Annotated in this window: 43 protein-coding genes and 3 tRNA genes (1 of these 46 running past the window's edge); 25 read left to right on the top strand and 21 right to left on the bottom strand. The window is 66.6% G+C overall.

The window, feature by feature from the left end:
* Nucleotides 1–232: 232 nt before the first annotated feature.
* The 3 genes from ACWDV4_RS23625 to ACWDV4_RS23615 all read left to right on the top strand — a co-directional run bounded on the left by ACWDV4_RS23625 (nucleotide 233) and on the right by ACWDV4_RS23615 (nucleotide 12,376).
* Complete coding sequence (locus tag ACWDV4_RS23625; RefSeq protein WP_449982409.1) at nucleotides 233–5,314, top strand: DEAD/DEAH box helicase; 5,082 nt, start codon at nucleotides 233–235, stop codon at nucleotides 5,312–5,314.
* Between the two features lie 91 nt (nucleotides 5,315–5,405).
* Entirely contained in the window at nucleotides 5,406–8,345 is a 2,940-nt protein-coding gene (locus ACWDV4_RS23620) for a DEAD/DEAH box helicase (RefSeq protein WP_449982407.1), read from the top strand.
* The gene (locus ACWDV4_RS23615; protein WP_449982404.1) at nucleotides 8,345–12,376 is read left to right on the top strand and encodes an Eco57I restriction-modification methylase domain-containing protein; all 4,032 of its coding nucleotides are present in this window, start codon (nucleotides 8,345–8,347) and stop codon (nucleotides 12,374–12,376) included. The genes ACWDV4_RS23620 and ACWDV4_RS23615 overlap by 1 nt, the downstream gene beginning before the upstream one ends.
* 82 nt (nucleotides 12,377–12,458) lie before the next feature.
* Here the strand turns inward: ACWDV4_RS23615 and ACWDV4_RS23610 are convergent, their stop codons facing one another.
* The 3 genes from ACWDV4_RS23610 to ACWDV4_RS23600 form a co-directional block, all read right to left on the bottom strand.
* Nucleotides 12,459–12,911, bottom strand: a complete 453-nt coding sequence (locus tag ACWDV4_RS23610) for a SitI3 family protein (RefSeq protein ID WP_449982402.1) — start codon at nucleotides 12,909–12,911, stop codon at nucleotides 12,459–12,461.
* A gap of 14 nt (nucleotides 12,912–12,925) precedes the next feature.
* A complete protein-coding gene (locus ACWDV4_RS23605; protein ID WP_449982400.1) occupies nucleotides 12,926–13,285 on the bottom strand; it encodes a CdiA C-terminal domain-containing protein in 360 nt (119 codons plus the stop codon).
* Nucleotides 13,286–13,521: 236 nt separating this feature from the next.
* A complete protein-coding gene (locus ACWDV4_RS23600; RefSeq protein WP_449982399.1) occupies nucleotides 13,522–14,049 on the bottom strand; it encodes a DUF6244 family protein in 528 nt (175 codons plus the stop codon).
* A gap of 370 nt (nucleotides 14,050–14,419) precedes the next feature.
* On the opposite strand from ACWDV4_RS23600, the gene ACWDV4_RS23595 reads away from it, so the two are divergent.
* A complete protein-coding gene (locus tag ACWDV4_RS23595) occupies nucleotides 14,420–14,872 on the top strand; it encodes a SitI3 family protein (RefSeq protein ID WP_449982397.1) in 453 nt (150 codons plus the stop codon).
* 26 nt (nucleotides 14,873–14,898) lie between these two features.
* On the opposite strand, the gene ACWDV4_RS23590 is transcribed toward ACWDV4_RS23595, so the two are convergent.
* On the bottom strand, nucleotides 14,899–15,309 hold the full coding sequence (locus tag ACWDV4_RS23590; protein WP_449982394.1) for a GntR family transcriptional regulator: 411 nt from the start codon (nucleotides 15,307–15,309) through the stop codon (nucleotides 14,899–14,901).
* Nucleotides 15,310–15,498: 189 nt separating this feature from the next.
* Here ACWDV4_RS23590 and ACWDV4_RS23585 point away from each other — a divergent pair, with 189 nt between their 5' ends.
* Nucleotides 15,499–15,945 carry a SitI3 family protein gene (locus ACWDV4_RS23585; RefSeq protein WP_449982391.1) on the top strand — a complete coding sequence of 149 codons (447 nt, stop codon included), beginning with the start codon at nucleotides 15,499–15,501 and terminating at the stop codon, nucleotides 15,943–15,945.
* A 50-nt stretch (nucleotides 15,946–15,995) separates the two neighbouring features.
* Here ACWDV4_RS23585 and ACWDV4_RS23580 read toward each other — a convergent pair whose 3' ends face one another.
* Nucleotides 15,996–16,232 (bottom strand): GntR family transcriptional regulator, encoded by a 237-nt coding sequence (locus ACWDV4_RS23580; RefSeq protein ID WP_449982388.1) that lies wholly within the window; start codon nucleotides 16,230–16,232, stop codon nucleotides 15,996–15,998.
* 314 nt (nucleotides 16,233–16,546) lie between these two features.
* Entirely contained in the window at nucleotides 16,547–16,783 is a 237-nt protein-coding gene (locus ACWDV4_RS23575; protein ID WP_449982385.1) for a GntR family transcriptional regulator, read from the bottom strand.
* 369 nt (nucleotides 16,784–17,152) lie between these two features.
* Between ACWDV4_RS23575 and ACWDV4_RS23570 the strand changes: the two genes are divergently transcribed.
* The 6 genes from ACWDV4_RS23570 to ACWDV4_RS23545 all read left to right on the top strand — a co-directional run bounded on the left by ACWDV4_RS23570 (nucleotide 17,153) and on the right by ACWDV4_RS23545 (nucleotide 21,936).
* Nucleotides 17,153–18,043, top strand: a complete 891-nt coding sequence (locus ACWDV4_RS23570; protein WP_449982383.1) for a helix-turn-helix domain-containing protein — start codon at nucleotides 17,153–17,155, stop codon at nucleotides 18,041–18,043.
* A complete protein-coding gene (locus tag ACWDV4_RS23565) occupies nucleotides 18,036–18,584 on the top strand; it encodes a hypothetical protein (RefSeq protein WP_449982380.1) in 549 nt (182 codons plus the stop codon). Before ACWDV4_RS23570 ends, ACWDV4_RS23565 begins: the two co-directional genes overlap by 8 nt.
* Nucleotides 18,581–18,934: a hypothetical protein gene (locus tag ACWDV4_RS23560; RefSeq protein WP_449982377.1), complete on the top strand. Its 354-nt coding sequence runs from the start codon at nucleotides 18,581–18,583 to the stop codon at nucleotides 18,932–18,934. Before ACWDV4_RS23565 ends, ACWDV4_RS23560 begins: the two co-directional genes overlap by 4 nt.
* Before the next feature lie 492 nt (nucleotides 18,935–19,426).
* Nucleotides 19,427–19,822 (top strand): NUDIX hydrolase, encoded by a 396-nt coding sequence (locus ACWDV4_RS23555; protein ID WP_449982374.1) that lies wholly within the window; start codon nucleotides 19,427–19,429, stop codon nucleotides 19,820–19,822.
* Nucleotides 19,823–19,940: 118 nt separating this feature from the next.
* Nucleotides 19,941–20,210: a hypothetical protein gene (locus ACWDV4_RS23550; RefSeq protein ID WP_449982371.1), complete on the top strand. Its 270-nt coding sequence runs from the start codon at nucleotides 19,941–19,943 to the stop codon at nucleotides 20,208–20,210.
* Between the two features lie 454 nt (nucleotides 20,211–20,664).
* Nucleotides 20,665–21,936 carry a S8 family peptidase gene (locus ACWDV4_RS23545; RefSeq protein ID WP_449982369.1) on the top strand — a complete coding sequence of 424 codons (1,272 nt, stop codon included), beginning with the start codon at nucleotides 20,665–20,667 and terminating at the stop codon, nucleotides 21,934–21,936.
* A gap of 277 nt (nucleotides 21,937–22,213) precedes the next feature.
* Here the strand turns inward: ACWDV4_RS23545 and ACWDV4_RS23540 are convergent, their stop codons facing one another.
* Entirely contained in the window at nucleotides 22,214–22,993 is a 780-nt protein-coding gene (locus tag ACWDV4_RS23540) for a hypothetical protein (protein WP_449982366.1), read from the bottom strand.
* 691 nt (nucleotides 22,994–23,684) lie between these two features.
* On the opposite strand from ACWDV4_RS23540, the gene ACWDV4_RS23535 reads away from it, so the two are divergent.
* Both ACWDV4_RS23535 and ACWDV4_RS23530 read left to right on the top strand, forming a co-directional pair.
* Entirely contained in the window at nucleotides 23,685–23,885 is a 201-nt protein-coding gene (locus ACWDV4_RS23535) for a hypothetical protein (protein WP_449982363.1), read from the top strand.
* Nucleotides 23,886–24,083: 198 nt separating this feature from the next.
* Nucleotides 24,084–26,081, top strand: a complete 1,998-nt coding sequence (locus ACWDV4_RS23530) for a LamG-like jellyroll fold domain-containing protein (RefSeq protein WP_449982360.1) — start codon at nucleotides 24,084–24,086, stop codon at nucleotides 26,079–26,081.
* A 165-nt stretch (nucleotides 26,082–26,246) separates the two neighbouring features.
* Here the strand turns inward: ACWDV4_RS23530 and ACWDV4_RS23525 are convergent.
* A tRNA-Lys gene (locus tag ACWDV4_RS23525) sits at nucleotides 26,247–26,319 on the bottom strand.
* Nucleotides 26,320–26,511: 192 nt separating this feature from the next.
* On the opposite strand from ACWDV4_RS23525, the gene ACWDV4_RS23520 reads away from it, so the two are divergent.
* Nucleotides 26,512–27,777: an Ig-like domain-containing protein gene (locus ACWDV4_RS23520; protein WP_449982357.1), complete on the top strand. Its 1,266-nt coding sequence runs from the start codon at nucleotides 26,512–26,514 to the stop codon at nucleotides 27,775–27,777.
* A gap of 196 nt (nucleotides 27,778–27,973) precedes the next feature.
* On the top strand, nucleotides 27,974–29,260 hold the full coding sequence (locus ACWDV4_RS23515; RefSeq protein ID WP_449982354.1) for an Ig-like domain-containing protein: 1,287 nt from the start codon (nucleotides 27,974–27,976) through the stop codon (nucleotides 29,258–29,260).
* Between the two features lie 159 nt (nucleotides 29,261–29,419).
* Here the strand turns inward: ACWDV4_RS23515 and ACWDV4_RS23510 are convergent, their stop codons facing one another.
* The 3 genes from ACWDV4_RS23510 to orn form a co-directional block, all read right to left on the bottom strand.
* Nucleotides 29,420–29,713 (bottom strand): hypothetical protein, encoded by a 294-nt coding sequence (locus ACWDV4_RS23510; protein WP_449982351.1) that lies wholly within the window; start codon nucleotides 29,711–29,713, stop codon nucleotides 29,420–29,422.
* A gap of 339 nt (nucleotides 29,714–30,052) precedes the next feature.
* A tRNA-His gene (locus ACWDV4_RS23505) sits at nucleotides 30,053–30,125 on the bottom strand.
* A 95-nt stretch (nucleotides 30,126–30,220) separates the two neighbouring features.
* Entirely contained in the window at nucleotides 30,221–30,817 is a 597-nt protein-coding gene (gene orn, locus ACWDV4_RS23500; protein ID WP_449982348.1) for an oligoribonuclease, read from the bottom strand.
* A gap of 67 nt (nucleotides 30,818–30,884) precedes the next feature.
* On the opposite strand from orn, the gene ACWDV4_RS23495 reads away from it, so the two are divergent.
* Nucleotides 30,885–32,189: a glycosyltransferase 87 family protein gene (locus ACWDV4_RS23495; RefSeq protein ID WP_449982345.1), complete on the top strand. Its 1,305-nt coding sequence runs from the start codon at nucleotides 30,885–30,887 to the stop codon at nucleotides 32,187–32,189.
* A 332-nt stretch (nucleotides 32,190–32,521) separates the two neighbouring features.
* Here ACWDV4_RS23495 and ACWDV4_RS23490 read toward each other — a convergent pair whose 3' ends face one another.
* From ACWDV4_RS23490 to ACWDV4_RS23475, 4 genes are all read right to left on the bottom strand, one after another.
* Nucleotides 32,522–34,231, bottom strand: coding sequence for a hypothetical protein (locus ACWDV4_RS23490; protein ID WP_449982343.1), 1,710 nt, complete (start codon nucleotides 34,229–34,231; stop codon nucleotides 32,522–32,524).
* A 184-nt stretch (nucleotides 34,232–34,415) separates the two neighbouring features.
* A complete protein-coding gene (locus ACWDV4_RS23485) occupies nucleotides 34,416–35,153 on the bottom strand; it encodes a YcnI family copper-binding membrane protein (RefSeq protein WP_449982340.1) in 738 nt (245 codons plus the stop codon).
* A 16-nt stretch (nucleotides 35,154–35,169) separates the two neighbouring features.
* The gene (locus ACWDV4_RS23480; RefSeq protein ID WP_449982338.1) at nucleotides 35,170–36,837 is read right to left on the bottom strand and encodes a copper resistance CopC/CopD family protein; all 1,668 of its coding nucleotides are present in this window, start codon (nucleotides 36,835–36,837) and stop codon (nucleotides 35,170–35,172) included.
* 35 nt (nucleotides 36,838–36,872) lie between these two features.
* Complete coding sequence (locus ACWDV4_RS23475) at nucleotides 36,873–37,508, bottom strand: hypothetical protein (protein WP_449982335.1); 636 nt, start codon at nucleotides 37,506–37,508, stop codon at nucleotides 36,873–36,875.
* Between the two features lie 124 nt (nucleotides 37,509–37,632).
* Here ACWDV4_RS23475 and ACWDV4_RS23470 point away from each other — a divergent pair, with 124 nt between their 5' ends.
* The 4 genes from ACWDV4_RS23470 (at nucleotide 37,633) to ACWDV4_RS23455 (ending at nucleotide 40,982) form a co-directional block, all read left to right on the top strand.
* On the top strand, nucleotides 37,633–38,217 hold the full coding sequence (locus ACWDV4_RS23470; RefSeq protein ID WP_449982332.1) for a sigma-70 family RNA polymerase sigma factor: 585 nt from the start codon (nucleotides 37,633–37,635) through the stop codon (nucleotides 38,215–38,217).
* A 258-nt stretch (nucleotides 38,218–38,475) separates the two neighbouring features.
* On the top strand, nucleotides 38,476–39,006 hold the full coding sequence (locus tag ACWDV4_RS23465; RefSeq protein WP_449982329.1) for a MauE/DoxX family redox-associated membrane protein: 531 nt from the start codon (nucleotides 38,476–38,478) through the stop codon (nucleotides 39,004–39,006).
* On the top strand, nucleotides 38,993–39,706 hold the full coding sequence (locus ACWDV4_RS23460) for a DsbA family protein (protein WP_449982326.1): 714 nt from the start codon (nucleotides 38,993–38,995) through the stop codon (nucleotides 39,704–39,706). Before ACWDV4_RS23465 ends, ACWDV4_RS23460 begins: the two co-directional genes overlap by 14 nt.
* 19 nt (nucleotides 39,707–39,725) lie before the next feature.
* Entirely contained in the window at nucleotides 39,726–40,982 is a 1,257-nt protein-coding gene (locus ACWDV4_RS23455; protein ID WP_449982323.1) for a hypothetical protein, read from the top strand.
* On the opposite strand, the gene ACWDV4_RS23450 is transcribed toward ACWDV4_RS23455, so the two are convergent.
* The 4 genes from ACWDV4_RS23450 to ACWDV4_RS23435 are packed head-to-tail and all read right to left on the bottom strand — an operon-like array spanning nucleotide 40,878 to nucleotide 43,531.
* Complete coding sequence (locus ACWDV4_RS23450) at nucleotides 40,878–41,657, bottom strand: energy-coupling factor ABC transporter ATP-binding protein (RefSeq protein WP_449982320.1); 780 nt, start codon at nucleotides 41,655–41,657, stop codon at nucleotides 40,878–40,880. The genes ACWDV4_RS23455 and ACWDV4_RS23450 overlap by 105 nt on opposite strands.
* Nucleotides 41,654–42,424: a cobalt ECF transporter T component CbiQ gene (cbiQ, locus tag ACWDV4_RS23445; RefSeq protein ID WP_449982318.1), complete on the bottom strand. Its 771-nt coding sequence runs from the start codon at nucleotides 42,422–42,424 to the stop codon at nucleotides 41,654–41,656. Before cbiQ ends, ACWDV4_RS23450 begins: the two co-directional genes overlap by 4 nt.
* A 10-nt stretch (nucleotides 42,425–42,434) precedes the next feature.
* Nucleotides 42,435–42,815 (bottom strand): PDGLE domain-containing protein, encoded by a 381-nt coding sequence (locus ACWDV4_RS23440; RefSeq protein ID WP_449982315.1) that lies wholly within the window; start codon nucleotides 42,813–42,815, stop codon nucleotides 42,435–42,437.
* On the bottom strand, nucleotides 42,812–43,531 hold the full coding sequence (locus ACWDV4_RS23435) for an energy-coupling factor ABC transporter permease (RefSeq protein ID WP_449982313.1): 720 nt from the start codon (nucleotides 43,529–43,531) through the stop codon (nucleotides 42,812–42,814). Before ACWDV4_RS23435 ends, ACWDV4_RS23440 begins: the two co-directional genes overlap by 4 nt.
* Nucleotides 43,532–43,727: 196 nt before the next feature.
* Between ACWDV4_RS23435 and bcp the strand changes: the two genes are divergently transcribed.
* From bcp to ACWDV4_RS23420, 3 genes are all read left to right on the top strand, one after another.
* On the top strand, nucleotides 43,728–44,204 hold the full coding sequence (bcp, locus tag ACWDV4_RS23430; protein WP_449982310.1) for a thioredoxin-dependent thiol peroxidase: 477 nt from the start codon (nucleotides 43,728–43,730) through the stop codon (nucleotides 44,202–44,204).
* A 935-nt stretch (nucleotides 44,205–45,139) separates the two neighbouring features.
* A tRNA-Leu gene (locus ACWDV4_RS23425) sits at nucleotides 45,140–45,220 on the top strand.
* 90 nt (nucleotides 45,221–45,310) lie between these two features.
* Nucleotides 45,311–45,859, top strand: coding sequence for an N-acetyltransferase family protein (locus ACWDV4_RS23420; protein WP_449982307.1), 549 nt, complete (start codon nucleotides 45,311–45,313; stop codon nucleotides 45,857–45,859).
* Nucleotides 45,860–45,887: 28 nt separating this feature from the next.
* Here the strand turns inward: ACWDV4_RS23420 and ACWDV4_RS23415 are convergent, their stop codons facing one another.
* Both ACWDV4_RS23415 and ACWDV4_RS23410 read right to left on the bottom strand, forming a co-directional pair.
* The gene (locus tag ACWDV4_RS23415; RefSeq protein WP_449982304.1) at nucleotides 45,888–46,781 is read right to left on the bottom strand and encodes an MOSC domain-containing protein; all 894 of its coding nucleotides are present in this window, start codon (nucleotides 46,779–46,781) and stop codon (nucleotides 45,888–45,890) included.
* Nucleotides 46,782–46,825: 44 nt separating this feature from the next.
* Nucleotides 46,826–47,659, bottom strand: a complete 834-nt coding sequence (locus tag ACWDV4_RS23410; protein ID WP_449982301.1) for a class I SAM-dependent methyltransferase — start codon at nucleotides 47,657–47,659, stop codon at nucleotides 46,826–46,828.
* Between the two features lie 380 nt (nucleotides 47,660–48,039).
* Here ACWDV4_RS23410 and ACWDV4_RS23405 point away from each other — a divergent pair, with 380 nt between their 5' ends.
* Together ACWDV4_RS23405 and ACWDV4_RS23400 are read left to right on the top strand one after the other, a co-directional pair.
* On the top strand, nucleotides 48,040–48,969 hold the full coding sequence (locus ACWDV4_RS23405; protein ID WP_449982420.1) for an LCP family protein: 930 nt from the start codon (nucleotides 48,040–48,042) through the stop codon (nucleotides 48,967–48,969).
* Between the two features lie 110 nt (nucleotides 48,970–49,079).
* On the top strand, nucleotides 49,080–49,099 hold the beginning of the coding sequence (locus ACWDV4_RS23400) for a sugar transferase (RefSeq protein ID WP_449982298.1). 1,558 nt of this gene lie beyond the right edge of the window; the window shows 20 of its 1,578 coding nt (coding positions 1–20); it begins with the start codon at nucleotides 49,080–49,082; the stop codon falls past the right edge of the window.

The raw sequence follows: 49,099 nt of genomic DNA, 5'->3' as shown, positions 1-49,099 counted from the left end.
TCGGATGTGTTCCTGCTGCTCCCGCATCTCGGCGATCTTCTGCTCGACCTGCCGATCGTGCGCCTCCAGCAGAGCGATACGGATATCGAACGACTACCGGGCGTTCATCGGCGGCGGCACTGTCATTCGGGATGAGCGGATAACCGCCTTCATCGAAGAAGACCTCGAAGCCAAGTCCCAGTGGCCCGATCCCTGGCTGTCGCTGAGTCCGCTCTTCGCTTCCGGTGGTTCGGTGGCCGAACTCGCCACCACCGGGGTGTTGCACCCCGAGTGCGCGCGGATCTTCCAGACCGGTAAGACCGAGGGCGGCACGGTATGCGACGGACGGCCGCTCACCCTCCACAAACACCAGCGGGAGGCGATCGGGCTCGCCCAGGCCAACACCTCCTACGTACTCACCACCGGCACCGGCTCGGGAAAGTCGCTGTCCTACCTGGTCCCGATCGTCGACCGGGTGCTGCGAGATCGCGAGCGGAAGACGAGCCCCGACCACAAGCGGGTACGGGCAATCATCGTCTACCCGATGAACGCGTTGGCCAACAGCCAGCTCAACGAGCTCAACAAATACCTGCGCGATGGCTACGGCCTGGGCCACGAACCGGTCACCTACGCGCGGTACACGGGTCAGGAGAGCGAGGAGCAACGTCGTAGCGTTCGCGCCAGCCCACCGGACGTCCTTCTCACGAACTACGTGATGTTGGAGCTGATGCTCACCCGGCCGGACGACCGGCGGTCGCTCATCAGAATGGCCAAAGGGCTGGAGTTCCTCGTCCTGGACGAGCTGCACACCTACCGGGGCCGGCAGGGCGCGGATGTCGCCCTGCTCGTCCGGCGGGTACGCCAGGCGTGCCAAGCCGAACGGCTGCTGTTCGTCGGCACCTCCGCGACCATGACCAGCGAGAACACCGGCGACGACCAGCGCGCCGTGGTCGCTCGGGTCGCCACGGCGTTGTTCGGCACCGAGGTCAGCCCGGCGAACGTGGTCGGGGAAACCCTGGTCCGGGCCACGAAGGAGACCCCGGAGACGGTCCCGACCGAGCGGATCCGCGCCCAGCACTCGCCGCAGACGTACGGGGATCTGGTGCGGGATCCGCTCGCTCGATGGATCGAAACCCGGTTCGGCGTCGCGGAAGACCCTGCCGACTCGACGGGCCGGCTCGTCCGACGGAAGCCGGCCCGGATCGAGGCTGCGGGGGCCGAGCTGGCCGAGCAGAGCGGACTTCCCGAGGCAGTCTGTGTCGATGCCATCCAGCACACCCTCAAGGTAGGCGCGGAGGCTCGGCATCCAGTCACCGATCGTCCTCTGTTCGCCTTCCGGCTGCATCAGTTCATCGCAAAGGGCGACACCGTTCATGCCACCCTCGAGGACAAAGAGGTCAGGCACCTGACCCGGGACTATCAGCTGGTCCAGCCCGGACCGGATCGCAAGATCCTGCTGCCGCTGGCCTTCTGCCGCGAGTGCGGCCAGGAATACCTGACGGTGTGGCGGACGGAAGCGGACGGCCGGGTCGTCTACCGGTCACGCCGGGACACCATCGCCACCGGTGGCCGGGCCGGGGACGGTTATCTCTACGTCGACGCCGACCGGCCGTGGCCGCTCCGGGTGGCGGATGCCATCGCGGAGCGTCGCCTGCCGGAGTCCTGGCTGGATGTCGACGACCACGGGCAGGAGGCGGTACGCGACGCGCAGCGACGCCGGTTGCCTCACCCCATCACCGTCGATCCGCAGGGAGTCGAGGGCCGAACCGGCCTCGCCGCTGCCTTCATTCCGTCCCCGTTCCCGTTCTGCCTGCACTGCGGGGTCAGCTACGAGCAGTACCGGGGACGGGACTTCGCGAAGCTCGCCGCCCTCGGGCAGGAGGGACGCTCCACGGCGACCTCCCTCATCTCCGCTTCCATCGTCCGCTCCCTGCAGGAAGCACCGCCCGAGGCGCTCGACCAGAAGGCCCGGAAGCTCCTGACGTTCGTCGACAATCGACAGGACGCCTCCCTGCAGGCCGGTCACTTCAACGACTTCGTTCAGGTCACCCAGCTACGCGGCGCCCTCTACCAGGCGCTTCTGGAGGCGGGCGATGCGGGCCTGAAACATGAACAGCTCGCCAACCGGGTCACCGACGCGCTGCACCTGGACCTCGCGGACTATGTCGGGACCGCGAGCCTGCCGCCCTCGATGGCCCGGAACGCCGCCAAGACGTTGAGCGACGTCGTCGCCTTCCGGCTCTATCTGGATCTCGAACGCGGCTGGCGGGTCACCATGCCCAATCTCGAACAGACCGGCCTGCTGAAGATCGACTATTCTGATCTTGACTGGCTCGCCGGGGAGCAGACCCGGTGGGCCGATACCCTGCCGGTGCTGCGCGAGGCAGAGGCCAGTCAGCGGCTCGAAATCATGCGCGCCCTACTCGACGAGATGCGCCGCGCACTGGCGATCGACGTACAAATTTTCCGCGACGACTTCGATGCCCTCCAGCGGGCCAGCGAGGAGCGCCTCGATCATCCGTGGGTACTCTCCGCCGGCGATCGGCCCAATGTCCGCGCCGCGTACCCGCAGCCGTCGAAGCCAGGGCTGGAGCGAACTGGGCTGTTCCTCTCCGGGCGGGGAAAGTTCGGCAGATACCTGCGGCGCGTCCACTTCCGCAATCTACCGATCGCCGATACCCAGCAGGTGATCGAGGAACTGCTCCGGGTGCTTGCCGCCGACCAGATCCTGACGGCGATCACACCGACGACATCGCGACAGCCCCGGCGGTTCCGCAAGCCGGTCAGCCCGCCGGTCACCGGCTACCGCATCGCGGCCCGGGCACTCATCTGGCGGGCCGGATCGGGCGAGTCCGGTTCCCACGACCCCCTAACCCGCACCTACGCCAGCGGCGACGGTCCCCGCGTCAACACGTTCTTCCGCGACCTCTACCGGAACACCGCCGACACCCTCGGTGGTCTCAGCGCCCGCGAGCACACCGCCCAGGTCGCACCGGAGGAACGAGAACGGCGGGAGACCGACTTCCGTAACGCCGATCTCAAGCTGCTCTACTGCTCGCCCACCATGGAGCTGGGCGTCGACATCTCGGAGCTCAACGCGGTGATGATGCGTAACGTGCCGCCCACCCCGGCCAACTACGCCCAGCGCAGCGGCCGGGCCGGCAGATCGGGCCAACCGGCGCTGATTGTCACCTACTGTCACACCGGCAACAGCCATGACCAGTACTACTTCCGCCGCTCGGACCGGATGGTGGCGGGTGCCGTCGCCCCGCCCCGCCTCGACATCGCCAACGAGGACCTTGTCCGCTCCCACGTCCAGGCCATCTGGCTGGCCGAGGCCGGGCTCAAGCTGGGCCGTGCCATCCCCGGGATCATCGACATCAGCTACCCCGAGGGGGATCGCATACCAAACCCCGAGTTCGCGCTGCACGACCACATCGTGGCGGCGCTGGCCGACACCACCGCCCAGCGGCGGGCAGTGACAGCCACCCGGCAGGTGCTCAGCGGGCTGCTCGCCGAATTCGCCCGCTCCACGTGGTGGGACGACCGGTGGATCGAGGAGACGGTACGGAACGCTCCGGATCGGTTCCACCGCGCCTTCGACCGGTGGCGCGACCTGTTCCGGGCCGCCCTCGTCGATCAGGCTGAGCAGAACCGCCGCGTGCTGGACCATACGTTGACCGAACGGGACCGCGCCGAAGCCGCACGCCGCCGCAGGCAGGCCGAGACCCAGCTCACCCTGCTCAAGAACGAGAGCATCGACCGCGCCTCGGTACTGTCGGACTTCAACCCGTACCGATATCTTGCCAGTGAGGGCTTCCTCCCCGGTTATTCGTTCCCCCGGTTGCCGCTCGCCGCCTACATTCCCACGACGGGCCGTCGCTACGGTGAGGGCGACTACCTCCAGCGTCCCCGGTTCCTCGCCATCCGTGAGTTCGGCCCAGGTGAACTCATCTATCACGAGGGGGGCCGCTACCAGGTCGCCCGCATCCAGCTGTCGACGGATGACTCCGGCCAGGTGTCCACCAGCGCGGCCCGACGATGCGCCACCTGCGGCTACCACCACGACGTCAGCGACCGCTGTGACCGATGCGAATTGTGCGGGGAGCCGCTTCCCGACCCAACGAAGGGGCTCCTAAGACTGCACACCGTCTTCACGGTGCTCAGGGCACAGATCTCCTCCGACGAGGAGGAACGGCGCCGGGCCGGCTTCCGCCTCGTCACCTCCTACCGATTCCAGGCCCACGGGGTACGCCCCGGTCGGCAGGACGCGGTCGTCTCCGACACCGATGGCCCGTTGACCACCCTCACGTATGGCGATTCGGCGACGGTACGGATCACCAACATCGGATGGGTCCGGGCCAAACCCGGTGAGCCGGATGGCTTCTGGCTCGACCCGGCCACCGGCCAGTGGATGACCAAAAAAGACGCCGCCGAGGCGTCCGGGGACTCCGCCGAGCTACCGCTCGTCGATGCCGACGGCAACGAGCAACGACGCAAGACGCGGGTCATCCCGTACGTCGAGGACCAGCGCAACATCCTGGTGCTGAAGCTGGACCAGCCGCTGCCGGAGTCGGTCGCGGTCTCGTTGATGTACGCGCTCGAGCGCGGCATCGAGGCCGCCTTCGAGCTGGAGGACTCCGAGCTGACCAGCGCACTGATGCCGCAGGAAACCGGGGTGCGGCAGTGGATGCTCTTCACCGAGGCCGCCGAGGGCGGGGCCGGCGTCCTGCGGCTCATACAGGCGGAACCGACCGCCTTGGCGCGCGCCGCCGCCGAGGCGCTGAAGATCTGCCACTTCGATCCGGACGGCTCCGACCTCGGTGGTCCGCACCCGAGTCGACCCTGCTCGATGGGCTGCTACGAGTGTCTACTCACGTACTCGAACCAACTCGATCATGGCTTCATCGACCGGCACCTGATACGAGAACTGCTGTTGCGTCTCGCCGCCGCAAAGGCCACGACGATCGACCCGGGCGAGTCCCGTACCGAACGGGTGGCTCGGCTGGCGGCCGTGTCGGCCACGGCGTTGGAGGCCGAGTTCCTCGCCTGGCTGAAACAGCGCGGGCTGCGCCTGCCGGACGACGCGGGGGTGTTCATTCCCGAGGCACTGGCCCGACCGGACTACATCTATCGGCTACCCGGCGTCGATATTGCGATCTTCGTCGATGACGTCGGACACGAGCGCGCCGCGACCGCTGAGCGCGATCGCGACGCCGAGGAACGTCTAGGCGACAGTGGTTGGGAGGTCATCCGGTTCGCCCGGGACAGCGACTGGTCGGCGGTCGCGGCGAAGCACGCGCACTACTTCGGCGCGGGTATCGGCGGCGGTTGACCACGTCGGCAGTGAAGTAGGCCTCGACTCCCTCTCGACGGGTCGAGACCGCTCCCCTCCCCAACCCCCGTCAAGCTCCGAGGGACTGCCGATGTCGACCACCTTCACCCCTGGTTCCCTGGTCTCCGCCCGTGGCCGCGACTGGGTCATCCTGCCGGAAAGCGCATCGGACATGCTCGTCCTGCGCCCCCTCGGCGGGGCGGACGACGACATCGCGGCGGTTTTTCCCGCCTTCGAGCCGGTTCGGGGGGCCGAGTTCGCGCCCCCGTCCGCCAGCGACCTGGGCGACTCGTACGCGGCGGGGCTGCTCCGCTCGGCGCTGCGGATCGGCTTCCGCTCCGGTGCCGGCCCGTTCCGGTCGCTGGCCGGGATCGCCGTCGAGCCTCGGGCGTACCAACTGGTGCCGCTGATGATGGCGCTGCGGCAGCGGACGGTACGGATGCTGATCTCGGACGATGTGGGTATCGGCAAGACCGTCGAGGCCGGGCTCATCGCCAGTGAACTGCTCGCCCAGGGCAGCGCGAAGGGTCTCGCCGTACTCTGCTCACCGGCCCTGGCCGAGCAGTGGCAGGCGGAGCTGCGTACGAAGTTCGGCATCGACGCGGAGCTGGTGCTCGCCTCCACCGTGTCCAAACTGGAACGTGGTCTGGATCTGGGGCAGTCCCTGTTCGACCGGCACCCGCACGTGGTGGTCTCCACCGACTTCATCAAGTCGACCCGGCATCGGGACGACTTCGTCCGGCACTGCCCCGACCTGGTCATCGTCGACGAGGCGCATACCTGTGTCACCGCCGACGACAACACCTCGACGCAAAATCAGCTCCGCTACGAGCTGCTGCAACGCGTCGCCGCCGACACCGACCGGCATCTGCTGCTGGTGACCGCGACGCCGCACAGCGGCAAGGAGGGTGCCTTCCGTAACCTGCTCGGCTTGGTCAACCCGCAGCTCGCCACGGTCGATCTCGGTTCGGACGCCGGCCGTAGGCTGCTCGCCCCGTATTTCGTACACCGCAAGCGCGCCGACGTCCGCCAGTATCTGACCAAGCGGGACGGGCTGGCTGACGACAGCCTCGCCGAGCAGACCTCGTTCCCGTCGGACCGGCACTTCAAGGACGAGACCTACAAGCTCTCCCCCGCCTACCGGGCGCTGCTCGACGACGCCATCGGGTACGCCAGCGAGCGGGTGACCGCCGCCGACAGCCAGGGCCGACGGGAAGCCCGGATCGCCTGGTGGTCGGCGATCGCCCTGCTGCGTTCGCTGGTCTCCTCACCACGGGCCGCCGCGCAGACCCTGCGGACTCGGTCGGCGACCGCCACGGCCCACACCGCCGAGGAAGCCGACCGGCTCGGCGCGCCGCTGACCAGCGACTTCTCCGACAGTGACGCGCTGGAAGGTCTCGACGCCGCGCCCGGCGCAGAGACCGATGGCGCAGCAGTTGGCAGTGGTGGGGCCCGGCTGGCCGCGCTCGCCGACCGGGCGGCCCAGCTCGAAGGCCCGGACGAGGACCGCAAGCTGGCGGCCCTGATCAGCCACGTCAAGGACCTGCTCAAGGAGGGGTACCGGCCGATCGTCTTCTGCCGCTACATCCCGACCGCCGACTACGTCGCCGAGCACCTGGGCGACAAACTCGGCAAGAAGACCGTGGTACGGGCGGTTACCGGCACCCTCTCCCCGCAGCAGCGGCTGCAACGCATCGAGGACCTCGCCGCGCAGGCGGGGAATGACCCGGGCTCCCGGCACGTCCTGGTCGCCACGGACTGTCTCTCCGAAGGCGTCAACCTGCAGCACCATTTCGACGCCGTCGTCCACTACGACCTGGCCTGGAACCCCACCCGGCACGACCAGCGCGAAGGCCGAGTCGACCGGTACGGCCAGAAGCGGGACGTCGTGCGGGTCATCACCCTCTACGGCAGCGACAACGGCATCGACGGCAAAGTCCTCGAAGTTCTCATCAAGAAGCACCGCCAGATCCGCAAGGACCTGGGCATCTCCGTCTCCGTCCCGGACGCCGCCTCCTCCGGGGTGACCGACGCGATCGTCGAATGGCTGCTGCTGCGCGGCCGGGAAAGCACCACGCAGGGCAGCCTCTTCGACGTCGAGGAATACCGGGCGATCGACAAGAAGGCCGCGGTGTTGACCGCCGACTGGCAGTCCGCCGCCGAACGGGAGAAGACCTCCCGCTCCCGGTTCGCCCAGCACGCGATCCACCCGGAGGAGGTCGCCTGCGAGGTCGCCGCGATCCGCGACACCCTCGGCCGCTCCGGTGAGGTCCGAGGCTTCGTACGGCAGGCGCTGCGCGCACTCGACGGAATCCTGCGCGACGAACCGGGTAATACTGGTGACTTCACCGCCGAGCTGAGCGGCACCCCAGCCGGGCTGCGCGACGCCCTCGCCCCGGTGCTCGGCGGTGATGTCGTCGAACGGGGGCGGCCGGTCCCGTTCCGCAGCACCGCAGCCGTGGCGCGGGGCGAGGCGGCGCTGGTCCGTACCGATCCGGCGGTGGTGGCGCTCGCCGGGCACGTCCTCAACACCGCGCTCGACGGCCAGGCGACCGGGCCGCGTCCGGCCCGCCGCTGCGGCGTTATCCGCACCCACGCCGTCAACGGGCGTACCACGCTGCTGCTGGTCCGCTACCGCTTCCACCTCACCCTGCCGTCGAGGACCGGGACCCGGCAGCTCGTCGCTGAAGACGCCCGACTACTCGCCTTCGCGGGCGCACCCGCCAACGCCAACTGGCTGTCGGCCGAAGCCGCGCTGAACCTGCTCGACGCCAGCGCCGACGAGAATACCGACCCCACCTTCGGGGAACGCACCATCGTTCGGGTGCTCGACGGGCTACCCGCCATCGCCGACCACCTTGAGGCGTACGGCGAGAAGCTGGCCTCCGAACTCCTCACCTCGCACCGCCGGGTCCGCAGCGCCGCCGGCGAGATCGTTCGGGGCCTGACCGTCACAGCACAGAAACCCGCCGACATCCTCGGCGCGTACGTCTATCTGCCAGTTCCCGCGACGACGGGAGGGCTGACCTGATGAGCCCCACCGCCCGCAACCAGGTCTTTTCCGCCGTCCACACCATCGGCGGGCTGATCCCCGCCGACATGCTGGTCCGAATCTCCGAAGGTAAGGACGTCACCGGCTCCCGTCCCGCCGACTATCGCGTCATCGGGTCCCGCTCGGTACGCGACGACGCCGAACGGCACTGGGACTATCTCAAGTCGGTCTGGAAGGAGCTACGTGCCAAGCTGCCAGTCGCCCCGGAAGCCGCAGCCCCAGCCGACCCGACCGGGCTCGCCGTCGCCCAGTGGCTCGAACCGCTCTTCGCCGAGCTCGGCTTCGGTCGGCTGACCGCGATCGGGGCGGCCGGTATCACGGCTGACGACGGCGGCAAGACCTTCGCGATCAGTCACCGCTGGAATCACGTACCGCTGCACCTGGCGCCCTGGAACGCCACGCTGGACAAGCGGCCGGGCGGCGCGGGCACCGTCCCGCCGCAGTCGCTCGTGCAGGAATGCCTCAACCGGTCCGAAGCCCACCTGTGGGGGGTGCTCACCAACGGTCGGCAGCTGCGGCTGCTGCGTGACTCCAGCGCGCTGGCCACCGCCTCGTACGTCGAATTCGACCTGGAGGCAATCTTCGACGGCGAGCTGTTCAGCGAGTTCGTCCTGCTCTATCGGCTGCTGCACGTCTCCCGCTTCGAGATCGCCGAAGGTGCGGCAGCGTCGACCTGCTGGCTCGAAAAATGGCGTACGGAAGCCATCGCCTCAGGCGTCCGCGCCCTGGACCAACTCCGCAAGGGTGTACAGGAAGCCATCACCACGCTCGGCACCGGGTTTCTGCGGCACCCCGACAACAACCGGCTACGCGAAGACTTCGACGTTCAGGAGTTCCACAACGCCCTGCTGCGCCTGGTCTATCGGCTACTTTTCCTCTTCGTCGCCGAGGACCGCGACGTGCTGCACCCGCGGGGCACGCCCGAGGAGACCCGCGTTCGGTACGCGAAATACTTCTCCTCCGCCCGGCTGCGCACCCACGCCCGACGCCGCCGAGGCAGCACCCACAGTGACCTGTACCAGGCCCTGCGGCTCGTCCTCGACGCACTCGGCAACGAGAACGGTCGCCCCGAACTGGGCCTCCCCGGCCTCGGCGGCATCTTCGACAACGGAGGAGCGGACCGGCCACTACAGGACCTGTCGCTGTCCAACGAGCATCTGTTGCCCGCCGTACGGCATCTATGCCAGGTGCGGGACACCGGTTCCCGCCGCTGGCGGTCGATCGACTATCGGCACCTGGACGCCGAAGAACTGGGCTCGATCTACGAATCGCTGCTGGAGCTGGTGCCAAAGCACAGCGCGGTCGATCGCACCTTCGAGCTGGTCGAACTCGCCGGCAACACCCGCAAGACCACCGGCTCCTACTACACCCCGTCCTCGCTGATCGAATGTCTGCTGGACTCGGCACTCGATCCGGTGATCGACGACGCGGTGAAGCGGGGCGAGGTGGCGGCAACCGCCGCTGGTAAGCCCGACCCGGCCGACGCGATCGTCTCCGAGCTCCTCGCCCTCACCGTCTGCGACCCAGCCTGCGGATCCGGCCATTTCCTGGTGGCAGCCGCCCGTCGGATCGCCAAGCGGGTCGCGGCGGTACGGGAACGCAACCCCGAACCGACCCTCGACGCGGTACGCAGTGCCCTGCACGAGGTGGTGGCCGCGTGCATCTACGGCGTGGACCTCAACCCGATGGCAGTGGAACTCGCCAAGGTCTCGCTGTGGCTGGAAGCCCTGGAACCGGGCAAGCCGCTGAGTTTCCTGGACGCGCACATCAAGCATGGCAATGCCCTGATCGGGGCCACACCCGCACTGCTCCTGCGGGGCATCCCCGATGAGGCGTTCAAACCCATCGAGGGCGACGACAAAAAGTTCGCCAAGGCCCTGGAGAAGCAGAACGCCAAGCAGCGAGCAGGGCAGGGCAGCATCTACGACCTGCTCGAAACGGTGAACGTCGCCAACAGCGCGTTCGCGCACAACCTGCGCCGCATCACCAGCGCGCCCTCTGACGTGCTCCGAGACGTACGTCGGCAGGAGTCCGCCTATCGGGACTTGGCGGGCTCTACCGACTACCGGCGCGCCCTACGCGTTGCGGACGCCTGGTGTGCAGCGTTCATGTGGAAGAAGACAGCGGATGCTCCACCTGCGGTAACCCACGGCATCCTCCGCGCTTTGGAGGATCCGAACGCGTCGGCTGTCGAGCAGGCCACCCGTGACGAGATCGATCGGTTGCGTGAGCAATACCGATTCTTCCACTGGCACCTGGAGTTTCCTGAGGTCTTCGACGTCCCGAAGGACGGCACCGGCATCGACCCCGCGACTGGCTGGACCGGCGGCTTCGGTTGCGTCCTCGGAAACCCTCCATGGGAACGCATCAAGCTTCAGGAACAGGAGTTCTTCGCGCAACGGGACGCGGCAATTGCGACAGCGAAGAACGCCGCTGCACGTAAGAACATGATCGCCGCGCTCAAGAACGACGAGGACCGCCGCCCCCTGTATGAGGAGTTCGAGGCAGCCAAGCGCAAGGCAGAAGGCGAAAGCCACTTCCTGCGCAACGGCGGCCGTTACCCACTAACCGGCCGTGGCGACATCAACACCTATGCAGTGTTTTCGGAAACCGACCGCATGCTCATGGACCCACGCGGACGCATGGGAGTCATCGTCCCGACCGGCATCGCCACGGACGCCACCACACAGTTCTTCTTCAAGGATCTCGTCCTCAACGGATCACTCTCGGCTCTATATGACTTCGAGAACGCGTCCCCCCTCTTTACCGGCGTTCACCGCTCATTCAAGTTCAGCATCCTCTCTCTTACCGGTCACGCCCACCACGAGCCCGTCGCAAGGTTTGCCTTCTTCCTCCACGACCCGATTGAGCTGGGCGACGCGGACCGAGCTTTCACTCTTACTCCCGACGAAATCAATCTCCTGAACCCCAACACCGGCACCTGCCCGGTCTTCCGCTCCCGCCGCGACGCGGAGATCACGCTCGGCATCTATCGTCGAGTACCGGTTCTCGTCAAAGAGGGAGACCCCAGCGGAAACCCTTGGGGCGTGTCATTCATGACAATGTTCCATATGTCGAACGACTCACACCTCTTCCACACTCGCGAAGACCTCGAAGCCGACGGCTGGACCCTTACCGGCAATATCTTCACCAAGGGCAGCGCCCAAGCCCTACCTCTATACGAGGCAAAAATGGTGGACTCATACAACCACCGCGCCGCAGACGTTGTAAAAAGTGCGACGGCACAGAAGCGACAAAACCAGCCTTCCTACCTCAATATCGATGACTGGTCTCGGCCTACGCGACTCGCTCTGCCCACGAGTTGGGTATCGAGTGACGAAACTCCAGTCGAGGCGCCTCCGGGATGGTTGGGCTTCCTGCGAATCAGCAGTCCCACGAATCATCGAACCATGATCTCAGCAATCATCCCACCTGCCGCCATAGGCGACTCAGTCTTCATCTTACTGACAAATGGAGCATCTGACTCCGAGTGCATAGCGGCGCAGCTCAATTCCTTCGCATTCGATTTTGTAACGCGGCAAAAAGTTGCCGGATTGAACCTAAATTTTTTCTACATCCGCCAACTTCCCATCCTTCCGCCAGCAGCACTAGAACCGCACCGAAGTTTCGTCTCAACTCGGGTTCTCGAACTCAGCTATACAGCTACGGATCTCGCCCCCTTCGCCACGAGCGCTGGCGATAGTGGATCACCGTTCCGATGGGAGGAGGAGCGACGGCAGGTTATTCGAGCTGAACTTGACGCCCTCTTCTTCCACCTCTATGGAATCTCCCGGGATGACGTGGACTACATCATGGAGACGTTCCCGATCGTCAAGCGGAAGGACGAGGCCAAGTACGGCACATATCGGACCAAGGACCTGGTTCTCGCCGAGTACGACCGTATGGCCGCCGCCGAGGTCAGCCTGACGAACCCACTGGTCGACGGCGAGAACTACACATCCACCCTCAACCCGCCACCAGGACATGGCCCCCGCCACCCCGCCCGCTAAGAACAGAAGGCCCTCAGGCGTGGCTGCCATCTTCTTTCTACGAGATGGCAGCTGCCTTCAAATCCAGCGGAAGAATAACGTCCTACTGGGGGATGAGCTCGCCGACCCCGTAGTTATTCCACCACTCTGGCCTTCGCTTGCGAAGCACCCCATCAAAACGCGTTAGCAGCAACCAATTACCGTTCAACACTAGCGCCGCATCCTCTGGCCGACCGTCAAGCACTCTTGCCACGGCCGCCACCATGTTTGGCGTCCCTTTGTCGGACAGATCATTCTTACGCATGCGAAAGCCAACGTTCACATACTCTTCCGGCTCCCACTCCCACTGGGAACCATCGTCGTCTTCAGCGTCGTAGTAGCCATGACTGCCCGCATAGATGCTGACCGCGTACCCGAGTTGTTCGTAGAGATCGGCACTGAACAGCCGTGGGTAGCCAGCAAGCGAGGACTCCTCAGTGGCTTCCGGCGCAGCAAGCTCCGCCACCTCCCGTAACGAGATGTCACCCGCCAACGTCAGCCGGTACTCAATAGCCACGCCTATCACCTTCCTCAGTCTCGCCGCACGAACTGAATTATTGCACCGGTCCGGGTCACCACCACTAGCTCTTTGAGTCGTACTATCGGCCAGTCTTCGAATTGTTTACCCAGAGCAGCGAGATCGCCGCGCCAGTCCTTAAGATTCAAGACCACGCGCTGCGTCTGCTTGCTGGCGACTTTCTCCGAGACCTCAGTCCAAATGCCTCGCACCGGCTTCGGCGGGGTCGGTGAATAGCAGTCGAAGACGAGCCCTTCAATCAAGTAGTCCGGATCTTTGTCCGGCTTTCCAGAGTCGCCTGTTTTAGACCGCGCCTCAGCTATTTCCTGCCTCGTAGGGTTTTGATGCACCCGGAAGCCTTTGCCTGCAACCATATCGGCGCATTCGTTCTCCAGCTTTAGGGAACGACGAACATTGTCGTCCTCCCTTGGTGGGATCCTGGTTCGCGGTCCGGTCGGTGAACCTCCGGGGATGCCGGTCGGCTGCCTGGTCCACGGCGTCGCTAGATCATGGCCGGCAGGAGGGACCCCGCCGGAAAGGGAGGTCGTCGAGGTTGAATCACTCGTGGTGGAAGCGGCAGGGCTGGCCGGCACGGAACCGCCAGCCCTCGTCAGTTTCCCGACGACCCCAACTGACGCGCCTCCGCGATCCCCGCCTCGACGAGCTGCCGAGTAACTCCGGCCCGCTGAGCCACCAACACCAGAACCTGCTTGGCGTTCTCCAGCGCCTGTAGCAACGGCTCCGGCTGTCCGCCATGGAGAACCGCACTAATGATTCGCTGCGTCTCGCCGACTTGCGCGATGACGCCGCCGATCCCATCACGCAACCCGTCGATCATGTTTTGCGCTGGCGTCAACCCGCCGATCGCCTCTTCCGGGGTCGCCCCGTGGGGAACGGAACCGACTACTTTCGTTACCTCTCCAATCAAGGTGGCAAGTCCACCAGCTCTCCCTTGGATTGCCACGATTGCACTGCGTACCCGCATCATCCCTGCAGCCACGGCAGCGAACCCAGTGCCTGCTGCCCGGATAGCCACCGCCTCTGCCTGACTGTCAGCGGCGGCTATCAGCCCTTGCGCTCTCTCAACCCCGACCGTCAGTGCACGTAGCTCACCAGTGATCTTTTCGGTGTAAGACATGGTTGTCCACTTCCTCGATGCGAAGGACGTAGATGCTGTAGCCGAAACTACAGGCAACCTCCCAGGCGAGCCAGACGCTAGGTTGTACCGGCGACGGCACTCCGTACGGCCGAGCCGCGCGCATGAAGTCCAGCGCGGGCGGTCCGAGGCAAGTGATTGATGAATCTTCGTCTCATCCGTTACGCAGACCTTTGGCGCGTCCAGGGCAGGCTGAACTGATCGTCCTCCAGCTTGAGGACTGGCATTGGAATCCCGCAGACTTACGTAAGCAGCTCGACGACTGGCCTATACCAGGACTCAAGCAGCTGGTAGCCGTGCTGCCTAATGGAACCGTCGTCCAGATGATTCGCCAATCTTAGGAGGTAACAAGATGGCAATCAACTTCCGCTTGACTATCGCGACCGAAATGCTGCTGGAGCAGGCCGCAAAGCTTGCCGCCCCGGAGGCCACCGAAAAGCCGCCAGCCCCAGGACACTCGCCATATTTCAGTGCCGACTTTTATGAGCAGCGCGGCTACGCCATTACTATCAGCGGCGGCAAGAATGGCTACTATTCGGCCGAGGGCGACAGCGGCGATGAATTCGAATGGGAGCTGGAAACATACATTAACTTCAGCTTCCACATGCGCAAAAGCATGGGCGATGAGGACGTTTCCAACATGCTTACCACTGTCGCTCGAATTCTTGCCAGCCGCCCCGAAGACGCGGCACTCATCCAAGACGGAAACTGGCTACTGCTAACCCGGCTCAACGGGAAGTTGCGAAAGCACAGCTTGTCCGACTTCTGGCGCGGTGCAGTCTACAACAACATCATTCCCGGGTAGACCTCCAACAGCCTCATGAAGGCGTATCAGACCGGGCGTGTTAGCTGAACCTGGTCAGCCGGCTGGACTTCTACGTGCCCCTCGGGGCGGCGAATCTCCAACACCGGTACGCCTTCGTCGAGGTGTAGTTCATTGCGCTCGCGGCCGGTGGGCATACGGGCGATCACTGACGCACCCGCCGGGATCTCGACCTGTTGGCGCTCGGGCGTCTCCCGCACCCGGCTGCCATGTCCGCGAACTGTACTGACCAGTCCTTCCGCGCGCAGCGCAGAGATCGCCATCCGGACCGCTTCGCGACCGATGCCGTACTCCTGCGTCAACCGCGCCTCGCTCGGCAACGTCGCGCCCGGTAGCAGCTCCCCAGACTCGATGCGCTCACGCAGCAGGTCGGCCACCTGCACGTAAACCGGCGTGTGGGAGCGCGGATCGATGGTCATACCGCACAAGCCTTGTTCCCCCATGGGGCCGACTGGTTGTGCCCCTATGCCCCCGTGCGTATAGTCGCATCATTGGCAACCGTCCGTGACGGGAACCCGGATCGCCAACGGCAATAACCGCCAGTAGAGGGCACCCACGATGGCGACATTCGTTCAGGCCAGACAACGAGATCGAGGGAGGATCTGATCGTGTCTATCGACTATGAGCTGACACTCGCGAGCCACGTCCCGCTGGAAGAGTTGGCCAAACTGGTTGCCCCTGGAGCAACCGAAGGTCTCTCAGCATCTGGCGACCGGATGTTGTGCGCATACCTCTACGACGAGTACGGATACGCAGTCAGCATCCTGGCCGGCACCAACGGCTACTACGAGGCAGAGGACTCCGGCACCCAATGGCTATGGAAGCCCGAGACGTACGTCGACATCGCCTTCCACATGCGCAAGGACACCTTGACCGAGCAGGGCAGGCCACACATGCTCAGGGCAGTGGCCATAGTCCTGGCCAACCGGCCCGAAGACGCGGCGTTGACCCTGAACTACGACTGGCTCCTACTGACCCGCTTCGACGGCAAGCTGCGCAAGCACAACGTCACCGGTTGGAACCACGAAGACTTCGACGAGACATATATTTCGTGACTGCTTCACGGTCCAAGCGCCAGGCGTTGCGCCAGCAGCGACTTCGCTGCTCAGGAGTCCTGTTCCGAGGTGTCGGCCACGAAGACGCCGATGCCCATCCGGCCGACCAGCTCACCGAGCTCGATCATGGAATCAAGGGCACGACGGACAGTCATATGGCTTGTGTCGTACTCCTCGGCCAGCAGACGGGTCGAGGGAAGCTTTGTCCCTGGCGGGTAAATGCCAGCCGCGATCTTCGCGCGGAGATGCTCCCTGATCTGACGCCAGAGCGGCTGGGCATACGGCATGCGATCAGAAAAGCAGCTGAGCCGAGGATTATCGAGGCCTATCCCCTACTCCTCCGAATCAAGATGATCCGGCCGGTGATCTCTGATCCACCGCTCTACGTCCTCGCAAGCCAGATTCGCCCTACGGACAGGACGGCCACCGGATCTGGGAAGGATTTCGAGTTGGTGATCTGGTAGGCGCGCGTACGGGAGACGCGAAGCATCTCCTGCACTTCCTGACTCGCTACCAGCCGAAGCTTTCTCATCCGGCGACGACCGGAGCAGTCGCGCTGTCTGCCTGTGCGGTCTCCCGCGACACGACGAAGGCTCCGTGCCTACGCATCCTGCTCCGAGGTGTCGGCGACGAACACACCGACACCTTGCCTGCCTTCCAGCACTCCCGCCTCTATCAGGAGTTCGACGGCCTTCCTGACGGTCACCGACGAAGTCTCGTACTGTTCGGCAAGCTCTTTGGTCGTCGGCAGCTTGGCTCCAGGCTTCAAGATCCCGGCATCGATCATGCCCTGGATGTCCTGCCGGATCCTTCGCCACAGCGGCACGTACGGCACCATGACGCGAGTCCATCACGCCCAGTTCTTGATCTTGCTACCAATGCCACCTTTACAATCTATAGCTTGAAAGATTAGTTTGATTGTAAACATGCCTTGAGGTGCAGCGATGCAGGAAGGAGGGACATGGGTAGGCGCTGGAAGTGGCTCTTGCGGCCAGGGAAGGTCGTCATCGACCCGACCGGGCAAGCGAAACCAGATGGAGACGCGCCAAGGCGCTTCCGGCGGCTGGCTGTCGAGGACTTCGTACCCAATCTTCGGGGGACCTCGCGGTGCAACGGCGCGGTCGCCTACGAGCGGCCCGAGGAGCGCCAGACCACACACGCGGACCAGCAACGGTGAGTAGTAGGTGTCGACGGATTGTGGGGCGGGATGCGGAAGGTTGATGAGCCGGAGGCGTCGAGTGTTCCTCGACGGATACTCGGGCGAGAGCTGCGGGAGCTGCGGACCGAGGCGCGGATGTCGCTGGACGGTGTGGCGCGGACGTTGCAGTACAGCCCACGGAAGATGTGGTGGATCGAGACGGGCGCGGGCGAGGTGCGCGCCCACGACGTACGGATCATGTGTGCGCTCTATGAGACGAGCCCGGAGCTGACCGACGCGCTGGTCGCCCTGGCCGGCAAGACGACCGCGACCGGCTGGTGGCATTCCTACAGCAGCACCATCCCCGCCTGGTTCGACCTGTACGCCCGTCTGGAGTCCGCCGCCCGCCGCCTCCGCACCCACCAGAGCACGCTGATCCCCGACCTCCTCCAAACCCGGAAGTACGCGCACGGGCTCTGCCAGCAGCACCCCGACCTCACCGCCGACGAGCAAGAGCAACTGATCAAGGTACGACTGAAGCGGCAGACCCTCCTCCACCGACGGCACCCGTCCGCACCCCGCTACGACGTCATGCTCTGCGAATCAGCACTGCTCCGCGTCGTCGGCAGCCCGGCATGCATGGCCCAGCAGCTCCGGCACCTGCTGGAGGCGAGCCGGCTGCCCAACATCTCGATCCGGGTCTTACCTCTGACTGCCAGCCAGCACTCCGGTGCCATCGCCGGGACCTTCGTGATGCTCGACTTCCCCACCGGTAACCGCACCGAGCCCGAACCGCCGGTGGTCTATCGCGAGATGCTGACCGGCGCGCTCTATCTCGACCGCAAGGAGGAGTTGGCCGCCTACGAGCGGACCTGGGCGAGCCTCGACACGCTGGCGCTGAACGAGGAACAGTCCCGACAGCTGATCAAAAAGATTGCCGAGAGGTTCCAGCATGGCTGAACCTGCGAGCTCCAAGACCAGGATCGGCTGGCACCTATCTGACAAGTTCCACGGTAGTGTGGATGTCATGGTGGCGGCACAGGAAGAAGTGCCGTTCAGCGAGTTTCTGCACCGACCCGGGGCAGCCGCGGAACGGTTGAACGTCGTACGCGTGTTGCGGCTGCGCCGCCGCGACGCGGAAGATCTGGCGCTGATCAGGGCAGACCAGATGGAACGCGAGGCGGTGGTGGTCGATTTCACCGCTCGCCTCCTGGCGGGTCTGGTCCGTACCGAGTCCCTGGAGGCGGTGCGGCGGGTCCTGGTCGAAGCCCTGCCGTGGGTCACCTTCCTCCCCGACGCCGACGTCGACCAGCTCCTATCCGAGCTGGTGACAGTCGCGCAGGGAGCAGCCTCGGTCGACAATCTGACCCCAGTGGCCGTGTTGCTCGCCCAGTGGCGGCACACTGCGGAGGTTTACAGCGATCCGAGGCTGCTGGAAATCATCAGCCGCGAGCCCGAGTGCGACTTTGGGCCGGCTCATCCCCCGACTACCGAGCGATGAGCCCGAAGCGTGGCGACCGGGCAGCACCGCCGCCCATCGACGCCGAGTATGACCTTCGCTTTGCGAACTCTCAGGCAGCCGATGGCTGGGAAACGCTGGCCCGCCAGGCACCCGCGAACCTGCGGCGCGCATACGACGCCATCCGCGCCAACCCAAGAGCCATGACCGCACCGGACCGGCACCATCGTCTCAAGGGCTCCCTCGCCAGCGGCACGTGGAAGGGACAAGCCCACGAGCGCTGGCAGTACGAGGTCACCGGCGGCGGACGCATCTGGTACCTGGTTGACGACGAACGTCGTACGGCCTGGATCACCTACGCCGGTGCTGGTCACCCACAGGAAACTGACTGAGCGTCCGATCTACTCGGGCCCCGTACCAGGCCCCCCGCTACGAGGTCATGCTCGGCGAATCAGCGCTGATGCCCGTCGCTGAAAACCCGACAACCCGGCATCATGGCTGAACCGCATGGCACGTGGCGTGTTGTCTTCCTCTCCTACGCCGACTCTTATCCGGCTCCGAATCCTATTCGATCTTCTGACGGTCGCGCAGCAGGCGGACTCGGTGGCAAACTTGACCCCGGTGGCCCACAAAGAATGATGCCGGACCACGAATGTTGGGTGGCTGCAACGATCGACACATGATGCTACGGTGAGGCCGCTCGAATGCCCGCACAATCATTCCGGCCGGGCCGATATGGGAATCCACCCGTCGCCCAGCTTCAAAACCATGACATCGACTTACGTCTTGGATGCGCATGCCATGGAACTCATGATCGAAACGGTCGAGGCGGGCTGGCCCAAGTGTTGGATCGCCGCATACGATCGACCGGCCGGGAGCCAAGAGTGAAGATTATCGACAAACTGGCGTGGCTACGGATAGAAAACGGCAAGATTCTGAGCACCCGGTCGCACGGAAAGGACGCCTATTACATTCCTGGCGGCAAGCGTGAGGCGGGCGAGAGCGATCAAGAGGCGCTCAAGCGGGAGATTCAAGAAGAGCTCTGCGTCGACCTGGTCGACGACACGATCGAACTGGCCGAGGCCTTCGAGGCACAGGCCCGCGGCAAGGCCGAGGGCATGATCGTCCGGATGACCTGCTACCGGTCGGACTACAAGGGCTCGCTCAAGCCCGGCGCCGAAATCGAGGAAGTCGTCTGGTTGGACTACTCCGGACGGGAGAAATCGTCCATGGTGGATAAGCTGATTTTCGACTGGCTGCACGACCGCGGCGAGCTGTGACCCGCCGCTGCCTCCGACCCCACTACTGACCGGGGGAGGCCGGCGACCGCAAGCCGTCACTGACCCAGCGGGTAGCGTTACATCCGCCGTCATCGACCGGCCACTTTGGAAGTACGCCGTGCCGCAACTCGCCCTCGCCAACAGCTTCTGGGAGAGCTTCGACGTCCTCGAAAAGCCGGTAAGGGCCGGGGTACGCAAGGCGATGGCGAAGTTCCAGCACCTCAGCATCGCCGAGTTGCACGCCGACAAAGGGCTGCACCTGGAATCGGTCAACAACGCCCGGGATCAGCGAATGCGGACCATCCGCGTCAACGACTTCTGGCGCGGTGTGGTGCTGGCCCCAGATGACGGCAGTGACACGTTCCTGCTGCTGAACGTCGTGCCATGACCTGGCCCACGAGGCTCGCCGGTTCCTGCACCGCCGCCAACGTCAACCCCACACCGTACGCGGCTACTTCCACGCCCGCCACGTCCGCTACTCACTCATATAGGAAACCAAACCGTTTCGTCTCAATAAGATCATTACGCCCGATGGATTCTCTTCCTTGAAGGGGATAAAGACCCCGGGCGGCTTCCCACTTGGACAGATACGCCCGTTTCCTGGTTGATTTCTCCTGATGGGTGCTGGTCAAACGACGTAAAGCCGTAGCCCGGGTGGCGTTGAGGCGGCCTAATTCGTCATCCGTCCTGTGTAGAGTGATCACGTCGCTGTCGGGACATTCCCCGCTCACTTTCCGCCACCCATTGCTGGGCCAAGTGGCTCTGTCGCCGACCGCACAGTCATTCGCCGTGCGACACCAGCGGCATATCGATCTGACTACGGGGGGAAGGAAGCACCCGACATGGCACTCACGCCATCAGCCGGACGTCGGTGGCGCCTCGGCGCTACCACCGTTGCGGCCGTCACCACTATCGCCTTCGGCCTGCCCGCCCAGGCTGCGCCTGTTGAGGGGCAGATCCTCAACGTTGGCGGTTCTACCGCGGTCACCGACTCCTACATCGTCGTACTCAAGGACGGCGGACTGACGGCCGACAAGGTCGACAGCGCCGCGCAGACGCTCGCAGGGCGGCATGGTGGCCGGGTCGCCCGGACCTACCAGCACGCCCTGCGCGGCTTCGAGGCACATTTGACGGAGTCGGCTGCCCGACGCCTCGCCGCCGACCCGTCGGTGCAGTACGTGCAGCAGAATCACACGGTGTCGATCGATGGCACCCAAACACCGACCCCGTCCTGGGGACTGGACCGGATCGACCAGCGCCCTCTGCCGCTGAACAACTCGTTCGCCTACCCGAACCAGGGCTGGGACGTGCGGGCGTACATCATCGACACCGGCATTCGCTTTTCACACAGCGACTTTGGCGGCCGGGCAAGCTCCGGCTTCGATGCCATCGACGGCGGTAGCGCCGACGACGGCCAGGGTCACGGCACACACGTGGCGGCCACCGTCGGCGGTTCGACGTACGGCGTGGCCAAGTCGGTCAAACTGATTGGCGTACGAGTGCTCGACAACACGGGCAATGGAACGTACGCACAGGTCATTGCCGGCATTGACTGGGTGACCGGAGACCACGACCCGGGTGAGCCGGCGGTGGCAAACATGAGCCTCGGCGGTGACTTCTTTCAGTCTCTCAACGACGCGGTGAGCGCCTCGATCGCCGACGGCGTGACTTTTGTCGTCTCCGCTGGCAACGAATACGGCAGCAACGCCTGCGCGAAGTCGCCGGCCAGCACCCCCGACGCGATCACCGTCGGGGCCACCACCTCGAACGACTCGCGGGCGAACTACTCCAACGTCGGCAGCTGCCTGGACATCTTCGCTCCCGGCTCCTTGATCACTTCCGCATGGAACAGCTCGGACAGTGCTACGGCCACGATCAGCGGTACCTCGATGGCGAGTCCGCACGTGACCGGTACGGCGGCACTCATTCTCTCCAAGAATCCCACGTACACCCCGGCACAGGTACGTAACAAGCTGGTCAACGACGCGACCTCGAACGCAGTGGTAGATGCCGGCTATGAGTCGCCGAACAAGCTGCTCTACGTCGGAGATGCGGGCGTACGCGGCCCACTCCTGCCACCGGGCAAGCGCCGTCCGATTGATGTCACCCCATAGTCGACCCCGCAGGACGTTATAGGCCCGATTCGGGATGGCTCGGGCATGGCGTTCATAACGAATGCCGTTGAAACAGGGCGTGGGGTCCTCCGTAGACAGGTTCTTGCGAAAGAGCCGATCTACCCGGAGGACCCCACGCGTTTTGCTTTAAGCCCGATCCTGCCGCTGCATCCATACCTGGACTGACGAACGACATTTTGGATTGGGCGAGAACCCCGGCTTTCAACGATCCAGATGGGGAGCAATTCGATCGCCTCTGAACAGGTAGATCCGACCATCAGGGCTTGAGGATTTGCACGAAATCTTTCACCGCTTGCCCGTAGCGCACGTTGTAGCCTTCCGAGATTGCTGCTTTCAGGACGTCGTCTCGCACGTCGGCGACGTTACGCGGGGACGAGACCCCGGGAGTGTGTTCGTAGTTCCAGACTATGACGTCGAGAAAGACCGGCGCGACGAGCGTCCGCCCCAGACGCAGGAGCGCTTCAGCGATTGCCGGGTAAGGCGTGTGAACTGGATCGGCCAACCAGCTACGGAGCGCGGGCTCCTCGACACTGAAGTCCACGCCCATACGACCCAACGCTTGAATGGTGTCGGGCTTCGGCTGATCCGGCTGCACACCCAAGTCTCTTATCTTGCGGAGCCGATAGAAAACGAAAACCTGCTGACCAGCGAGATTCGGATATTCTATCTGGTGACGTACGCCCTGGTCCTTGTCCTTGAAATAGTCATGGTCGAACGTTATCCCGCGATCTCCAAAGTCGTCGTCCTTACTAAAATCGTCATCTTCCTTTAAATGACCACCTATCCTCAAAATTTCGCCCGGATGGATGTCGACGTTGCGGCCAACCTCAATAGGAAAGGTTTCGAGGAAATCTATTTTTACACCCTCGTCGTCCGCCCTCCTGAACAACGTGTGACACACTCGATTGTTACCGGGCGGCGGCCCCACGCATACGCCCAGGGTGCCACGGACTTCCAGATCGATATCCGCCTCGTCACTTTCGGTCTGCAGCCCGCTGTGAATTCCCTCTAATATGACCTCAACTTCGAAAGGCATCCCTCTCCACCCCTTCATCACATGCATTGCCGCACTACGGACGCGGCGGCCTCCTACAGCTACAACCGGTTATCCGCCACAAAACCCCCGGCACCGCCGGTTACCCGCCCAACACCACGTCACGCGCCACCGGTCGCAGGAAATCAACAGGTCAAACCCGGGGTAGTGGGGTGAGTCCCCGTGGCGGTCCAGGGTGCACCGAGAGTCGGTCGGTTCGGCAAGTAGCGGATCGAGTCGGTGTTGTCCGGTCGGCGTCCCCGGCCGGAGCGGGATCTGCCTGTCAGCTAGCCGAGGTTCTACACACCACCTCGGGCCCGCTGTTCTGCAAGGGTGTACCGGTCGACGCCGACAAGGCGTGGATATTGCGAAACGAGATCCGTTTCAACGGGCACCTACCGGCCGGTGTGGCACCCACGCTTCGGTGGCATGTCGAGGCCAAGGGTTGGCGGACCCCTGCACCGCTACCGGTACGCCCGTTCGCGGCCCGCTGGGCAGGGCTAATCGATCCAGTGATCGTGGACGGCGACACGCTGTTGCACACCGACCAGACTCCCCGGAACATGCTCGTCGATGCTGGCCGGGTACGGATCGTGGCTTGGGCAACCCCGGCCGTTGGGGCTGCATGGATCGATACCGCGCTCACAGTGCCCCGGCTGATCCGCGACGGACACACCATCAACTCGGCTGAGGAGTGGGCCAGGCAGATATCCGCCTGCGCTGGTACAACTCGCCGCCACGTTGGTTCATCAACCACCGCTGGTCCGCGCCTGATCGGATGGCCGCCCGGATCGCCGGACAGGTCGCTCGGGCCGAGCACCGCGCCGGGCTGATGCCGGATGTTGATCCGCCGACGTTTCAGCACCGACAGGGCTGCTTCTGGGAGTGGAACTGACCGGCGCCGTTCCGGGACGTCCGGCCTCCCGACGGTCGCCCACCTGCCGCACTGCGCCTTGCTCTGCGAGGTCGAGTAGGCGACGCATGGGACTGGCAATCGCACGCGCGACTGTCTCGATTTGCCTCAGCGGAAATCGGCATCGACCACTATAAGATCGACCCTTCGCACCCGTAGCCGGCGCAGAAGCGGTGGAACATGTTCGACAGGATTCGTTGGTGGCTCTCGTCCAGCCTCGTCGTGGCGCTGCTCGCCGTCGGGCTCGGCACAACCCAGGCGCAGAGCGGGGCACCGGGGGTGATCCCTGCCGCTGCGGTCAGCGTCAACACCGACGTGCGCTGGGATGTCCCCCGCTGGGATCCCCAAGGTGCCAACACGGCGGTCATCTTCCGCTACCGCGCCGACAACGTCTCGACCGGTTCACAATGCGGCACGAACGTCTGTGGCGTGCAGCTCAAGGGCGGCACGGCGGTACGGCGTATCGAGCGGCCAGCGCCGTTTGGGGCGTACTCGTATCTGCCGCTCGACGGGGTGGACGACGGTGTCATCGGTACCACGCCGATCACCACCCAGGCAAGCTCTGGCATCACGATCCAGGTGTGGTTCCGGGCCACGCCCGGGGCCAACGGCAGGGTGCGGCTCTTCTCCAACACCGAGGGCGGGAAGGGCTTCGCGCTCGACTACTACGACGGGCGGCTGCGCGGCTCGTACACGATGCAGCCCGCCTCCGGCGCGGGCGTACGACAGACGATCGTCAGCACGTCCGGGCCGGACCTGAACGACGGCCAGTGGCATCACGCGGCGCTGGCGATCGCCCGCGTGCCGTACACCCCGTCGGGTTCGACGGTGTCCCGGCCGACCACCCGAGCCCGGCTCTATCTGGACTACAAGCAGGTCGGGGTGGACTACCAGTGGCTGGCAAGCAACGGCGACTTCACCTTCGCCAACTCGACCTCGGTCCCGGCGGTCGGAGCCGAGCCGGACGCGGGTGTCCTCGCACCGGCATTCTTCGCCGGTGAGATCCACGCGGTGGTCGTGCACAACTACCAGGTGGACCACAATGTCCTGGCCACTCCGCCGCTGCGCGACGGCGGACGCTACTTCGGCGCGCCCAGCTACCACGACTATCTGGCCGTACCGGAGCGCACCGGCACCAACGACAAGACCTGGAGCCTCGCCCGCCGGATCACCACCTCCGAACGCGACCCGGCGAACGAGTCCCAGCCGCGCTTCCCGGAGATGCGCCAGATCGCCGCCCGGGTGGGCATCCCCCTGCTCAACGACTTCTACGTCCCGCAGGGCCTGGCGGTCAGCGAGGACGGGCGACGGATGTTCATCCATTACTACTACGCCAACCCCAACCATGTCCCGGCCGGCGGCACGGCGACCGACGCGGCGCTGAACCCACCGGACGGCAAGTGCGCCCCGGTGCGCTGCCCGGTGGTGGTGGCCGAGGCCGACCTCACCACGTTCCGGGTAACCGCCATCTACAAGCTCCAGGTCGACGGCGTGAATCCCTGGCACGCGGGCGGAATCGCCTTCGCGCACGGCTACCTCTACACCGGCCCGTACGGCACGCTGTACCGCTTCACCCCGCACATCGACGATGCCCGGCGCCAGCCCATCGACGCCGGCAACCCCGCGTACGACATCCCGCCCGTCTACGAGTTGCGGCCGGTTGACGGCGTCGCGGTGCATACCTCGCTCTCCGGTCTGACGTACTCGCCGGAGACCAACGCGCTCTACATGGTGGGCTTCTACGGGGTGGCTGGCGACGAGGCCAACAACACGATCAACCGGTACGACCTCACGGCGACCGGCGCGGTGGCGAATCCGGGAGCCGCTCCTGACGCGACGATCAGCGTGCCGCTCAACGAATGGCAAATTCAGGGGCTGGCCCGGTTGCCGGGCACGGCGGATTGCTTTGTGCTCTCCAACCGGCAGCGCAACCCGGACAGTCTGCCACCGGTACGCGTGCCGAGTCAGCTCGTCCGGTTCTGCGCGGGCGGTACGACCTCGGTGGCCGCCCGCCTGGTCAGCGTTACGGAGAATATTGCGCTCGGTCCGGACGGCATGGTGTGGGTGCTGAACGAAAACGGCGCTGCCCGCTACCAGAAACAGTTGTACGCCACCCAGTGGCACGACCGGCTGACCCCGTTCGTCGACGGGATACCTCGCGCCGCCTTGGGTCTCTGACGACAGCGCCGAGGTGCGGTCGCGGAGCGAGGTAAGCCGACGGCAATCCCCGCAGGGTCCCGGTTCGTCCAAGCTGGCGAGCCGGGACTTCGGAGGTGGCTGTACTGGCATCAAATGATTAAGGCCCAGGTCTAGGCGATTATGCCTTGACCTGGGCCTTTGCCGTGCGCCGCCAGGGACTCGAACCCCGAACCCGCGGATTAAGAGTCCGCTGCTCTGCCAGTTGAGCTAGCGGCGCTCGTTGGCAACGGGGAAAACCTTAACATGCCCTCGGCGGGGGTCTCCAATCAGTTCCGCCTCCCCGGTACGGGCCTCAGCCGTTCACCGGACACCGGGGCCGAAAACCGTCAAAATTTGCGAGCGGGGCACAAATTTCTGGCGCTCGTGGGGCACGATGTGCTCCGAGCCACGCGAGTGAACAGAGGTGGGAATGGGCAAGTTCACGCGGGCCTGGGCAGTGACGGCTGCTCTGGTGACGCTGGTACCGCTGGGTTTGACCGGTTGCGGCTCGGAGGAGCCGCGCATCAACGGGGGTGGCACAACAGAGGGCGGCAGCAGCGCCAGTCCCACACCACCCGCCGAACCATTGAGCCTCAGCATCACCCCGGGGACCGGGGCTGCGAAGCAGCCGGTCAGCACGGAGATCGGTACGACGGTGGCCGGCGGCAAGGTTACCGACGTCACACTGACGATGGATGGTGGGGGCAAGATCGAGGGGGCACTGCGCGAGGACGGCTCTTCCTGGGTGCCGGCGGCTCCCCTGAAGTACTCGAAGAGCTACACCGCCTCGGTCACCGCGACCAACTCCACGGGGCAGACCGAGACGAAGACGACGTCGTTCACCACGATGAGCAAGCCCAGGTCGCAGGTTGGCTCGGGGCTGTATCTCTTCGACGACAAGACGTACGGCGTGGCGATGCCGGTGGTGGTCGAGTTTTCGCCGGGCATCCCGAAGAAGGATCGCGCTGCGGTGCAGAAGCGGATGTTCGTCAGCACCAACCCGCCGCAGCCGGGCGCCTGGCACTGGGTGAGCAGTGGCACCCAGGCCTTCTACCGGGCACCGGAGTACTGGCAGCCCGGGACGACGATCAGCGTACGGATCGGTCTGGAGGGCATCCCGCTGAGCAACGGCCGGTACGGCAACGTCGACCGTAAGGCCACCGGGAAGATCGGCAACAACAAGATGGAGTTGAAGGTCGACAACGCCACCAAGAAGATGTCGGTCTACGAGAACGGCAATCTGATCAAGACCATGCCGGTGAGCCTGGGCAAGAAGAGCACTCCTTCGTCCAGCGGCACGATGGTGATCATGGAAAAGAAGGCGGCGACGACCTTCGACACCATGGACGACCCGAATCCGGCAAACCGCTACGTCACCGATGTCGAGTACGCCCAGCGGCTCACCTGGGGTGGCGAGTACATCCATGCCGCCCCGTGGTCGGTGGCGGACCAAGGCCGCCGGAACGTGTCACACGGCTGCGTCAACGTGGCCACGGCCAACGCGAAGTGGCTGTTCGAGAAGACCAAGGTCGGTGACCCCATAACGATCACCGGCACCGAGGTCAAGCTCTCCAACGGCAACGGCTGGACCGCCTGGAACCTGTCGTGGGCGGAGTTCATCAAGGGCAGCGCGCTGCCCGTACCGGCGGATCTCGCTTCTCCCGGCGCGGCGGGCACGCCTTCCCCCGCTGCCTGAGCACGCAATTGGTGATTGCCCCGGTCCGGTTGGTAGGAATACCACCAGACCGGGGCAATCAACTACCGACAAATTTTGGTTATCCGATATGTCCACATATCTCGTCGGTGTTTTTGTTCACGGCCGGCAACCGAAATTGGTCCTGACGCGTCGGTGAGAGACGATGGGCTACGGCATTCCGGAGTGTGGGGGAATCATGCGAGCGAGTCGAAGCCAGCGGATACGGAACGGCGCGGGAAGGCGTACGCCGGCCCGGATGATCGCAGCAGCTCTCCTCGCCGGTGCGATGGCGCTGACCTCGGCCGCGTGTAGCAGCGGCGACGGCGGTGGGCCTGCCTGGCGCGGTGGTGGCGACGACAACGCCGCCAAGTCCGCAGCGACGATCACCACACCGGCGGCGGACGCCAAGGACGTACCGACCTCCACCGAGATCAGCTTCACCACCCAGGACGCCACCAACCCGACGGTTGAGCTCAAGGACGCCGCTGGCGCGGTCGTCGAGGGAAAGCTGGCCACCGACGGCAAGACCTGGCTGCCGAACGCGCAACTGAAGTACGGCACCGCCTACACCGCGACCGTGACGGCTACCGGCAGCGACGGTAAGCCGGCCACGACGACCAGCAATTTCACCACCATGGCCAAGCCCGCCAACCAGATCCGGGTGAGCAGCTTCCTCGGTGACGGGGCAGTGGTGGGGGTCGCCATGCCGTTGCGGCTCAGTTTCAGCCGCAACATTCCCGAGGACTACCGGGATGACGTACAGCGGCGACTGACCGTGCAGAGCGATCCTCCGCAGGAGGGCATCTGGCACTGGGTCAAGCCCAACGAGGTCAACTTCCGGCCGAAGGAATTCTGGCAGGCGAACACGAAGATCTCGTACAAGGCGCAACTCGGCGGGCTGCCGATGGGCGACAACTGGTACGGCCGTTCCGACCTCACCCTCGACATCAAGGTCGGCTCCTCGGTGATCATGGTGGTCGACAACAGCACCAAGCAGATGACCGTCACCAAGGACGGCAAGGTCATCCGGACCATCCCGATCAGCCTCGGGAAGAAGAGCACCCCCTCCTCCAGCGGCACGATGGTGATCATCGAGAAGCTGAAGAAGACCGTCTTCAACACGATGGACGAGCCGGACCCGGCAAACCGCTACATCACCGACATCGAGTACGCCCAGCGGCTGACCTGGGGTGGCGAGTTCATCCACGCCGCCCCGTGGTCGGTAGCGGACCAGGGCAAGCGCAACGTCTCACACGGCTGCGTCAACATGTCGACCGCCAACGCCGCCTGGCTGTTCAACCAGACCCGCGTCGGTGACCCGATCACCGTCAAGAACACCGAGGTCAAGCTCCAGAACGGCAACGGTTGGACCGACTGGAACATGAGCTGGGAAGAGTACGTCAAGGGCAGCGCGCTCCCGTACCAGCCGTCGACCGACGCCACTCCGGGCGGCGGCGACCCCAGCGGATCGCCCACCAACTGAACCGGCAGAGCATGACGGTGTCCGGTCCCTCCTCCCGGGAGGGGCCGGACACCACTGTTTCCGCCCCCAAAGCACCGGTGATGGACGAGCATCCCGCTGCCGGCTTGTCAGCAAGGGCAAGCACTGGCGGTCTGCGGCGACCCACATTGAGCGATACCGTCAGGCGATGTACTCGTGGAAGGTGCCCCAGCTTCTGTCGGGGACCAGCCCGGTCGACGGATCACCGTCGTTGACGTCGTAGACCTGCCCGAATCCAACGCGGGACCGGTCACAGCAGAGGAAGTGCAGGTGTCGCGGCCCGCACCCGCCGATCTCAAGCCACACCCCGACCTCCCGCATCGCCGCAACTGAGGCTTCGCCCTCCCACTCCGGAATATCCTCGTCCGCCAGGAGCGCGAGGGTCTTCTCGTAGCAGCCGGCGGTGGCTGTAAGCGCAGTGGAGAAGCGGTACACCTCCCACCCGTACGGGTCCGGAGCGCCATCGTCGCCGACGGTCCGCAGGCCCCCGCCGTGGACGCGTACGAAACCGCCGTAGTCCGCCGGGATCGCGAACGCGTCAACGGACCCGACGCCGTGGACCTGGGTGATGAGTGCCGCCAGCCCGGCGGGAAGGGCGAGCGACTCCGCCCGCTCGATCGCCCGGGCGTCCGTACGAGGCGCGGATTGGTGACATGCACGCCGTGATGCTATTCACCCCTTCGGGCCAAGATCTCCGGCGCAGTGCCCCTACAGTGCCCCCAACGCAAAGATCAGGGCCGGTGAAAACCGACCCTGATCTGGCGTTACATACGGGGTGACTGATGGGATTTGAACCCACGACACCCGGGACCACAACCCGGTGCTCTGCCAACTGAGCTACAGCCACCATGTCGACCGTCCGGAAGTTGCCTGCCGGGCGGGCGCCGACCAATGATAGCCATATCCCCGCCCCTCACGTCGAGCGGGTTACCCATCTGCGGGTTACAGCTCGGCCGCGATGCCCTTGGCCGTCTCCACGTCCGGGCCGGGCAACGGTACGAAGATCGTCCGCCGGTAGTACTCCAGCTCCCGGATGCTCTCCCGGATGTCGGAGAGCGCCCGGTGCGCCAGCCCCTTGGCCGGCTGCCCGAAATAGACCCGGGGATACCAACGCCGGCACAACTCCTTGATCGACGAGACGTCGATCATGCGGTAGTGCAGGTGCGCGTCGAGCCGGGGCATGTCCCGGGCCAGGAATCCCCGGTCGGTTGCGATGGAATTGCCGCACAGCGGCGCGCTGCGCGGATCCTTGACGAAGCTGGTGACATAGTCGAGCACCATGTCCTCCGCCTCCGTCAAGGTGACCGCGGAACGCCGTACCTCCTCGGTGAGCCCGGAGCGCTCGTGCATCGTCCGGACGATCTCCGGCATGCCCGCCAGGGTCTCGTCGTCGGCATGGATGACGACGTCCACGCCGTCACCGAGGACGTTGAGATCGGGATCGGTAACGAGCGCGGCGACCTCGATCAGCGCGTCCTTGCCGAGATCAAGCCCGGTCATTTCACAGTCGATCCAGACAAGAAGATCAGCCACGGCCACAGCCTACGCGCAGCTTAGGAGCTCGCGCCTCAGCACAGCAGCCAGAACCGACCGCTAGGGTTTTCCCGTGCCTGCAGATCCCGCCGCGCCCACCGTCACCGCCGAAGACGATCCTGGCGGTAGGACCGCGCGCCGACTCGTGGGCATCGCCGTCCTCATCGCCCTGGTACCGGTGCTCTACCTTCTCGCCAGCCCGCACAACTTCTTCGACCTGCACATCTACATGAACGCCATGCGCTGGTGGGCGGAGGGCAATCCGCTCTACGACTACGTGCAGCCGGACCGGGTGCAGGGCGAGCTCTACTTCACCTATCCGCCCTTCGCGGCCCTGCTGCTGCGGCCGTTCGCGGGCCTCCCGCTCGGCGCCACGGTCGTCATCTTCACCGTCTTCACGGTGGTCGCAGTGATAGTGACCACCTGGTGGCTGGTCGCCCCGGTCGCCGACCGGCACCGGCTGTCCCGCTGGTTCGCGATCGGGTTGGCCGTGCCGGCCGTCGTCGCGGTGGAGAGCATCCGGGAGACGATCACCTTCGGTCAGATCAACATGTTGCTGATCGTGTTGATCCTGGCTGACCTGCTGATTGCCGTACCCCGGAAGTCTCGCTGGGCCGGTGTCGGCATCGGGCTGGCGACGGCGTTCAAGTTGTTTCCGGGCATCTTCATCGTCTATCTGCTGGTCAGCCGCCGCTGGCGGGCGGCGGTGGTGGCCAGCGCGGCAGCAGCTGGCGCCACGCTGCTGGCCGCCGCAATCGCCCCCGGTGACTCGTGGCGGTTCTGGACGCACGAGCTGTGGGCGACCGACCGGGTGGGCCGCACCGACTACACCGGCAACCAGTCGCTCTTCGGCATGCTCAGCCGATTCTCCATCCCGGACGAGCCCAACCAACTGCTCTGGCTGGGGCTGGTGGCGATCGCGGCCGGGTACGGGTTGTGGCGGGCGGCCCGGGCGGCGCGCGCCGGGAACGAACTCGCCGGCCTGACGCTGACCGGGCTGGTCGGCGCGTTGGTCAGCCCAATCACTTGGACGCACCACGTCTACTGGTTCATCCCGGCCATCGTGGTGCTGGTCGACGCGGGACTACGGCAGCCGGCTCAGGAGCCATCTGGGCCACTGGGCCCGGGGCTGAGCGGGGTCGGGCGGGAGCGTCGGACGCCCCTACTGGTCCTGGCCGCCGTGGTGTACGTCTGCATCGCCTACGGGGTGGTCTCGTACTACGACTGGGGAGTGGCCGCCGAGCGAACCAACTCGCCCGTCGAGTTCGTCCTGCGCAACATGTACGTGCTGCTGGCGCTGCTGCTGCTGGTCGTACTGCCGATCCGACGCGAGACCGCCCCATCGCCGAAGACGGTCACCGTACCGGCGACGGGCTAAGGTAGCCAATGGTCGAACTTGCGCTAAATGGACAGATCTACCCGACTCTCCTCATCGCGGGTAATCTGGTGCCAACAACCTAAGACATCCCTCCCGAGACATCCCTTCAGTGCACCGATCCCCCGGTGAGAGTGGCCCTCCGTGTCGGCAGCGCGGAGGGCCACTCGCGGAGGGCCACTCGCGGAAGGTCACTCGCCTGGGTCACGGAGCACCACTCAGCCTGGGTCACGAGCACCACTCGCCTGGGTCAACGCGCTTGGGTCAACGCGCTTGGGACAGCCCTCGGCACCGGGCCGAGACAGCGGGTCGAGACGCCTCGTCGAGACACCGAGTCAGGGACATCCGGGGCCGGTCGGCGCCTCCTGCTTGGCATCGTTGCGCCGCCGGACCTCATCGGCCGTCTCCTCAGCCAATAGGTTGCCGGCGACCCGCTCCGGTCCACCACCAGCGACGGACGCGCCCTGTGCCACCGCGACTCCCACGGCTCGCCGGGCCAACGGGTCTCGGGGAGCTGACACAGCCGGGGCAATCTCCGGGGTGGCTTGCTCGCCTACGGTCCGGCATCCCTTCAGCCGGTTCGCCACCGGTCGGGCGACCGCCTCCACACCGGCTCGGGCCGGGTCGTTCGGCCCTGCCTGGGCCGGTGCAGGTGCCGGCGCAGCCTGTGCAACGGGTAGCGGCACTGCCTGAACAACCGGGACCGAGGCAGCCTGAGCAGCCACCTCCAGGGCAGCGGGCGCAGGTGCCGGTGCAGCCTGAGCAGGTGCAGCCTGAGCAGGTGCCGGGGCGGCCGGAACGGCGGCTACAGGTACCGGATCTGCCTGAGCGGCCGCCTCCAGGGCAGCCTGAGCAGCTGGTGCCGGCGCGGCTTGAACAGCCGGGGCCGGGGCCACTTGGCCGGGAGTTTGGGACGGCCAGGAAAGCGCCAAGCGGACCGGCGGAGCGCTCCCCAGCTGCCGATTCCGCTCTGCCCCTGCCGGCAGGTAGGGCACCATGTCGGCCAGGGTGACCGGCCGGGATCCCGGGATGAGTGCCGGCTCGATCGGCTGGACGGGCATCGTCTCCACCGTCTCCACCGGCCAGGTGGGTGGCATCAGTTCCGCCGGTCCACCATCGACTACGTCGGCGACAGAATCCTCGGCAAGCTCGCCGTCGAAGAAACGGTCACCACCAGCGACAGGGTCATCATCGACAGCACGAAGGCCGTCATCAACGCCACGAGAGCCTTCGAGGACTGGCACAGTTCCCCGTGCCCGCCCTGCCCGGCCGAGTTCGGCCAACGAGGAGACGCCGACTCGGGCGGCCAACAGCGGCACCTGGTCCGGTTCGACCACGAAGACCACCTCACGGGGGCGGCTTCGCCAGACCAGCACCGCGATCCCGAGCGTGGTCAACACGACGCCAGCGGCGAGCGACCCCCAGGCGATCGGATCCAGCCATGCGGTGCGTACCTCGGCGCGTAGATCCAGGGAGATGCCGGGCTCGGCGTCGGAGCGCATCAGCACCAGACTGAGCTGCTGGTCACGCAGGGCGGAGGGGTCGATGTCAATCGTCCCGTATCCCCGCTGCACCCAGAACGACTGGGCCTGGGGCGGCTCGATCAACGGCTCGTCACCGAACGCCGGGCTCGTGTTTGGACCTGGCAGGCTGCTCTGTACCGGCATTACCGGCTTGACCCGTACCGGCAGCGGGCCCTGGGTCACCGCCACCCGGTCGATCGCCACGTACGGCGTCTCCGCGAGGTAGTCGGTGATCGTGTTGGCGGGGGCCAGGCCGAGGAAGACCGCTCCGTCGGGGGTCTGTGCGGTGAGCCGCAGTAGACCCTGATCGGCCCTGGTGAACGGGGCATCCCGGTACAACAGCGCGGCCAGATCGGGTACGACCACCGCGTACCCGGGGGTGTCCAACTTTTCCATGCTCGCGCTGAACGCACCGCTGTCGTCCCGGTGCTGTAGCACCATCCACAGTGCGCCGCCGACGAGTAGCCCCGGCAGCCCGATGATCAGCAACAGGATGCCAACTATGGCGCGCCCGAACCGCATCCGCGTCTTCCCTCCTGGTCACAGTACCTCGACGACCATACAGAGAGAAACCACCCGAACACGGACGATTTAGCAAGACAATGCCGCAAAACGGAACTGGCCCGCCGGAATGTCCGGCGGGCCAGCACAGAACGAAGATCGGAGACAGCGCAGGTTGACGATCAGGGGCAGCGCAAACTGACGATCAGCTGGTCGGCGGTGCCGCCGCCTGCCGGGTACGGGCGAACGCCAGCCCACCGAGCACCAGCCCGGCCACACCGGCGACCAGACCGGCGACGCCCAGCCCCAACGCCACACCGGTCGACCCGTCCTCGTCGTCGACCTTCGCGTCAGCTGCCGAAGACGCGGTGCCACTGGTGGCCAGGGCATCCGGTGCCGTGACCTTCAGTACCGGTGCCGAGTGCTCCGGCTCCTCCCCGCCGGCGGTCGGCTCCTCGATCCAGCGCACCACGTTGCCGTCCGAGTAGGTCTGCAACGCCTTGAAGACGATGCTGTCCACCTTCGGCAGCGGCCCCATCGAGACCGGGAACTCCTGGAACTGGCCCGGCTTGACCGCGGCGTTCTCGTCCGTCACCGTCCAGGTGATCTTCGACACCGCCTCGTTGACCTGGCTGCCGTGCACCTCCAACGGCGGGTCGACCTTGCGCTTCTCGACCTCCACCGACCAGCCGGGCACCGGCATGGTGGTCACCGACGCGATCGGAGCGTTCTCCGGCAGGTTGATCTCCACCTTGGTGGTGGACGCGGAGTCACTCTCGGTCGGCACCCGGAACGCTACCCGGGCGTATCCGCCCTGGTTCGCCTCCTTGGGGTTGACCGACACGTGCGCGGACGCCGGCGCGGCGAACCCGAGTACGCCGGTGGCGGCAGCGCCAATGGCGAGAGCAACCGCGGCTGCCGCGGTACGCCGGTGACGGATCATTGCGAACCTACCTCTGCTACTTGATGGGTACGGTGGCGGTCACCGTGGCCTGGTCGATATCGGACGTCCGGACGGTGATGCGCAACTGCCAGTCCCCCCGGGTCGGCAGTTTGATCTCCCCGGTCGCGTGGTTGTCGGTGAGCGGCAACAGCGGAACCTCGATCGGTTCGATCCCCTGGGCCGGCAGGGCGGCGGTGACCCGCCACTCGACCACCGGCAGCGGCTTCCGGTCCGGGGTGAAGACATCCAGGTGGAGGGTGTTGCTGCCGATCTCGGCCGGGTCCACCACCAGTTCGAGACTGTAGAGATTGCTGGTCAACGTGGTGGCGTAGTAGCCGATCGTGCCGCCGCCGGGCGCGTCCGCGTCGGCGGTCCGGGCCGGTGTGGTCTGTACCAGGGCTGCCGCCACCGCCAGGATCACCGCAGTGATCCCCAACTCGGCCCAGACCGCCCGCCGGATCCGACCCGGCTGGTCGGCCGCGGCCCGTCGCCGTACCAACTGCCGGGAGTACGCGGCCACCGCCATGACCAGGGCGAAGAGTCCCACCTTGGCGAGCAGCAACCAGCCGTACCGGGTGGACACCAGGGCGGCCGGGGTGCCGACCTCGATCAGGGCCTGCACGGTGCCGGCGAGCACCAGGGCGGAGACGGCAGCCGTCGCCCAGCGGGACCAGACCGGCATGATCGCGGCGAGTTCCCGCTCGTCTGCCTGGCGCAACAGGACGGCGACCAGCATGGTCAGCCCGCCCAACCAGATCGCCATGCTGCCCAGGTGGACGGCATCGACGACCACCGAGACCGAGGGAACGGGTGACGCCGCTGGATGCCCGGCGATCGGCCAGGTGAACAGGGCACCGAGGCCCAGGATTACCAGCAGCCACTGGTCGACCCGCCCGGACCGGCCAGCGAGCAGCGGACGCAGCAGGATGGCGATCGCCACCAGGATGCCCAGTCGCACCAGATGCGCCGCGCCGAACGGGCTGCCCAGCACGTCGCCCAGGGCGCTCCCGTCGACGCTGAACAGACCGCCGCCGTTGGTGTAGGGCACCTGTAGCCACAGACCGGCCAGGGTGGCGAAGGCCACCATCCCGAGGCCGGTCCAGGCCAGCCGAGCCGCCCGGTGCCGGGACAGTCGCTGCGGCCAGAGCAGGCTGAGCACCAGCACCACACCAGCCAGCAGGACCAGGCCGATGTAGCCGACGTACTTCGCCACCGGCACCGCCACGGCGACCACCGGGTCCACGGCGCTGCCGGTGTCGCTGTCCGCCGGTGGAGTGCTCGGCGCCCCGACCGAGTAGGTGTAGCCGCCCGCCACCGGGTGACTGTCCGCGGAGATCACCCGGTAGCTGACCAGGTACGTCCCACGTGCTCCGCCTGGGTCGACCGGGATCCTGACCACCGGGCCGTCGAACTTCGGCTCGCCCCGGTCCACCCGGGACCCGTCCGGCCCGAGCACCCGGATCTTGCCGGGAACCTGGCGGACGGGCTCGGTGAAGGTGAGTACCACCTCCGTGGGGGCGCTGGACAGCACGGTGTCCGGGACCGGGCTGCTGCTGGCCAGCACCGCGTGCGCGCTGGCCGGCGTACCGGGCACAACCAGCAGGGCGAGCGCCATCACCAGGAGCCCGAAGGTCGCGGCGACACGCGCGGGCCACCGATTCTTCGCGACAGTCATGCCCGACATGCTCGCCGAACCGGCGGCTGCCGCGCGACCTCGGGTCACCCGCGGCCCGTCGTCATGGCGGCGGCCAGTGGCGGGTCGGTGCGCCGGTTGACCCGGCCCAACGCCCACAGCAGCCCGGCCTGGGCCACGGCGGCCAGGTGCCCGATCTCGTGCACCAGGGCGGTGGTGGAGTTGGCGATGTCGACGATGCTGGTGCCGGCCAGGCAGACCGCCAACACGAAGGCGACCGGTACGAACGCCTGGGCCCGTTCGGGTCGGTAGGCGGCGAGCACGAAGCCCACCGAGAGCGCCACGTCGAAGGAGGCCATCTCCCGGCTGACGTGCGGGTCGACGCCGACGCCGAACCCGGCGAGCAGGATCGGCAGCGCAACGGCGAGCTGCGCCACCGCGGCCACCGCCACGGCGACACGCAGGATCTGCCGGGTGCCGTACACCGTGTCGGTCCGCCGGTTACGGGCGGCGGCGGCCTTGGGATCGGCGGCGACCGCGGCGAGCACCTGGGCGGTGAGGTCGGGGACCTCGGCCGGCCGTACCCGGACCAATCGGGTGACCTGTTCGGCCTGGGTCAGCCAGGTCCGACATGCCAGGCAGCTGGTCAGGTGGCCGTCCAGCACGGTCGTCGGGGCCTGCGGGTCCTCCCCGTCGAGCCGGGCGGACAACGCGATTCGCACCCTGTCGCATGTCATGACTGGGTAGTCGGTGCGATGGTGGAAAAAGTTCCCCGGTTCAGGGCGAAAAATGGCAGGTCAGGAACCGCACGCCCAGGCCCGGGCTGGCCGCGTACCCTGGGTTGCCGTGATCCCCGCCCAGCGTGACTTCGTGGCTGACCCGGCCGATGCGGCCGGCTCCGCGCTGGAAACCGCCACGCACTGGGCGCTGGCGGCCCGGGACGGGGATCCGGTGGCGCAGGCGGCCTTCGTACGGGTGACCCAGGCCGAGGTGTGGCGGTTCGCCGCCGCACTGGTCGATCCGGACAGTGCCGACGATCTTACGCAGGACACCTACCTTCGGGCCTTTCGGGCGTTACCCTCGTTCGAGGGGCGGTCGAGTGCCCGTACCTGGCTGCTGGGCATCGCCCGTCGGGCCTGCGCCGACCATCTCCGTACGGTGGTCCGGCGGCGACGGCTCGATGAGCGGCTGACCGCCCACGCGCACACCGACCATCCGTACCCCGATCCGGCCGGGCAGCTCGGGGCTGCGGACCTGCTGCGCCGGCTGCCGGCCGACCGGCGGGGGGCGTTCGTGCTCACCCAGGTACTGGGACTGTCGTACGCGGAGGCGGCCCTGGTGGAGGGGGTGCCGGTCGGCACCATCCGGTCCCGGGTGGCCCGGGCCCGGGCCGAGCTGGTCGAAGCGGTCGGCGACGCGCTGGCCAGTTGACCCTCGACCGGCCGAACAAGCCGGCCGATCCGGACGGCGGAACAGGCAGGCCGGCCGATCCGGACGGTGACCACCGGCCGGCTGAGCCGATCGACGATACGCGCCGACAACCGGCCGGGGCCAGGGCCGCTGGACCCGATCCGGTAGGGGCCCGCCGGCCCGGTCGATTCGGGTCCCCCGACCGGGCCACCGAGTGTGGTGGAGACGGCACAGTGAGACCTGGCACAGCCGGAACTTCTTTGGAGATCGGCACGACTAATGACCGTGACTCTCGCGACCGGCCGCGGTTTCCGATGGCGTAGCGCCCTGCCCTGGATCGGCCTGGCCGCCCGACTCGGGCTGGCTGCGGTGTGGTTGGCCGCGGGTGGTTCGAAGGTCGGCGACCTGGCCGGCTCGGGCCGGGCGGTCAACGCCTACCAGGTGATGCCGTACGACCTGGCGATGGTGGTGGGCGCGGCGCTGCCGTTGGTGGAGATCGCCCTGGGCGTACTCCTGCTCGCCGGGCTGGCCACCCGACTTGCTGCCGGGATCTCCACGGCGCTGCTGGTGGTCTTCATCGCCGGCATCGTCTCCGCCTGGTCCCGCGGCCTCAACATCGACTGCGGCTGCTTCGGCGGGGGCGGGGAGCTGGCCGCCGGGCAGAACCCGCAGTACGGGACGGAGATCCTTCGAGACGTGGGCTTCCTGATCCTCGCGGGAATCCTGCTGAGCTGGCCACGCACACCGCTGTCCATCGACGCCTGGCTGGCCGGTGGACACCTTCCGGAGGAGAAAGATGAGCAGTCGTAAAGGGCAGCGCACCGCCGCCCGGGTGGTACGCGAGCAACTCGCCCGGGAGCGGCGCCGGAAGCGCACCCTGTGGACCTCGGTGATCGCGGTCTCGGCGCTGGTCATCGCCGGCTTGATCGGCTGGGGGGTGTACGCCAGCCAGCAGAGCGGCGAATACACCGCCCCACCGGGAGCCATCGAAGATGGCACCGGCATCGCGGTGGGCTCCGGGCCGGTCACCGTCGATGTCTACGAGGACTTCATCTGCCCGGGATGCGGGCAGTTCGAGCAGCGCATCGGCGGCACGATGGACCAACTCGTCGCCGAGGGTAAGGTTCGGATCATCTACCGTCCGGTCGCCTACCTCGACCGCTACTCGACCACCGACTACTCGACCCGGTCCTCGGCCGCCTCCGCCTGCGCCGCCGAGGGGGGTAAGTTCCGGGAGTTCAGCAAGGTGTTGTTCGAGCGGCAGCCACCCGAGGGAGGAGCGGGCCTGAGCGACACCGAGCTGATCAACATTGGGGCCGAGGTCGGGCTGAACAAGGACAGCTTCGGCTCCTGTGTCCGGGACGGAAAGTACAAGCCGTGGACCCAGCACGTCACCAACGCGGCGGCCAAGGCGCAGATCAACCAGACGCCGACCGTGCTGGTCGCGGGCAAGCGGGTGGATACCAGCGCCGAGGCGATCACGGCGGCGGTGGCAGCGGCCAACAAGTAGTCTTCAGGGGGTTTTGAGGGTGTGGCGGATCGGCCTTCGCGGCGCGACAGCGGCAGGCGGCGCGAGCCGGTACGGGTCGAGCGGTCGGCTCCTGCTGACCGTGCTCGCCGGCCTCGTCGGGGCGCTCACCCTCACCACTCCCGCCTGGGCCCACGGTGCCGACGCTCCGGACGGCACCGACTACCGCACCGAGGTCACCGAGGTCACGCCGGCTGTACCCGGGCTCACGGTCCGGGCCATCGAAGCCGGTGCCCGACTGGAACTGATCAACCGGACCGGTCACACCATCGAGGTGCTCGGCTACTCCGGCGAGCCCTACCTGGAGGTACGGCCGGAGGGGGTGTTCGAGAACGTCAACTCCCCGGCGACGTACCTGAACCGGACCCTGGCCGGGGACACCGTGCCACCGGCCAACGCCGACCCGGCCGCAGCACCCCGCTGGCAGCTGATCGCCGACGAGCCGGTGGCCCGCTGGCACGACCAACGCACCCAGTGGCGGGAGGGTGGTCTGCCCCAGCCGGTCCAGGCCGACCCGAGCCGGGAGCATCGGATCCGGGACTGGACGGTACCGCTGCGGGACGGCTCGGGAACGGTGCAGGTCCGGGGCACCCTGGACTGGGTGCCGCCGCCGAGCCCGTTCATGTGGTGGGCGGTCAGTCTGTTGACCGCCGGCATGGTGGCATTCCTGGGCCTGGCGTTCCGCTCGACCACTGATACGACCGCTGATACGACCGCTGACACGGCCGCCAGTACGGCCACCGACACGGCCACCGGTACGAACCCCGTCGGCCGGATCGGCACGGTGGCGCTGGCCGTACTGGCGGTGCTGGGCGGCGTGGGTGCGGTCGTCTTCGCCATCGGACGGGAGATCGACGCCGGGTCGACCAGCCTCGGGACAATGCTCCAAGGGCTGCTCACCACCCAGACCTGGACCATGCTCGCCGGCCTCGGCGCGGTCGCTGCCGCCGCGTACGCCCTGGCCCGCCGGCCGGCCGCCGACTTCGCGCTGGCCCTGGCCGGCTCCTGCCTGGCTCTCTTCGGCGGGGTGGCCAACGCTGCCGTCTTTGCCCGCGCCGTCGCCCCGGTGCCGTGGCCGGCCACCTCGGCTCGAGTCCTGATCGCCCTGATGATCGTGACCGGCGCCGGGGTCGGCCTGGCCGGCGTACTGCGGCTACGCGCCGCCGGACGCGGCGACCAACCGGGGATCGAAGCCGGCGGGCAACTCCAACCGGTGCCGGGCCAACAGCGCGTCGTCGACGAGCAGGTCGACGGTTGACCCGTCGGCGACGATCCGACCCTCATCGAGGATCACCGCCCGGTCGCACAACTCCAGCGCGTACGGCAGGTCGTGGGTGACCATCAACAGGGTCACCGGCAGCCCGCGCAGGATCTCGGCCAGTTCCCGGCGCGCCGCCGGATCGAGGTTGGACGACGGCTCGTCGAGCACCAGGATCTCCGGATGCATGGCGAGTACGGTGGCGACCGCGACGCGACGACGCTGCCCGAACGACAGGTGGTGCGGGGCCCGGTCCCGATGCTCCGTCATACCGACCGCCGCCAGCGCCTCGTCCACCCGGGCGGCCAACTCGGCACCGCGTAGCCCCAGGTTGGCCGGGCCGAACGCGACATCCTCGGCAACCGTGGGCAGGAAGAGCTGATCGTCGGGATCCTGGAAGACGATGCCCACCCGACGCCGGATCTCCGCCAGCCGCCCCCGGTCCCGGTCGACGGTCAGGCCACCGACCGAGATCGTCCCCTCGGTGGGGACGAGGATCCCGTTGAGGTGCAGGACCAGCGTGGTCTTGCCGGCACCGTTCGGGCCGAGCAGGGCCACCCGGCCACCCCGGGGCACGGTCAGATCCACCCCGTGCAGGGCGACCCGGCCGTCCGGATAGGCGAAACGCACCCCACGTACGTCCAGCGAAGGGCTGCTGTCTGCGTACTCGATCATGACACTCCGACTGCGACGGCGGCGATGGTGATCGCGGCGGCCGGGACGGTCGCGGCGGTCAGCCACTGGTTGATGGTGGCCGCGCCGGCGCTGCGCCAGACCGCCGGCATCCGGCCCTGGTAGCCCCGGGAGACCATGGCCAGGTAGACCCGCTCGCCACGCTCGAAAGCCCGCAGGAACAGCGTGCCCACACCGGCCGCGAACCCGCGTAGCTGCCACAGGAACCTCGGGTCGTCACCCCGCGAGATCCGCGCGATCCGCATCCGACGCGCCTCGCCGACGAGCACGTCGAGGTAACGCAGCATGAAGGTGGCGATCTGGGTGATGATCTGCGGGCACCGCAACCGGTCCAGGCCGACGATCAGGTCCCGCATCGTGGTGGTCGCGGCCAGCAGCAACGATGCCAGTACGCCGAGCGTGCCCTTGGCCAGGATGTTCCAGCCGCCGTAGAGCCCGTCGACGGACAGGTGCAGGCCCAGCCAGTCGACCCGATCGCCGGTGCCGAGGAACGGCAGGGCGAAGGCGAAGAACACGAACGGCAACTCGATCAGCGACCGGGTGAGCAGCCAGCCAGGGCCGACCCGGGCCAGCGCCGCCACCGCCACAACGAGTACGGCGTACCCGCCGAACGCCCAGAGTGCCTCGCGGGGGGTGGCGACCACGGCGAGGGTGAAGGCCACCATCGCCGTGATCTTCACCTCGGGCGGAAGCCGATGCACCGGGGAGGTCCGGTCCAGGTAGAGAACGTGCGCGTGCCCGGCACTCATGTCGGTCTGCCTAGCCTGCCGGGTTGGTGGGCGTGCCCGCCCCCGCACCGGCCCTGGTCGGCCGCCGACGGACCAGCCAGAACATCCCGCCCCCGACCGCGAAGGTCACCAGTACGCCGACCACCCCGGACAGCCCGGTCGACAGGTACTCGTTGTCGATTCCCTTCACCCCGTAGTCGGCCAACGGCAGGTCGGCGAGTTCATGGTCCTTGGCTGCCTGGGCAGGACAGTTGCCGCCGGTGATGTTGTCGTCGGCGTCGAAGGTGCAGCCGTCGCGCAACGACGAGTCCAGACCGTCGGGGTGCGGCGAGGCGAAACTGCTGACCACCCCGGCCAAGAGCAGGGCGACGAGTAGTCCGCCGCCGATGAATCCCCAGGAACGCTTCGTCACCGGGCACCTCCCGGAGTCGGTACGGACGCAGCCGCCGGCACGGGCCGGAGGGCGCGCAGGGCGTAGACCAGGTCGGGGCGTACCTTCGCGACGGTGGCTACGGTGGTGGCCGCGATCAGCCCCTCACCGATGCCAATCAGCAGGTGCACACCGGCCATGGTGCCGGCGAGTCCACCGAGGGTGCTGCCGACGTCCGTGGTGCCGCCCAGCCAGTACTGCAGGATGAAACCCTGCGAGGCGACCACCACGCTGACCACCGAGGCGACGAACGCGGCGATCGACACCCCGGCCGGGGTACGGGGCAGGATCCGTACCAGCAGCGCGATCAGCAGATACGCGGCGGCCGTACCGAGGATCGCCATGTTGGTGATGTTCAGCCCCAGCATGGCGACTCCGCCGTCGCCGAACACCAGTGCCTGGACCACCAGCACCACCGCCACGCAGAGCGCGCCGACCCAGGGGCCGACCAGCGTCGCCGCGAGCGCACCACCGAGCAGGTGACCGCTGACCGCACCGGTGAAGATGGGAAAGTTGAGCATCTGGACGGCGAAGATGAAGGCCGCGACCAGGCCGGCCATGGGTGCCAGCCGGTCGTCCAGGTCGGCACGCCCGCGGATCACGCAGTACGCGAGCACCACGAGTGCGAACGCCGCGAACACCGCAGCGACGGGACCGTTGATGATCCCGTTCGAGATGTGCATCGCCAGACTTTCCACTCCACCTCCCCACGTCCGTCGGCGAGGAGGGTCCCGCCGGCCGCAACAGCCTATTCATCGGCGACTGCTGTTGCCAAGAGTTGGCAGCATGTTGCCCATCGGGACATCTGCCGCGACACCGCTCCGTGACCGTTTCAAGTTCGACTGCGGCGGGGACCGGGCCGGCCGTGTCAATGCCGGCGGTAGGGTCACTGCCATGACCGCACCGACCCGCCTCGCGCCCGGCGACACCGCACCGGACTTCACGCTGCCCACCGACACGGGCGAGACGCTCTCCCTGAGCGCGTTGCGGGGCCGTACGGTGATCCTCTACGCCTACCCGGCCGCGATGACCCCGGGCTGCACCAAGCAGGCGTGCGACTTCCGTGACTCGCTCACCTCGCTGCGGACCGCCGGATACGAGGTGGTCGGCATCTCCCCCGACACCCCGGCCAAGCTCGCCAAGTTCCGCGAGCAGGACGCGATCACGTTCCCGCTGGTCTCCGACGGCGACAAGTCGGTGCTGACCGCCTACGGCGCCTACGGCGAGAAGCAGCTGTACGGCAAGACCGTGACCGGGGTAATCCGCTCCACCTTCGTCATCGACCCGGACGGGAAGATCGAACGGGCGCTCTACAACGTGAAGGCCACCGGTCACGTCGCCAAGTTGCGCCGGGACCTCGGCCTGGACTGAGTATGCGGGACCTGTCGTACCCCATCGATATGGTCCGGCAATGGCGGTGCGGTATTCCACCGAGACGCTCCGGGCAGCCGTCGCGGTTTCCGACAGCATGGCTGGTGTCCTGCGCTACCTCGGGCTAACGCAAAACGGTGGATCCCATGCCCATCTGAGACGACGGATCGACGCAGCCGGCATCGACACCTCCCATTTCCTCGGCCGGGCGCACCACCGGGGGCGTCCGAGCGGTCGGCGGTTGAGCCCGGCCGAGGTGCTGATAGTCCGTGACCGAAACCGCCGTCGCGCTCATCCGGACCTGTTGCGGCGGGCGCTGGCGGAGAGTGGAATACCAGTCCGATGCGTCGGATGCGGCACCGGCCCGTCGTGGAACAGCCGGCCATTGACCTTGCAGGTCGATCACGTGAACGGGGAGTTCTGGGACTGCCGACTGGAGAACCTGCGGCTGCTCTGCCCCAACTGCCACAGTCAGACGCCCACCTACGCCGGTCGTAACCGTCGTTCCTTCGGCCTCCCGGCACCAGAATCAGACGGTGGTCAGACGGCGGCGACAGACAACCACCTGCGACCCGACGAAAAGCGGGTACGGGAGGTGATCGAGCAGGTGGATCGCCGCGAGCTCACCTGTGTCGAGGCCGCCCGGCTGATTGGCTGTCACCGTAATCACATCTATCGGCTTCGGCGACGACTGGTCGAAACCGGCTCTGTCCGGCCCCGGCGGGGTGGCCGCGGTTGGCGCTCGGCAGCACACCGGGACCGGGTGATCGCCTACGCGTTGGCCCATCCCGACCTGGGCCCGAAACGCATCGCCCGCCAACTACGGGACCAGATGCCCGATGGACCGCCGATAAGTCACGGAACGATCTCGAACATCCTTCGTACGGCGGGCCTGAGCACGGTCGCCGAACGACGCTCTAGACTCAGTACCGCCAGCGGGAGTGGTGTAATGGCAGCCACGCAGGATTTAGGTTCCTGTGCCTTCGGGCGTGGGGGTTCGACTCCCCCCTCCCGCACAAGTTCAGCAGGCCGCTGAAGTGTCATCACCGTCACCATGACCGACGGTAACGGGTCAGGGCAGCCCAGTTCCGGTCAGGATTGGCGGCATGGCCCTGCGTTTCGTGCTCGATCCCGTACTCACCCCTGAGCTGCGTCGACAGATAGTGACGCTGTGGGTGGAGGCCACCAATGCCGGTGGCGCCGTCGGTTTCGTCGCCCCGGTCACCGCCGAAGACGTACGACCGGTCGCCGAGCGGGCGTTCGCGGGCGTCACCGACGGACCGGACCGGCTACTGGTCGGCTACGAGGGCGAGCAGCTCGTCGCGATGCTCTTTTTCGTCAGCAACCGGTTCGCCCTCACCGCGCACTGGTGCGTCCTGAAGCGGGTGATGGTGCACCCGGGCCGCCAGGGGCACGGCTACGGGGTAGCACTGATGCGGGAGGCGGAGCGGCTCGGCCCGCAGCTCGGCTACGAGGCGTTGCACATCACCGTACGGGGTGGGCACGGCTTGGAGCGGTTCTACGACCGGTGCGGCTACAAGGAGGTCGGCCGACTGCCCGGAGCGCTGCGGGTCGGTGCCGACGACGAGCGGGACGAGATCCTGATGTGGTTGCCGCTGAACCGGACCACCGCACGGCCCAGCGGCACCAGCTGATGCTCAGTCCAGCACTGCCGCTGGACACTCAGTCCAGCACTGTCAGCAGATCGCCGACGGTAAGCGAGCCCAGGTCGTCGACGGCGTGGGAGCCCAGGTCGGTGTGAGAGTCCGCGTTGTCGACGGGGCGGGAGGCCGGGGCGGCTGCCCGCTCGGGGACGAGGTTCAGGCCGAAGAGCAGGTCCTGGTTGACGTTGCGGTGCCGGGCCAACGTCCGTAGCGGCTCCCGTCCTCGCTGACCGGTCTCCTGGTCGGTGGTGGTGACCACGCATCGGTCGCATGCCTTGACCGCCCGGAAGATCACCCTACCGATCTGTAGTCGCCGGCCCAGCCAGTCGTCCTCGGCCCACGGATCGGCATCGCTGATCACCAGGTTGGGCCGGAACCGGGTCATCGGCACCGGCCCTTCGGCACTGCCTGCTTCCTGGATCCAACCGTTGAGCATGTCGAGCGAGGCGGTGTTGGCCAGCAGCACGGGGTAGCCGTCGGCGAAGCTGACCGGGTCACCCGGCTCGGCGTACTTCGGGTTGACGTGGCGGACGGTGGGGTCGCCCAGCCAGACGAGTCGTACCTTGCGGTCGAGCAACTCGCTGAGCCACTGGTCGGCCAGCGCTCCGGCCCGCCGGGCCGGCACCGGCGTCTGACTCCGGAACACCCGGACCTCGACCGGGTCTCCGTCGACCGGGTCGGACAGTTCCACGGTCGGGAACCCACTGGCCCGTAGCTCCAGGCCGCCGGGCCGGGACTGCGGCCGAAGGGTGGTCAACCTGGTGGTCTCGCGCTGGGTGACGCCGACGCCGTCCTCGTCGAGGATCATCCAGCGTCGGTCGCCAGCCAGGCCCCACGGCTGCACCCGCGCATCGTCCTGGTCCAGCCGGTGACACCCCTTGATCGGGTACGTGTGAATCGACCCCACTCGCATGGGTCAAAGCCTCGCACAGCACGCCATCGGTGATGCCACCGTGGTCACCAGGCGGCGCCGATCCCGTCCCCGGGAAACCAGTGTCGGACCGGGGTCTCCCGGTAGGCCAGGAACCGCCGGCCGGTACGTCCGGCGTGCTCGGCCAGCACGTTGGTCATCGTGACGTTGTCGGTCAGCAGCAACGCGCTGGGGGCGAGCTTCGCTTCGATCGCCTCGAACTCACGTCGTTCGTGGGTGACGCTGTGGTCGCTGTCGTGTAGGAAGATGTCGACCGGCCGGTCCAGCGCCGCGATCGAGGCGATGGAATCACCGATGACGAGGTCCACCACGCTCGCCCAGGGCTCGGCCCGCGCCAGGTAACCGGCCTCCGGGTTGATGTCCAGCGAGGTGAGCCGGCCGGGGTCGCCCTCGGCGGTGTTGCGCAGCAGCGCCGAGGCGAGGACACAGGTGCCCAACCCTTTGTCGACGCCGGTCTCCACCACGTGCCCGGGTCGGGTGGCGCGCACGATCGCGTACCAGCCGATCCGCCGTGCGTAGCGCACCCGGCGGTCGGCCAGGCCGCGTCGGGCGGAGGCGGCCGTGGCGCGTTCGATGTGTGTACGCAGCACGTCGTCGGATTCGATCTCGACCAGATAGGCGCGGACCTGCTTGACCGGTACGTCGCAGATCAGGCTGACGAACCAGGCGAGGTGCTCCCGACTGAGCCGGGTCAGGTCGTAGGTGTAGTTGTGGTGTTCCCGGGAGGTGAACAGCCATCGAGCCGAGACGCCCAGCACCCGGGCATCGTGGCGGGCGACCCGCAACAGTCGTTTGGGGAAGGCGGCAACGGGGGCAAGCCGGCTACGGGCAAGGGCGCGACGGAACCGCAAGACATCCATCCCCATGGTTTTATCACGATCTCCGGCGGCCGTAATGCCCGTCTTCCGGCGCCGGTTGTCTCGTACGGGGGAGAACACCGGGTATTCCGGACGGATATTCGCATCAGTTCTGTAGGGGAACGCTGCCGCAGGTCGTCGGAGAGTGGCGACAAGACCGGTAATCAGGTTCCGGATAGCAATCTGGACAGGGGGCCCGATACCGATCGGATAGTCAGTACGATCACCGTATGCAACAGAGCCAACAGTCCGCTAAGGCCGAGTCAGCCGTCCCAGACGATGTCAGGCCCTCCGCTGTGGAGTCAGTGGAACCGGTGGAGCCATCGACGGATAGGCGGCCACGCCGACGCCGGGGGCTTCGGATCGCCCTCATCTGCCTACTGGTGTTGGCGCTGTTCGCCGTGGGCGGCGTCGTAGCGGGCGGACTCTACTTCCGGTCGGTCGAGTCGGACATCGAGCGGGTCGACGCCTTCGAAGCGCTGCCTCAGGAGGAACGCCCGCAGGTCGTGGCCGAGCAGGCCATGAACATCATGATCCTCGGCAGCGACTCCCGCGATCCGGAAGAAATGAGCGGTTCCCGCACCGACACCATCATCCTCGCGCATGTTCCCCAAGACCGGAAAAGCGCACAATTGATTTCAATTCCCCGGGACACCTGGGTGCACATACCCCGATCGAAGGATGGCCAGAACGGCGGCCGAACGGCCAAGATCAATGCCGCGTTCGCCTGGGGCGGGGTTCCCCTGATGGTGCAGACCGTGGAACGGTTCACCAAGGTTCGAGTCGACCACGTCGTGATGGTCGACTTCGCCGGCTTCACTGAGATCATCGACGCATTGGGCGGGATCGACGTCAATGCCGAACAGACCTTCACCTCGACCCATGCGCCGTACCGCACCTACAAGAAGGGCGTACAGCGGTTGGACGGTGAGGCGGCGCTCGACTACTCACGCCAGCGTAAGCAGTTCCCGGATGGGGACTTCGCTCGTATCCGGCACCAGCAGCAGGTGATCAAGGGAGTCCTGGACAAGGCGGCGAGCGGCGGACTTCTCACCAACCCTGCCAAGCTGAACGATTTCCTTCAGGCCGTCTCAAGCGCCGTCTCGGTCGACAAGAAGCTGTCCCTGGTGGACATCGCCGCCAAACTGCGTCATCTGCGAGGTGGAAACCTGACCTTCATGACAAGCCCCACCAGAGGCACCGGTCGAGTCGGCACCGAGAGCGTGGTCTTCGCCGACGACGAAAAGGTGCAGACCTTCTACGACGCCGTACGCCGGGACGCGGTGCCGGAGATCCTCAAAGCTGGGCGGTAGCACGCCGAATTTGGGTATGCCGGCTGCGCTGGCTCGGCTGAACTGGTCGTATCCTGCGTTCGCCCCGGGCACACCACAGCAGTCCGAGGCAGCCACGGGGAGGACCACGCATGTCAACGCCACCAGCGAT

Source organism: Micromonospora sp. NPDC003197 (assembly GCF_053590565.1).
Note: the sequence above shows the minus strand (reverse complement) of the source record. Positions and strands in the feature narration are given on the sequence as shown.

Coding starts and splice junctions, on each gene's coding strand:
- ACWDV4_RS23465 (WP_449982329.1), top strand. CDS start 38,476: ATGACCGTGACTCTCGCGACCGGCCGCGGTTTCCGATGGCGTAGCGCC.
- ACWDV4_RS23485 (WP_449982340.1), bottom strand. CDS start 35,153: ATGATCCGTCACCGGCGTACCGCGGCAGCCGCGGTTGCTCTCGCCATT.
- ACWDV4_RS23620 (WP_449982407.1), top strand. CDS start 5,406: ATGTCGACCACCTTCACCCCTGGTTCCCTGGTCTCCGCCCGTGGCCGC.
- ACWDV4_RS23590 (WP_449982394.1), bottom strand. CDS start 15,309: ATGACCATCGATCCGCGCTCCCACACGCCGGTTTACGTGCAGGTGGCC.
- ACWDV4_RS23515 (WP_449982354.1), top strand. CDS start 27,974: ATGCGAGCGAGTCGAAGCCAGCGGATACGGAACGGCGCGGGAAGGCGT.
- ACWDV4_RS23490 (WP_449982343.1), bottom strand. CDS start 34,231: ATGCGGTTCGGGCGCGCCATAGTTGGCATCCTGTTGCTGATCATCGGG.
- ACWDV4_RS23605 (WP_449982400.1), bottom strand. CDS start 13,285: ATGGTTGCAGGCAAAGGCTTCCGGGTGCATCAAAACCCTACGAGGCAG.
- ACWDV4_RS23520 (WP_449982357.1), top strand. CDS start 26,512: ATGGGCAAGTTCACGCGGGCCTGGGCAGTGACGGCTGCTCTGGTGACG.
- cbiQ (WP_449982318.1), bottom strand. CDS start 42,424: ATGAGTGCCGGGCACGCGCACGTTCTCTACCTGGACCGGACCTCCCCG.
- ACWDV4_RS23530 (WP_449982360.1), top strand. CDS start 24,084: ATGTTCGACAGGATTCGTTGGTGGCTCTCGTCCAGCCTCGTCGTGGCG.
- ACWDV4_RS23595 (WP_449982397.1), top strand. CDS start 14,420: ATGGCAATCAACTTCCGCTTGACTATCGCGACCGAAATGCTGCTGGAG.
- ACWDV4_RS23545 (WP_449982369.1), top strand. CDS start 20,665: ATGGCACTCACGCCATCAGCCGGACGTCGGTGGCGCCTCGGCGCTACC.
- ACWDV4_RS23460 (WP_449982326.1), top strand. CDS start 38,993: ATGAGCAGTCGTAAAGGGCAGCGCACCGCCGCCCGGGTGGTACGCGAG.
- ACWDV4_RS23600 (WP_449982399.1), bottom strand. CDS start 14,049: ATGTCTTACACCGAAAAGATCACTGGTGAGCTACGTGCACTGACGGTC.
- ACWDV4_RS23410 (WP_449982301.1), bottom strand. CDS start 47,659: ATGGATGTCTTGCGGTTCCGTCGCGCCCTTGCCCGTAGCCGGCTTGCC.
- ACWDV4_RS23420 (WP_449982307.1), top strand. CDS start 45,311: ATGGCCCTGCGTTTCGTGCTCGATCCCGTACTCACCCCTGAGCTGCGT.
- ACWDV4_RS23570 (WP_449982383.1), top strand. CDS start 17,153: ATGCGGAAGGTTGATGAGCCGGAGGCGTCGAGTGTTCCTCGACGGATA.
- ACWDV4_RS23480 (WP_449982338.1), bottom strand. CDS start 36,837: ATGTCGGGCATGACTGTCGCGAAGAATCGGTGGCCCGCGCGTGTCGCC.
- ACWDV4_RS23450 (WP_449982320.1), bottom strand. CDS start 41,657: ATGATCGAGTACGCAGACAGCAGCCCTTCGCTGGACGTACGTGGGGTG.
- ACWDV4_RS23540 (WP_449982366.1), bottom strand. CDS start 22,993: ATGCCTTTCGAAGTTGAGGTCATATTAGAGGGAATTCACAGCGGGCTG.
- ACWDV4_RS23415 (WP_449982304.1), bottom strand. CDS start 46,781: ATGCGAGTGGGGTCGATTCACACGTACCCGATCAAGGGGTGTCACCGG.
- ACWDV4_RS23580 (WP_449982388.1), bottom strand. CDS start 16,232: ATGCCGTATGCCCAGCCGCTCTGGCGTCAGATCAGGGAGCATCTCCGC.
- ACWDV4_RS23615 (WP_449982404.1), top strand. CDS start 8,345: ATGAGCCCCACCGCCCGCAACCAGGTCTTTTCCGCCGTCCACACCATC.
- bcp (WP_449982310.1), top strand. CDS start 43,728: ATGACCGCACCGACCCGCCTCGCGCCCGGCGACACCGCACCGGACTTC.
- ACWDV4_RS23565 (WP_449982380.1), top strand. CDS start 18,036: ATGGCTGAACCTGCGAGCTCCAAGACCAGGATCGGCTGGCACCTATCT.
- ACWDV4_RS23575 (WP_449982385.1), bottom strand. CDS start 16,783: ATGGTGCCGTACGTGCCGCTGTGGCGAAGGATCCGGCAGGACATCCAG.
- ACWDV4_RS23560 (WP_449982377.1), top strand. CDS start 18,581: ATGAGCCCGAAGCGTGGCGACCGGGCAGCACCGCCGCCCATCGACGCC.